This window comes from Pseudomonas linyingensis, assembly GCF_900109175.1.
GTDB classification, from domain to species: Bacteria; Pseudomonadota; Gammaproteobacteria; order Pseudomonadales; family Pseudomonadaceae; genus Geopseudomonas; species Geopseudomonas linyingensis.
Window position 1 is genome coordinate 113,446 of sequence record NZ_FNZE01000010.1, and the last position, 56,962, is coordinate 170,407.

Annotated in this window: 48 protein-coding genes (1 of these 48 cut by a window edge); 32 read left to right on the top strand and 16 right to left on the bottom strand. The window is 66.7% G+C overall.

Annotation, left to right across the window (positions count from 1 at the left end):
* Positions 1 to 346 precede the first annotated feature (346 nt).
* Entirely contained in the window at positions 347 to 1,279 is a 933-nt protein-coding gene (locus tag BMZ19_RS13580) for an AraC family transcriptional regulator (protein WP_090311742.1), read from the bottom strand.
* A 294-nt stretch (positions 1,280 to 1,573) separates the two neighbouring features.
* Here BMZ19_RS13580 and BMZ19_RS13585 point away from each other — a divergent pair, with 294 nt between their 5' ends.
* A complete protein-coding gene (locus BMZ19_RS13585) occupies positions 1,574 to 2,602 on the top strand; it encodes an alpha/beta hydrolase (RefSeq protein ID WP_090311744.1) in 1,029 nt (342 codons plus the stop codon).
* 165 nt (positions 2,603 to 2,767) lie between these two features.
* Complete coding sequence (locus tag BMZ19_RS13590) at positions 2,768 to 3,961, top strand: MFS transporter (RefSeq protein ID WP_170847765.1); 1,194 nt, start codon at positions 2,768 to 2,770, stop codon at positions 3,959 to 3,961.
* A gap of 174 nt (positions 3,962 to 4,135) precedes the next feature.
* On the opposite strand, the gene BMZ19_RS13595 is transcribed toward BMZ19_RS13590, so the two are convergent.
* From BMZ19_RS13595 to BMZ19_RS13620, 6 genes are all read right to left on the bottom strand, one after another.
* Positions 4,136 to 5,071, bottom strand: coding sequence for a 2-hydroxyacid dehydrogenase (locus BMZ19_RS13595; protein ID WP_090311747.1), 936 nt, complete (start codon positions 5,069 to 5,071; stop codon positions 4,136 to 4,138).
* A gap of 229 nt (positions 5,072 to 5,300) precedes the next feature.
* A complete protein-coding gene (locus BMZ19_RS13600) occupies positions 5,301 to 6,227 on the bottom strand; it encodes a TauD/TfdA dioxygenase family protein (protein WP_090311748.1) in 927 nt (308 codons plus the stop codon).
* 20 nt (positions 6,228 to 6,247) lie between these two features.
* On the bottom strand, positions 6,248 to 7,018 hold the full coding sequence (locus tag BMZ19_RS13605) for a class II aldolase/adducin family protein (protein ID WP_090311750.1): 771 nt from the start codon (positions 7,016 to 7,018) through the stop codon (positions 6,248 to 6,250).
* 264 nt (positions 7,019 to 7,282) lie between these two features.
* Positions 7,283 to 8,299 carry an AraC family transcriptional regulator gene (locus BMZ19_RS13610; protein ID WP_212633236.1) on the bottom strand — a complete coding sequence of 339 codons (1,017 nt, stop codon included), beginning with the start codon at positions 8,297 to 8,299 and terminating at the stop codon, positions 7,283 to 7,285.
* Between the two features lie 103 nt (positions 8,300 to 8,402).
* Complete coding sequence (locus BMZ19_RS13615) at positions 8,403 to 9,581, bottom strand: acyl-CoA dehydrogenase family protein (RefSeq protein WP_090311752.1); 1,179 nt, start codon at positions 9,579 to 9,581, stop codon at positions 8,403 to 8,405.
* Positions 9,578 to 10,738, bottom strand: a complete 1,161-nt coding sequence (locus BMZ19_RS13620; RefSeq protein ID WP_090311753.1) for an acyl-CoA dehydrogenase family protein — start codon at positions 10,736 to 10,738, stop codon at positions 9,578 to 9,580. The genes BMZ19_RS13615 and BMZ19_RS13620 overlap by 4 nt, the downstream gene beginning before the upstream one ends.
* Positions 10,739 to 10,936: 198 nt before the next feature.
* Here BMZ19_RS13620 and BMZ19_RS13625 point away from each other — a divergent pair, with 198 nt between their 5' ends.
* From BMZ19_RS13625 to BMZ19_RS13675, 11 genes are all read left to right on the top strand, one after another.
* Positions 10,937 to 11,827: a VOC family protein gene (locus BMZ19_RS13625; protein WP_090311755.1), complete on the top strand. Its 891-nt coding sequence runs from the start codon at positions 10,937 to 10,939 to the stop codon at positions 11,825 to 11,827.
* Positions 11,828 to 11,838: 11 nt separating this feature from the next.
* Positions 11,839 to 12,717: a CoA transferase subunit A gene (locus tag BMZ19_RS13630; RefSeq protein WP_090311756.1), complete on the top strand. Its 879-nt coding sequence runs from the start codon at positions 11,839 to 11,841 to the stop codon at positions 12,715 to 12,717.
* 12 nt (positions 12,718 to 12,729) lie between these two features.
* A complete protein-coding gene (locus BMZ19_RS13635; protein ID WP_090311758.1) occupies positions 12,730 to 13,536 on the top strand; it encodes a CoA-transferase subunit beta in 807 nt (268 codons plus the stop codon).
* Between the two features lie 10 nt (positions 13,537 to 13,546).
* A complete protein-coding gene (locus BMZ19_RS13640) occupies positions 13,547 to 14,470 on the top strand; it encodes an enoyl-CoA hydratase (RefSeq protein WP_090311759.1) in 924 nt (307 codons plus the stop codon).
* On the top strand, positions 14,467 to 15,564 hold the full coding sequence (locus BMZ19_RS13645) for an NAD(P)H-dependent flavin oxidoreductase (protein WP_090311761.1): 1,098 nt from the start codon (positions 14,467 to 14,469) through the stop codon (positions 15,562 to 15,564). The genes BMZ19_RS13640 and BMZ19_RS13645 overlap by 4 nt, the downstream gene beginning before the upstream one ends.
* 31 nt (positions 15,565 to 15,595) lie before the next feature.
* Positions 15,596 to 16,348 (top strand): enoyl-CoA hydratase family protein, encoded by a 753-nt coding sequence (locus BMZ19_RS13650; RefSeq protein WP_090311762.1) that lies wholly within the window; start codon positions 15,596 to 15,598, stop codon positions 16,346 to 16,348.
* A 9-nt stretch (positions 16,349 to 16,357) separates the two neighbouring features.
* Positions 16,358 to 17,515 (top strand): acyl-CoA dehydrogenase family protein, encoded by a 1,158-nt coding sequence (locus BMZ19_RS13655; RefSeq protein WP_090311764.1) that lies wholly within the window; start codon positions 16,358 to 16,360, stop codon positions 17,513 to 17,515.
* A gap of 10 nt (positions 17,516 to 17,525) precedes the next feature.
* Positions 17,526 to 18,584, top strand: coding sequence for an acyl-CoA dehydrogenase family protein (locus BMZ19_RS13660; RefSeq protein ID WP_090311766.1), 1,059 nt, complete (start codon positions 17,526 to 17,528; stop codon positions 18,582 to 18,584).
* A 3-nt stretch (positions 18,585 to 18,587) separates the two neighbouring features.
* Positions 18,588 to 19,739 (top strand): acetyl-CoA C-acetyltransferase, encoded by a 1,152-nt coding sequence (locus BMZ19_RS13665; RefSeq protein WP_090311768.1) that lies wholly within the window; start codon positions 18,588 to 18,590, stop codon positions 19,737 to 19,739.
* 143 nt (positions 19,740 to 19,882) lie between these two features.
* The gene (locus tag BMZ19_RS13670) at positions 19,883 to 20,761 is read left to right on the top strand and encodes an SDR family oxidoreductase (protein WP_090311771.1); all 879 of its coding nucleotides are present in this window, start codon (positions 19,883 to 19,885) and stop codon (positions 20,759 to 20,761) included.
* A 392-nt stretch (positions 20,762 to 21,153) separates the two neighbouring features.
* Complete coding sequence (locus tag BMZ19_RS13675) at positions 21,154 to 22,053, top strand: AraC family transcriptional regulator (protein ID WP_244517219.1); 900 nt, start codon at positions 21,154 to 21,156, stop codon at positions 22,051 to 22,053.
* A 101-nt stretch (positions 22,054 to 22,154) separates the two neighbouring features.
* On the opposite strand, the gene BMZ19_RS13680 is transcribed toward BMZ19_RS13675, so the two are convergent.
* Positions 22,155 to 23,825: an arylsulfatase gene (locus tag BMZ19_RS13680; RefSeq protein WP_090311904.1), complete on the bottom strand. Its 1,671-nt coding sequence runs from the start codon at positions 23,823 to 23,825 to the stop codon at positions 22,155 to 22,157.
* A gap of 73 nt (positions 23,826 to 23,898) precedes the next feature.
* On the bottom strand, positions 23,899 to 25,227 hold the full coding sequence (locus tag BMZ19_RS13685; RefSeq protein ID WP_244517221.1) for an OprD family porin: 1,329 nt from the start codon (positions 25,225 to 25,227) through the stop codon (positions 23,899 to 23,901).
* Between the two features lie 198 nt (positions 25,228 to 25,425).
* On the opposite strand from BMZ19_RS13685, the gene BMZ19_RS13690 reads away from it, so the two are divergent.
* The 12 genes from BMZ19_RS13690 to BMZ19_RS13745 all read left to right on the top strand — a co-directional run bounded on the left by BMZ19_RS13690 (position 25,426) and on the right by BMZ19_RS13745 (position 40,449).
* Complete coding sequence (locus BMZ19_RS13690) at positions 25,426 to 27,756, top strand: multiheme c-type cytochrome (protein ID WP_244517223.1); 2,331 nt, start codon at positions 25,426 to 25,428, stop codon at positions 27,754 to 27,756.
* Positions 27,757 to 27,869: 113 nt separating this feature from the next.
* The gene (locus BMZ19_RS13695) at positions 27,870 to 28,655 is read left to right on the top strand and encodes an SDR family oxidoreductase (protein WP_090311776.1); all 786 of its coding nucleotides are present in this window, start codon (positions 27,870 to 27,872) and stop codon (positions 28,653 to 28,655) included.
* A gap of 10 nt (positions 28,656 to 28,665) precedes the next feature.
* Positions 28,666 to 29,133 (top strand): MaoC family dehydratase, encoded by a 468-nt coding sequence (locus BMZ19_RS13700; protein WP_090311778.1) that lies wholly within the window; start codon positions 28,666 to 28,668, stop codon positions 29,131 to 29,133.
* A gap of 13 nt (positions 29,134 to 29,146) precedes the next feature.
* Positions 29,147 to 30,361: an acetyl-CoA C-acyltransferase gene (locus BMZ19_RS13705; protein ID WP_090311780.1), complete on the top strand. Its 1,215-nt coding sequence runs from the start codon at positions 29,147 to 29,149 to the stop codon at positions 30,359 to 30,361.
* Between the two features lie 258 nt (positions 30,362 to 30,619).
* The gene (locus tag BMZ19_RS13710) at positions 30,620 to 31,594 is read left to right on the top strand and encodes a WD40/YVTN/BNR-like repeat-containing protein (protein ID WP_090311781.1); all 975 of its coding nucleotides are present in this window, start codon (positions 30,620 to 30,622) and stop codon (positions 31,592 to 31,594) included.
* Between the two features lie 10 nt (positions 31,595 to 31,604).
* Positions 31,605 to 34,034, top strand: coding sequence for an efflux RND transporter permease subunit (locus BMZ19_RS13715; protein ID WP_090311783.1), 2,430 nt, complete (start codon positions 31,605 to 31,607; stop codon positions 34,032 to 34,034).
* A gap of 278 nt (positions 34,035 to 34,312) precedes the next feature.
* Positions 34,313 to 35,506 (top strand): helix-turn-helix transcriptional regulator, encoded by a 1,194-nt coding sequence (locus tag BMZ19_RS13720; protein WP_244517226.1) that lies wholly within the window; start codon positions 34,313 to 34,315, stop codon positions 35,504 to 35,506.
* Positions 35,507 to 35,613: 107 nt separating this feature from the next.
* Positions 35,614 to 36,381, top strand: coding sequence for an SDR family oxidoreductase (locus BMZ19_RS13725; RefSeq protein ID WP_090311785.1), 768 nt, complete (start codon positions 35,614 to 35,616; stop codon positions 36,379 to 36,381).
* A gap of 222 nt (positions 36,382 to 36,603) precedes the next feature.
* The gene (locus tag BMZ19_RS13730; protein ID WP_090311787.1) at positions 36,604 to 37,440 is read left to right on the top strand and encodes an SDR family NAD(P)-dependent oxidoreductase; all 837 of its coding nucleotides are present in this window, start codon (positions 36,604 to 36,606) and stop codon (positions 37,438 to 37,440) included.
* A 137-nt stretch (positions 37,441 to 37,577) separates the two neighbouring features.
* The gene (locus BMZ19_RS13735; protein WP_090311789.1) at positions 37,578 to 38,606 is read left to right on the top strand and encodes a 3-ketosteroid-9-alpha-monooxygenase, oxygenase component; all 1,029 of its coding nucleotides are present in this window, start codon (positions 37,578 to 37,580) and stop codon (positions 38,604 to 38,606) included.
* 164 nt (positions 38,607 to 38,770) lie between these two features.
* A complete protein-coding gene (locus BMZ19_RS13740; protein WP_090311791.1) occupies positions 38,771 to 39,520 on the top strand; it encodes an electron transfer flavoprotein subunit beta/FixA family protein in 750 nt (249 codons plus the stop codon).
* The gene (locus BMZ19_RS13745) at positions 39,520 to 40,449 is read left to right on the top strand and encodes an electron transfer flavoprotein subunit alpha/FixB family protein (RefSeq protein ID WP_090311793.1); all 930 of its coding nucleotides are present in this window, start codon (positions 39,520 to 39,522) and stop codon (positions 40,447 to 40,449) included. The genes BMZ19_RS13740 and BMZ19_RS13745 overlap by 1 nt, the downstream gene beginning before the upstream one ends.
* A 141-nt stretch (positions 40,450 to 40,590) precedes the next feature.
* Here the strand turns inward: BMZ19_RS13745 and BMZ19_RS22420 are convergent, their stop codons facing one another.
* The gene (locus tag BMZ19_RS22420) at positions 40,591 to 40,761 is read right to left on the bottom strand and encodes a hypothetical protein (RefSeq protein ID WP_170847766.1); all 171 of its coding nucleotides are present in this window, start codon (positions 40,759 to 40,761) and stop codon (positions 40,591 to 40,593) included.
* A gap of 393 nt (positions 40,762 to 41,154) precedes the next feature.
* Between BMZ19_RS22420 and BMZ19_RS13750 the strand changes: the two genes are divergently transcribed.
* From BMZ19_RS13750 to BMZ19_RS13770, 5 genes are all read left to right on the top strand, one after another.
* On the top strand, positions 41,155 to 42,117 hold the full coding sequence (locus tag BMZ19_RS13750; RefSeq protein ID WP_170847767.1) for a WD40/YVTN/BNR-like repeat-containing protein: 963 nt from the start codon (positions 41,155 to 41,157) through the stop codon (positions 42,115 to 42,117).
* A 17-nt stretch (positions 42,118 to 42,134) separates the two neighbouring features.
* Positions 42,135 to 44,543 (top strand): efflux RND transporter permease subunit, encoded by a 2,409-nt coding sequence (locus tag BMZ19_RS13755; RefSeq protein ID WP_212633237.1) that lies wholly within the window; start codon positions 42,135 to 42,137, stop codon positions 44,541 to 44,543.
* Between the two features lie 327 nt (positions 44,544 to 44,870).
* Positions 44,871 to 46,448, top strand: coding sequence for a DUF1302 domain-containing protein (locus BMZ19_RS13760; RefSeq protein WP_090311797.1), 1,578 nt, complete (start codon positions 44,871 to 44,873; stop codon positions 46,446 to 46,448).
* A gap of 17 nt (positions 46,449 to 46,465) precedes the next feature.
* Complete coding sequence (locus tag BMZ19_RS13765; RefSeq protein ID WP_090311799.1) at positions 46,466 to 47,866, top strand: DUF1329 domain-containing protein; 1,401 nt, start codon at positions 46,466 to 46,468, stop codon at positions 47,864 to 47,866.
* Positions 47,867 to 48,034: 168 nt separating this feature from the next.
* Positions 48,035 to 48,526, top strand: a complete 492-nt coding sequence (locus tag BMZ19_RS13770; protein ID WP_090311801.1) for a GNAT family N-acetyltransferase — start codon at positions 48,035 to 48,037, stop codon at positions 48,524 to 48,526.
* A gap of 147 nt (positions 48,527 to 48,673) precedes the next feature.
* Here BMZ19_RS13770 and BMZ19_RS13775 read toward each other — a convergent pair whose 3' ends face one another.
* From BMZ19_RS13775 to BMZ19_RS13790, 4 genes are all read right to left on the bottom strand, one after another.
* Positions 48,674 to 49,153, bottom strand: coding sequence for a VOC family protein (locus BMZ19_RS13775; RefSeq protein WP_090311803.1), 480 nt, complete (start codon positions 49,151 to 49,153; stop codon positions 48,674 to 48,676).
* Positions 49,154 to 49,333: 180 nt separating this feature from the next.
* Positions 49,334 to 49,798 (bottom strand): nuclear transport factor 2 family protein, encoded by a 465-nt coding sequence (locus BMZ19_RS13780; protein ID WP_090311805.1) that lies wholly within the window; start codon positions 49,796 to 49,798, stop codon positions 49,334 to 49,336.
* Between the two features lie 69 nt (positions 49,799 to 49,867).
* A complete protein-coding gene (locus BMZ19_RS13785; RefSeq protein WP_090311807.1) occupies positions 49,868 to 50,380 on the bottom strand; it encodes a nuclear transport factor 2 family protein in 513 nt (170 codons plus the stop codon).
* Between the two features lie 96 nt (positions 50,381 to 50,476).
* Positions 50,477 to 51,946 carry a flavin-containing monooxygenase gene (locus BMZ19_RS13790; RefSeq protein ID WP_090311808.1) on the bottom strand — a complete coding sequence of 490 codons (1,470 nt, stop codon included), beginning with the start codon at positions 51,944 to 51,946 and terminating at the stop codon, positions 50,477 to 50,479.
* A gap of 306 nt (positions 51,947 to 52,252) precedes the next feature.
* Here BMZ19_RS13790 and BMZ19_RS13795 point away from each other — a divergent pair, with 306 nt between their 5' ends.
* Positions 52,253 to 52,906, top strand: a complete 654-nt coding sequence (locus BMZ19_RS13795; protein WP_090311810.1) for a cell wall hydrolase — start codon at positions 52,253 to 52,255, stop codon at positions 52,904 to 52,906.
* Between the two features lie 110 nt (positions 52,907 to 53,016).
* Here BMZ19_RS13795 and BMZ19_RS13800 read toward each other — a convergent pair whose 3' ends face one another.
* Positions 53,017 to 54,765, bottom strand: a complete 1,749-nt coding sequence (locus tag BMZ19_RS13800; RefSeq protein ID WP_244517228.1) for an FAD-binding protein — start codon at positions 54,763 to 54,765, stop codon at positions 53,017 to 53,019.
* Between the two features lie 154 nt (positions 54,766 to 54,919).
* Positions 54,920 to 56,161: an NADH:flavin oxidoreductase gene (locus BMZ19_RS13805; protein WP_090311814.1), complete on the bottom strand. Its 1,242-nt coding sequence runs from the start codon at positions 56,159 to 56,161 to the stop codon at positions 54,920 to 54,922.
* Between the two features lie 639 nt (positions 56,162 to 56,800).
* Here BMZ19_RS13805 and BMZ19_RS13810 point away from each other — a divergent pair.
* Positions 56,801 to 56,962: the start of an FAD-binding protein gene (locus BMZ19_RS13810; RefSeq protein ID WP_090311815.1), read on the top strand. Its footprint extends 1,578 nt past the window's final position; 162 of the gene's 1,740 nt are visible here — the first part of the coding sequence; it begins with the start codon at positions 56,801 to 56,803; its stop codon lies beyond the right edge, outside the window.

Below are 56,962 nucleotides of genomic sequence, written 5' to 3' on the forward strand. Positions count from 1 at the left end.
CTGGACCTCCTACTCTCGAAGCGCTCACGACCGAGCGGTCCCATCTGCAGAGACTGCGTGGCCGGACTATTCGGACAAACTGCGACGGTATCTCTCGCCGCAGCTCTGGAGTGCGGCTTTCAGAGGGCTGGAAGATGTCATGCCCCACGGCGGAAACGCCCTTGCACCATCTGATCGGCTGTCCCTGAGCGTAGCTCCACCCATAAAGAAAACAACCGGGACGCTTCCCGCAGTCCCGGTCGTTTTTCAGCCATCAAGCAAGGCTCAATAGCTTATTCGCCGCTCAACACCCGTCCCAGCATCCGAGCGCCCGCGACCTGCTGCGCGAGGGCGGCGGCGCGACCATTCAGGCACCCTGGCCGGCCGCACGCCTGAGTTCCTCGATATCCCGCTTCGGCGATGCGCCGAACAGGCGGCCGTACTCGCGGCTGAACTGCGACGGGCTCTCGTAGCCGACGGCGAAGGCCGAGCTCGACACGTCCTGGTTCTCCGACAGCATCAGCCGGCGCGCCTCGCCCAGGCGCAGCCACTTCTGGTACTGCAGCGGGCTCATCGCGGTGATCTGCTTGAAGTGCTGGTGGAAGGTCGAGGGGCTCATCCTCACCGAGGCGGCCAGCTCTTCCACCCGCAGGGTCTGGCGGTAGTTGTGCCGGATCCAGTCCACCGCGCGGGCGATGCGGTGCACCTGGCTGTCGGCGGCGGTGACCTGCCACAGCCGGGCGCTCTGGTCGCTGGCGATCAGGCGGTAGTAGATCTCTCGTTCGATCAAGGGCGCGAGCAGGGGAATTGACTCGGGCTCGTCGAGCAGGCTGACCAGCCGCACCAGCGCGCGCAGCAGGGTAGGGGACGTCCGGCCGAGGAACATGCCGGGATCGCCGGCCTTGCCGGCCGGGGCGGTGAAGCCGCTCTGCAGCATGACTTCCGAGACGACGCGCAGATCCAGCCCGAGCATCAGGCCCAAGTATGGTCGCTCCTCGTCGGCCTCGACGATGTGCATCATCGCCGGCAGATCCAGCGAGGTGATCAGGAAGCTGTGGATGTCGTAGGTGAAGGCCTCCTGGCCGAACAGGGCGCGCTTGGTGCCCTGCACGACGACGAACAGGCTCGGCCCCACCGTGCAGTAGTCCGGCTGGGTCGGCGCGGTGCGGCGGAACAGGCCCAGATTGGCGATGGGCGTCTGCACGTCCTGCGCGTCACGGGTCCAGCGCGCCACGGCCTGCACCAGGGTCTGCCGGAGTTCTTCGAATCCTCCGGACTCGGCGAGAAAAGTGTCAGTCATTCGATGCCTACCCGGGCTCGCGTTCGCTCATCGGCAGCCGGGCAGGGCGGCGTGCACCGGCACGCAAGCCCTGTCTTTCCGGCAGATCGGCACCGTTAGCCCGCACGATGCCTGCACGGCGAGTTATGCCTCAGGCACCGCCCGCTGGCAATGCCGTCACGCGCGCAACAGGGCACATCCGGAGGATCAGGCAAGAAGTCGCCAGTAATGAGCTAACCCGCCGCAGGGAGCCGCGGCAAGAATGTCCTCAACCCCCCAGGCCTTGACCGAGGACCTCCCACGAGGAAGCCGCCAATGAAGAACCTCCTACTCTCCATGGGACTGTTGATCAGCTCCTTCAGCGCAATAGGTGCCGAAATGCCTGCCGATGCCAACAACTTCTACCAGAGCCAGCAACTGACCGTGCAGAAGGTCAGCTTCAATAACCAGTACCGCATGCAAGTCGCCGGCAACCTCTACCTGCCCAAGGACATGGACCCGCAGGTGCGCTACCCGGCGATCATCGTCGGCCACCCCATGGGCGCGGTGAAGGAGCAGAGCGCCAACCTCTATGCGCAGAAGATGGCCGAGCAGGGCTTCGTCACCCTGTCGCTGGACCTGTCGTTCTGGGGAGAAAGCGAAGGCGAGCCGCGCAACGCCGTGTCTCCGGACATCTACGCCGAAGACTTCAGTGCCGCCGTGGACTTCCTCGGCACCCGCGCCTTCGTCGACCGCGAGCGCATCGGCGTGCTCGGCGTCTGCGGCAGCGGCAGCTTCGCCATCAGCGCCGCCAAGATCGACCCGCGCCTGAAGGCCATCGCCACCGTCAGCATGTACGACATGGGCGGCGCCAACCGCAACGCGCTGAACCACTCGCTGAGCCTGGAGCAGCGCAAGGCGATCATCGCCGAAGCGGCCGAGCAGCGTTACGTCGAGTTCGCCGGCGGCGAAACCCGCTACACCAGCGGCACGGTGCATCAGCTGGACGCGGACACCCACCCGATCCAGCGCGAATTCTTCGAGTTCTACCGCACCCCGCGCGGCGAGTTCACCCCGACCGGCGCCTCGCCGCAGCTGACCACCCACCCGACCCTGACCAGCAACGTGAAGTTCATGAACTTCTACCCGTTCAACGACATCGACACCATCGCGCCGCGGCCGATGCTGTTCATCGCCGGCGAGAACGCCCACTCCCGCGAGTTCAGCGACGAGGCCTACCGCCTCGCTGGCGAACCCAAGGAGCTGGTGCTGGTGCCGGGGGCCGGCCACGTGGATCTGTACGACCGTACCGGGCTGATTCCCTTCGAGCGCCTGACCAGTTTCTTCCGCAGCAACCTGAAGTAAGCCGATAACCAGTGCCCCGCGGCGTGCGGGGCATGCGTTGGCAAGCGGCCGTGCAAAAGCCCGGCCTCCCTCACGCCGCCGCACCTACTTCCGCGCCACCGCGCCACCGCGTTGCACCACTCCCTTGGGAGGCGGTGCCGGGTGGCGCATTGCCCGAGAACACTGATGACGACCTCAACGCTCCAACCTGAATCTGCCCAGCGGCGGATGCGCGGCGCCGTGGACTCCATGGCGCTGTGCGTGGCGATGCTGATCGCCTCCGAGTTCATGCCGGTCAGCCTGCTGACCCCGATTGCCGCCGACCTGCAGGCCACCCAAGGTCAGGTCGGCCAGGCCATCTCGGTGTCCGGCCTGTTCGCGGTGCTGTCCAGCCTGTTCATCGCGCCGCTCGCCGGGCGCTTCGACACCCGCCACGTGCTGCTGAGCATGACCCTGCTGATGCTGCTGTCGTTGGTGATGATCGCCTTGGCGCCCAGCTTCGCCCTGCTGATGGCGGCCCGCGCCCTGCTGGGCCTGTCGATCGGCGGCTTCTGGTCGCTCTCCACGGCGACCATCATCCGCCTGGTGCCCGCCGACCGTGTGGCGCAGGCGCTTGGCTCCATCTACATGGGCAATGCCATCGCCACCGCGTTCGCCGCGCCGCTGGGTGCCTACCTGGGCGGGATCTTCGGCTGGCGGGTGGTGTTCGCCGCTCTGGTGCCGCTGGTACTCATCAATCTGCTGTGGCAGGTCAAGGCGCTTCCCGCCATGCCGCCGCGCGCGAGCATTCCGGTCAGCCGCCTGTTCGGCCTGCTCAAGCGCCGCCACGTCGCCCTCGGCATGCTCTCGACCATGCTCACCTTCGCCGGCGCATTCGGTGCCTTCACCTACTTCCGTCCCTTCCTGGAGGCGGAAACCGGCGTGAACCCGAGCCAGCTGTCGCTGTTGCTGCTCGGCCTGGGCGTGGCCAGCTTCGCCGGCACCCACTTCGCCAGCCGCATGCTGCACCGGGACCGCCTCTACCCGCTGCTGCGCTACCTCCCATTGGGCCTGGCCGGCGTCACTCTGGCCATGATGGCCTCGGGGCATCTGTTCTGGGCGGTGGCAGCCGTGATGGTCGGCTGGGGCGCCCTGAACGCGGCCATTCCCGTGTGCTGGTCAACCTGGCTGGCCAGGGAGCTCGGCGACGAGCCGGAAAGCGGCGGTGGACTGCTGGTCGCCTCCATCCAGCTGGCGATCATGCTCGGCGGCGCCCTGGGCGGCCAACTGCTCGACCATGCCAGCACTTCGGCTCCACTGGTGGGTGGGGCGGTGTTGCTGGGTTTGTCTGCGCTGATTACTGGTGATGGCAGTCGGATTAGGCGGGAGGTGCGGGGGTGAGGGCTGGCGGGGGGGATGGTGAGGAATGGACTTGGTGGGTGATGGGCAGATGGGCTTGCTCCGATCAAGCCGTAGGGGGGAGCGCACCCTACGGCCGGTCACACAAAATAAATCTGTTCCCTTTGCTGCAGCACGTCCGCATCTGTGTCCATCCTGCACGGGGTTCGAGGATGATTACTCTACTGGCGTAAGTACAGGCTGCCCCGCAAAATGAGCCACAAGGTTATCGAACGTCAAATCCAGCATTGCACGCACGGTGGTTTCCGTGGTGCTCGCCATATGAGGCGTCAATACCACGTTGTCGAGTGCAAGCAGTGCCTCTGGAATATGTGGCTCGTTACAGAATACATCGATCCCCGCCGCCAGGATCTTGCGTTCACGCAAGGCTTGTACCAGTGCGTTCTCATCGACAATGGAGCCGCGGGCGACATTGACCAGTACACCGGACGGCCCAAGCGCAGCGAGTACTGTATCGTCAATCAATGCGTGGGTAGTGCTGCCACCGCTCGCACACACCACAAGAAAGTCGACATTGGCTGCCAGGGTCCGCGCATCACTGTGCCAGCGATAAGGAACATCGGTCTTCGGTGTTCGACCCGTGTAAGAAACACTCATGCCGAAACCCAGGGCGCGTTCTGCCACCGCTCTGCCAATACGTCCCAGACCGACAATGCCGATACGTCCGCCGTATACGCGCGGTGTCACTGGGAACCGGCTCACTGTCCAATCCCCACGTCGGACGAACCTGTCGGCGGTCACCACCTGACGTGCGGCAGACAGCAGCAACGCCATGGCGAAGTCGGCAATGTCGTCGGTCGATAGCCCCGGGGTATGGGTTACGCATACCCCATGCTCGCGCGCTGCTTCAATGTCGATTCCGTCGTAACCGACACCAAGCACCGAAATGATCTCGAGGGCGGGCAAGCGTGCGATCAGGTCGCGCGTCACGATCGATTCGCCGCTTGCCACTATACCTCGCAGCCTGGGGGCTAGAGCCTGCAGGTGATCATCCTCGAGCTGGGCGTACTCGTGACAATCGAAATGCTCGCGCAGTTGCGCACAAAAGGCATCGGGAAATCTGGAGAGAAGCAATATGTTCGGCTTGACCATTATTGTTGCGTCCTGTCTGGGAAATATCCGAAATACTCAGGTTGCAGCGCCATTCTTGGGGCGTCGAAATCGGTTCATTTCACCACTCCGGACTCAATTTCCCGCATCGAAGCGCATGCATATGCAATCCCCTTTGCACCGGCTGGTCGAATGCCCTCGAGCCCATTAAAACAACCGGGACGCTCGCGCAGTCCCGGTCATTGTCAGTCATCAAGCAAGCCGCAGCCGCTTATTCCCCGTTCAACACCCGTCCCAGCATCCGATCCCCCTCGATGGTGGTGCGGTTGATCACCCGGCGCACGCCCGGCTTGGTGCCGGTGGCGCAATGCATGGCGCGCCAGTTGTCCCAGAGGACCATGTCGCCCTGGCGCCACTGGTGGAAGTAGTGGAATTCCGGCTTGCGGATATGCGCCACCAGGCGTTCGAGCAGTTCGATGGACTCGTCGTTGCACAGGCCGAAGCGCTGCGGGGTGATGACGCGGTCGAGGAACTGCTCGACCACGTTGAGCACCTTGCGGCCGCTGACCGGGTGGGTGATCACCGCCGGGTAGACGGCATCGGCGAAGTCGGGGAAGCCGATGTCCGCGGGCTTCTTCGGCAGGCCGGGGCCCGGCACGTAGCCGTCGACGTCGACGTAGCGCATGTGGCGGCGCTGCATGCTGAACGAGTAGGCCACTTCCAGCTTCTCCAGCAGGGCCTTGGTCTCGTCGTCGAGGGCGTCAAAGGCCTTGGCCAGGTCGCCGAAGCCGGTCATGCCGTCCTCCCTGGCGACTTCCACGGCGGTCAGCACGGCGCCGTGGTTGGGGCGGCCGGTGTAGTGCAGGTCGATGTGCCAATCGAGCCGGCCGACGATCTCCTCGCCGTGGTACCAAGCGGTGGAGAACCTGTCCTTGGCGCCGTTGTTCTCCAGCACGAAGAGTTCCGGGTACTGGTCCGAGGTGGTGACCTTGAGCGGGTGCATCTCCAGCTTGCCGAACAGGCGGCTGAAACGGATCTGGCTTTCCGGGGTGATCTGCTGGTCGCGGAACAGCAGGATGGCGTGTTCGTACCACAGCGCCTTCAGCTCGGCCTGCAGCTCCTCGCTGTAGGGACCGTTGATGTCGAAGCCGGAGACTTCGACGCCGACATTGTCCAGGGGGGTGACGATGAGGCTCATGGTTGCTCTCCTTATTGTTGTTATTCGAGGACGGACGGATCGTTGCGCAGCTCGCGGCGGGCCATGGCTTCCCAGAGGAAGGGGAAGCCGTTGGCGTCGGCGATCGCCAGGCGTTCGACCACCTCGTCGGGCAGCGGGCGACCGCCGCCGGCCAGCTTGACCTCGTAGGCGCGGCGGCAGCGCCATTCCAGGGTGACGACGCGCAGGTGGGCCTGGCGCAGGTCGCGGGCGACTACCAGCGAACCGTGGTTGGCCAGCAGCGCCCACTTGGCGTCGCCCAGGGCTTCGGCGGCGGACAGACTGGTCTGCTGCTTCTCGAAGGTGCCGGTGTAGTCGTCGTACAGCGGCAGCTCGACGCCGCAGTAGGCGCCGGACTGGTCGTAGACCGGCGGCACCTGCTGCAGGTCGGCCCAGATGCCGCTCCACCGGGCGTGGTTGTGGATCACCACGTTGGCGTCGGGGCGCAGCTCGTGCAGCTGCAGGTGCAGGCCGAGCGCCGGGGTGACGTTCCAGTCGCTGTCGAGGACCTTGCCGTGGCGGTCGAGGGTGACGATGTCGCTGGCGCGCAGCTCGTCCCAGGCCAGCTCCCAGGGGTTGGTGAGTATCGTGCCGTCGCTCTGGCGCACGGTGATGTGCCCGGCGATGTGGTCGTCCCAGCCCTCGCGTCTGAGCATCCGGCACATCAGCGCGACCTGCGCCTTGGCGCTCAGCTCGGGCAGCAGCGGACGCGCGCCGGGGTTGGGGGCGAACTTCTCCAGCAGTTGGGTGTTGATGCCTTCGGTTCTCAGCATGGCGATGCTCCGGTGTTGGTTTGGCGGGTCTTGTTGTTGGTTCGATGCTAGGGCTGAAAGCCGGCGTGGGCATTGCCGATGTGGTCAGATCGCTGGCCGATCAGGACATGTTGCCGGGGCGTGGCGGGCACGGTCAGTCGCCGCGCCGGGGTGCAGGGCAAGCGCAATCCGCTGTAGGGGCGAATTCATTCGCCTTGCCGGGGTATTTCGGCGAATGAATTCGCCCCTACAAAGAGGTGGGCTGCGGCTGCGACAGGGAGGGATTCAGCCGAACAGCCGCTCGCGGAAGGCGCTGGGCGACAGCCCGGTCCACTTCTTGAAGGCGCGGAAGAAGCCTGAATTGTCGGCGTAGCCGAGCTGCTGGGCGATGCGGGTGATGCTCTGGGTGGGGTCGCTGAGCGCCCGGCGGGCGTGGATCTCGCGCACCTGGTCGACCAGTTGCTGGTACTGCCAGCCCTGGGCGAGCAGCTTGCGGCTGAGGGTGCGCGGGCTGCAGTGCAGGGCCTCGGCGGCGGCGGCCAGGTCCGGCGGCTCGGCAATCTGTTCGACGATCATCTGCGAAAGCCGCCAGGCCACGTCGCCCCGGCTGAGCTCGATGCTGCGCCGCTCGCACAGGCTGGCGTACAGCGCGGCGCTCTGCGGGCTGGCGTGGGGCAACGGCTGGTCGAGCACGGCGGCGTCGAAGAACAGCTGGGTGGCCGGCGCGTCGAACTGGATCGGGCAGCCGAACACCGCGTGGTACTGCTCGGCATGCGCCGGTTCGGGGAAGTCGCAGCGCAGGCGGGTGACTGGCAGCGGCCGCCCCAGCACCCAGCGGCAGCTGGCGACGATGCTGCCCAGCACGTCCTCCACGGCCAGCAGGCGCAGCGGGCCGAGGTCGTCCTTGGCGTGGACCTGGTAGCAGCCCTGGCCTTCGATCTCGCTGAACGCGGTGACGATCGAGCGCCCGGAGAAGCGCCCCGGGTAGTTCTGGTAGCGCAGGCCGGTCTGGCTCGCCTCGCGCAGGGTGCTGCAGCTCATCATCAGGTAGCCGAGCTGGTCGAGGGTGGCCAGCGAGCGCTGGATGCCCAGTTGCAGGCCGAGGCCGGCGTTGCCGCTCTGCTGCAGCGCATCGAGCAGCAGCTCGCGGTGCTGCCCGGCGCTGACCACGGCATCGGCGTCCAGCAGGCGCGCGGGGTCCAGCCGGTGCCGGCGGGCCAGTTGCGCGCTGTCGATGCCCTGGCTGTGCAGGAAGTCGAGCAGCCAGACGATGTAGCGGGAATCGGTGTTGATAGTGTGCATCCTGGTGGCGATCTGTAGGGGCGAATTCATTCGCCTGGCGGCGTGTTTTGGCGAATGAATTCGCCCCTACAAGGCTCGGAAGTGCCCCGGTCGCCCGTCACGCTCACCGTGGCTCGCGCGGCATCCCCAGCGCCCGTTCGGCGATGATGTTGCGCTGGATCTCGTTGCTGCCGCCGTAGATGGTGTCCGAGCGGGTGAACAGGAACAGCGACTGCAGGCGCGACAGCTCGTAGGGCTCGCCGTCGAGGATTTCCGCCTGCGGGCCGAGCACGTCCATGGCCAGCTTGCCCAGCTCGACGTGCCAGGTGGACCAGGCCAGCTTGTAGCTCATCGCCTCGGGGCGCAGGCTGCCGTTCTGCGGGCCGGAGAGCATGCGCAGCGAGTTGTAGCGCAAGGTGCGCAGGCCGGCCCAGGCGCGGGCCAGACGCTGGCGCAGCATGGGGTCGGCGGCGGCGCCGTTGGCCTTGGCAATGCGCACGATCTCGTCCAGCTCGTTCTGGAACAGCATCTGCTGGCCGAGGGTGGAGACGCCGCGCTCGAAGCCGAGCAGGGCCATGGCGATCTTCCAGCCCTCGCCGGGTGCGCCGACGATGTTGTCCGCGGCGGTTTCGGCGTCGTCGAAGAACACCTCGTTGAACTCGCTGGTGCCGGTGATCTGCTTGATCGGTTGCACGCGGATGTTCGCCTGGTGCATCGGCACCAGGAAGAAGGACAGACCCTTGTGACCGACGCTGCCCGGCTCGGTGCGGGCGATCACGAAGCACCAGTCCGACTCGTGGGCCAGCGAGGTCCACACCTTCTGGCCGTTGATCAGCCAGCGATCACCCTCCAGGCGGGCACGGGTCTTCACCCCGGCCAGGTCGGAGCCGGCGCCCGGCTCGGAGTAGCCCTGGCACCAGAACTCGCGGCCTTCGAGGATGCCAGGCAGGAAGCGGCGCTTCTGCTCGTCAGTGCCGAAGGCGGCGATGGTCGGCCCGGCCAGCCCCTCGCCGATGTGGCCCATGCGTCCCGGGCCGCCGGCGCGGGCGTATTCCTCGTGGAAGATCACCTGCTGGCTGATCGACAGGCCGCGCCCGCCGCACTCGCGCGACCAGCCGAGGCCGATCCAGCCACCCCTGGCCATCTCGCGCTCCCACGCCTTGCGCTCCTCGGGGAACATGTGTTCGTCGCCGGGGCCGCCGCGAAAGCGCAGCTGCTCGAACTCGCCTTGCAGGTGCTGTTCGAGCCAGTGGGCGACTTCCTGGCGGAAGGCTTCGTCCTCGGTGCCGAATCCGATTTTCATGGGCGGGACTCCAGAATCAGGGTGGCCAGGCGCTCGCGGTGCCAGCTCGGCGTGCCGAGCAGCTGCTCGCTGGCGCGGGCGCGCTTGAAGTAGAGGTGCGGGTCGTACTCCCAGGTGAAGCCGACGCCGCCGTGCAGCTGGATCGACTCTTCCGCGCAATGCATGAAGGTCTCGCTGGCCTGGCTCTTGGCGATGGCGCAGGCCTCGGCCAGCTGGCCGGCCAGGTTCGCGTCGCCGTCTTCGACCAGCGCCTCGCGCGCCACGCAGGCGGCGTAGTAGCTGGCCGAGCGGGCGCACTCGATGGCCAGCATCAGGTCGGCGCAGCGGTGCTTGATGGCCTGGAAGCTGGCGATGGTGCGGCCGAACTGCTTGCGCTCGCCGATGTAGGCAAGGGTCAGGTCGAGGGTGCGCTGCGCGGCGCCGGTTTGCTCGCAGGCGAGAGCGATGGCGGCAACCTGCAGGACCTTGTCGAGCAGGGCTTCGCCGGAACCGTCGCCGTGCAGGCACTGCTCGGCGGCGACCGCCACGCCGTCCAGCTCGATGCGCGCGCGGCGGCGGGTCTGGTCGAGGGTCGGCAACGCCTGGCGGCGGATGCCGGCCTGGTTGGCGGGTACGGCGAACAGGCGCAGTGCGCCGGCGTCGTCGCGGGTCGCGACGATCAGCAGGTCGGCGCTGGCGCCGTCGAGCACTGCTCCATATATACCGTCGAGGCGCCAGCCGTCGCCGTTGCGGGTGGCGCGCGGCTGCTCGGCGGCGTGCCAGCCGTCGCGGCTCTCGCGCCAGGCGAGGGTGGCGGTCAGGCTGCCGGCGGCCAGTTCCGGCAGCCAGTGCTGGCGCAGCGCCTCGTTGTCGCCCAGCAGCAGCGCCGGGGTGGCCAGGCAGGCGCTGGCGAAGAACGGCGAGCAGAGCAGGTGCTGGCCCATCTGTTCGAGCAGGATCGCCTGCTCGACGAAGCCCAGGCCCACGCCGCCGTACTGCTCGGGAATCATCAGCCCCGGCCAGCACAGCTCCTCGGCGATCTGCCGCCACAGCTGCGCGTCGAAGCCCTGCGGGCTGGCCATGGCGGCACGCACTGCCGCCGAATCGGAGGCCGCGGCGAGAAAGCCCGCCGCGCTCTCCTGGATCATCAATTGTTCGTCACTCAGCGCGAAGTCCATTACCGGCTCCTCTGGCCCATTAGCAGGACTCGAGTGTGCGAGTGGCGCACTCGCGGGGAATCCCCGAAATGGACTAGAAGCCGCACCAGCCGGGCGGATCGGCACCTTCGCCGCTTAGTCTCAACGGACGATGAACCCCTGGCGCGGCCTGCGCAGAATCAGCTCCAGTCATGAAACGACCATTTCAGGAGCAGGGGCATGATCGACATCCGTGGACTGAGTTACTTCGTTGCCCAGGTCGGCAATCTCGGCGACTGGCAATGCTACGCCGAGGACGTGCTGGGCATGCCCACCAGCCCCGCGCCGGGCGGCGGCCTGTACGTGAAGATGGACGAACGTCCGTTCCGCATGCTGGTGGTCGAGGGCGATTCGCCGCGCTACCTGGCATCGGGCTGGGAGCTGGCCGGCGAGAAGGCCTTCCGCAACGCCATCGCGCACCTCGAGGCCAAGGGCATCGAGTGGCAGGCGGGCAGCGCCGAGGAGGTCGAGCAGCGCGGTGTGCAGGCGCTGGCCATCGTCGTCGACCCGGCGGGCAACCGCCACGAACTGTCGTGGGGCCATCGCTCAGATTGCCTGCCGTTCGTCTCGCCGCAGGGCGTGCCGCGCTTTCTCACCGGCGACATGGGCCTCGGCCACACCGTGCTGCCGGCGCCGAACTTCGACGCCACCCTGTCCTTCGCTACCGAGGTGCTGGGCTTCGAGGTCTCCGACATCTTCAACTTCCGCCCGGACCCGAACGGCCCGGCGACCCGCATCCACTTCCTGCATTGCGCCAACGCCCGCCACCACAGCCTGGCGCTGGCCGAGTACCCGGTGCCGAGCGGCTGCGTGCACGTGATGGTCGAGGTCGACTCGATGACCGAGGTGGGTCGCGCCCATGACCGCATGCAGGCCCATGGCGCGCCGCTGTCGGCGACCCTCGGCCAGCACCTCAACGACCGCATGACCAGTTTCTACATGAAGACCCCCTCGGGCTTCGACCTGGAGTACGGGTACGGCGGCCTGCAAGTCGACTGGGCCGAACACAGCGCCTTCGAGTTCACTCGCGTGAGCATCTGGGGCCACGACTTCTCCGCCGGCCGTCAATAAGGAGCACATAGATGAACAAGCAACTGACGGCGGCCGATGCGGTCGCCCAACTGCGCGACGGCATGACCGTCGGCTTCGGCGGCTGGGGCCCGCGGCGCAAGCCGATGGCCATCGTCCGCGAGATCCTCCGCTCGGACGTCAAGGACCTCACCGTGGTCGCCTACGGCGGCCCCGAGGTCGGCATGCTCTGCGCCGCCGGCAAGGTGAAGAAGCTGATCTTCGGCTTCGCCACCCTCGACGCCATCCCGCTGGAGCCGTGGTTTCGCAAGTGCCGCGAGGCCGGCCAGCTCACCGAGCTGATGGAGCTGGACGAAGGCATGTTCCAGTGGGGCCTGCGCGCCGCCGGCATGCGCCTGCCGTTCCTGCCGACCCGCTGCGGTCTGGCCACCGACGTGCTGACCCACAACCCCGAGCTGAAAACCATCGCCTCGCCCTATGCCGACGGCGAGGTGTTGCTGGCCATGCCGGCGCTCAACCTCGACGTGGCCTTCCTGCACGTCAACGAGGCCGACCGCCTGGGCAACACCCTGGTCACCGGCCCGGACCCGTACTTCGACCACCTGTTCGCCCGTGCCGCCCAGCAGTGCTTCGTGTCCTGCGAGCGCCTGCACGAGCGCCTCGAGCTGACCGCCGCAGAGGCTCGCGGCAACACCTTCGAGCGCTACCTGGTGACCGGCGTGGTGCACGCGCCCTTCGGTGCCCACCCGACCTCCTGCCCGTCCGACTACGGCTGGGACATGAGCCACTTCAAGCGCTACGTCGCCAGTGCGGCGGAAGAGGGCGGCTGGCAAGCCTACGTCGACGAGTTCGTGACTGCCGGCGAGCTGGCTTACCAGGACAAGAACGGCGGCGCCGAGCGCCTGGGCAAGCTGCCCCTGCCGGTATTCTGAGGAGGATGCGCGATGACCGATACCTGTGATTTCACCCTGGCCGAACTGCTGATCGTCGCCGCCTCGGAAGCCTGGCGCGGCAACGGCGAGGTGCTGGCCTCGGGCCTGGGCGTGATCCCGCGCCTGGGCGCCAGCCTCGCCAAGCTCACCCACAGCCCGGAACTGCTGATGACCGACAGCGAGGCGTTCCTGGTCGAGGAGCCGATTCCGCTCGGCCCGCGCGGCGACTACGTGCCCAAGTACTCGGGCTACCTGAGCTTCGAGCGGGTGTTCGAGTGCGTGTGGGGCGGTCGCCGCCACGCGATGATCGGCCCGACCCAGGTCGACCGCTGGGGCCAGACCAACCTGTCGGCGGTCGGCGACTACCGCCAGCCGAAGATCGCCATGCTCGGCGTACGCGGTCTGCCGGGCAACAGCATCAACCACGTCAACTCGTTCTTCGTGCCCAACCACGGTCCGCGCGTGTTCGTCGCCGGCGAGGTGGACATGGTCTCCGGCGTCGGCTTCAAGCCCGAGCGCTGGCTGGAGGGCTCGCGCCGCGACCTGATGGACATCCGCCACGTGGTCACCGACCTGTGCGTGATGGACTTCGGCGGTCCCGACCGCGCGGTGCGCGTGCGCTCGCTGCATCCGGGGGTGAGTTTCGCCGAGGTGCAGGAGAAGACCGGCTTCCCGCTGCTGGCCGCCGACGACATGGGCGAAACCGCCCATCCGAGCGCCGAGCAGCTGGCGATCATCCGCCGCCTCGACCCGCACGATCTGCGCGCCTCCGCCCTCAAGGGCAATCCGCCCGGCATCCGTGCCGCTACCCAGGCCTGAGGAGTCCGCCATGAGCGTCCCGAGCAGCGACAGCGAATTCGTCACCCGCAGCGACACCTCGGTCTACGAGACCGACGAGCCGGTGCTGTACGCGGTAGAGGCGGGCATCGCCAGCCTGACCCTGAACCGCCCGGCGTTCAACAACGCGCAGAACTCGCAGATGACCTACGCCCTCGACGCGGCCCTGCGCCGCGCGGTGGACGACGACGAGGTCAAGGTGATCGTGCTGCGCGGCGCCGGCAAGCACTTCTCCGCCGGCCACGACATCGGCACGCCGGGGCGCGACATCAACAAGCCGTTCGAACGCGCGCATCTGTGGTGGGACCACACCAACAAGCCTGGCGGCGAGTACCTCTATGCCCGTGAGCAGGAGGTCTACCTCGGCATGTGCCGGCGCTGGCGCGAGCTGCCCAAGCCGACCATCGCCATGGTCCAGGGCGCCTGCGTGGCCGGCGGACTGATGCTGGCCTGGGTCTGCGACCTGATCGTCGCCAGCGACGACGCCTTCTTCCAGGACCCGGTGGTACGCATGGGCATCCCGGGGGTGGAGTACTTCGCCCATCCCTACGAGATGAACCCGCGCATCGCCAAGGAATTCCTCATGTGCGGCGACCGGATGCCGGCCAGCCGCGCCTACGAGGTGGGCATGGTCAACCGCGTGGTGTCGCGCGATGAACTGGAAGCCGTGACCTACGCGCTGGCGGCGAAGATCGCCACCCAGCCGCGCATGGGCCTGGCGCTGACCAAGCAGGCGATCAACCACGTCGAGGATCTGGCCGGCAAGCGCAGCGCGATGGACGCAGTATTCGGCTGGCACCACTTCGCCCACGTGCATAACGAACTGCTGTCCGGCGACAAGCTGGGTGGCTACGACGCCAAGGCCATGGCCAAGGCCAACAAGCAGGCCGCGGCCAGCGAAGGGGAAAGCGCATGAGCGCCCTGCTGCAGACCCCGCTGACCGAGGCGCTCGGCTGCCGCTACCCGATCGTGCAGACCGCGATGGGCTGGGTGGCCGACGCCAACCTGGTGATCGCCACCACCCGCGCGGGCGGCTTCGGCTTCCTCGCCGGAGCGACCATCCCGGCCGCCGCGCTGGAGGGCGAGATCCAGAAGGTGATCAAAGCCACCGGCGGCAGCAACTTCGGCCTGAACTTCCACATGTTCCAGGAGAACGCCGCGCAGTGCGTGGATCTGGCGATCCAGTACCGCCTGCGCGCGGTGAGCTACGGCCGCGGCCCGGACAAGCAGACCATCGCCCGCTTCAAGGCCGCCGGCGTGCTGTGCATCCCCACCGTCGGCGCGCTCAAGCACGCGCAGAAGGCCGTCGAGCTGGGCGCCGACCTGATCACCATCCAGGGCGGCGAGGGCGGCGGCCACACCGGCGGCGTGCCGACCACCATCCTGCTGCCGCAGGTGCTGGACGCGGTGAAGGTGCCGGTGATCGCCGCCGGCGGCTACTCGACCGGGCGTGGACTGGCTTCGGCCTTGGCCGCCGGCGCCGCCGGCATCGCCATGGGCACACGTTTCCTGATGACCAGCGATTCGCCGACCCCCAAGGCGACCCTGGAACGCTACCTGAAGGTCAATGACCCGCAGCGCATCCGCGTCACCCTGGCGGTGGACGGCATGCGCCACCGGATGATCGACAACCCGTTCATCAACCGTCTGGAAGGCGCCGGCCCGTTCGGCCGCCTGCGCATCGCCCTGTCCAGCGCCTGGCAGTGGAAGCAGCAGACCGGCATGAGCTTCGGCCACATGCTCGGCGTGCTGCGTCAGGCGCTCAAGGAGGATCCGGGTGCGGTGTCGCAGACGGTGATGGCCGCCAACCAGCCGGTGCTGCTGCAGCGCTCGATGGTCGACGGCTTCCCCGACGAGGGCATTCTGCCCAGCGGCCAGGTGGCCGCCGCCATCGGCGAGCTGCAGAGCTGCCAAGAACTGATCGAAGAGATGGCCGCCGAGGCCGAGCGTTGCCTGGCTGCGCTCTGTGCCCGCCAGGCAGCGGCGAAGACCGCGCCGGCCATCTCCTGAATCCCGCCATGCCTACCAGGAGCCAACAACAATGAGCCAGGCATTCACTACCCGTATCGAGGCGGGCATCGCCGAACTGACGATCGCCAAGCCGCCGGTCAACGCGCTGGACAGCCAGGAGTGGCTGGGCCTGGCGCGCTCGATCGACGAGCTGGGCGCCAACCCCGACGTGCGCGTCATCGTCATCCGTGCCGAGGGCCGCGGCTTCTGCGCCGGGGTCGACATCAAGGAACTCGACGCCCATCCCGAGCGCATCGTCGCGGTGAACAAGGGCAACTACGAGACCTTCCGCGCCGTGCACCGCTGCCCGGTGCCGGTCATCGTCGCGGTGCACGGCTTCGTGCTCGGCGGCGGCATCGGCATCACCGGCGCGGCTGACATCGTGCTCGCCGCCGAGTGCGCCACCTTCGCCCTGCCGGAAGTCGACCGCGGCGCCATGGGCGGCGGCGCCCACCTGCAGCGGCTGTTCCCGGTGCAGAAGGTGCGCTACCTGTTCTTCACCGGCGACAAGATCGGCGCCCGCGAGGCCGAGAAGTACGGCTTCATCGAGCGCGTGGTGGCCAAGGAGCAGCTGCGCGAGACCGCCCTGGAGATCGCCGCGAAGATTGCCGCCAAGAGCCCGGAAATGATCCGCATCGCCAAGGAGGCGCTCAACGGCATCGAGGACGGCAACCTGGAAGACAAGTACCGCTGGGAGCAGGGCTTCACCCTGCAGGCCTACACCAGTCCGGACTCGGCGGAGACCCGCCGGGCCTTCGTCGAAAAGCGCGACGCCAAGTTCTGAGGACGCACCATGGACCTTGCCTATACCCCGAAACAACAGGCCTTCCGCGCCGAGGTGCGGGCCTGGCTGGCGGACAACCTGCCGCGTAAGCCGCTGGCCAGCTACGACACCCGCGAAGGCTTCGAGCAACACCGCGAATGGGAAAGCCGCCTGTTCGACGCCCGTCTGTCGATGGTGATGTGGCCGGCCGAGCTGGGCGGGCGCGGCTGCGACCTTACCGAGTGGCTGATCTTCGAGGAGGAGTACTACGGTGCCGGCGCACCGATGCGCGTCAACCAGAACGGCCAGCTGCTGCTCGGCCCGACCCTGATGGAGTTCGGCACCGAGGCACAGAAGCAGCGCTTCCTGCCGCGCATGGCCGCCAGCGCCGACATGTGGGCGCAGGGCTGGTCGGAGCCCAATGCCGGCTCGGACATGGCGGCGATCACCAGCAAGGCGATCCGCGATGGCGACCACTATGTGCTCAACGGCCAGAAAACCTGGTCGACCCGGGCGATCTTCGCCGACTGGCTGTTCGGCCTGTTCCGCAGCGATCCGGCCTCCAGCCGCCACCACGGCCTGTCCTTCCTGCTGGTGCCGCTGAACACACCCGGCGTGACCATCCGCCCGATCAAGGCGCTCAACGGCAAGGACGCCTTCGCCGAGGTGTTCTTCGACGACGTGCGCGTGCCGGTGGACAACCGCATCGGCGCCGAGGGGCAGGGCTGGAACGTGGCCATGGCCACCGCCGGCTTCGAGCGCGGCCTGCTGCTGCGCTCGCCGGCGCGCTTCCAGTACACCGCACGCAAGCTGGTCGAGCTGTACCGCGCCAACCGCGCCAGCGCCGACCGCGACCCGAGCATCGGCGAGGCAGTGACCCAGGCATGGATGGACGCCGAGGCCTACGCGCTGTCCGCCTACCACACGGTCGGCCGCCTGGCCCGCGGCGCGCGCATCGGCGCCGAGTCGAGCACCAACAAGATCTTCTGGTCCGAGCTGGACCTGCGCATGCACGAAACCGCCATGCGCATCCTCGGTGCGCGCGGCGAGCTGCTGGAAGCCAGCGAAGGCGAGGCCAACGGCTGGCTGGAGGGCTTCCTGTTCGCCCAGGCCGGGCCGATCTACGCCGGCACCAACGAGATCCAGCGCAACATCATCGCCGAGCGCATGCTCGGTCTGCCGAAGTAAGGAGCGGGCCATGGACTTCACCTTTACCGACGACCAGCTCGCCTTCCGCGAGGCGGTCAGCCGCTTCCTGATGACCGAGGCGGCCCCCGAGATGCTCCGCGACGTCTGGGAAACCGACGCCGGCCGCTCCCCCGAGCTGCGCAACAAGATCGCCGAACAGGGCCTAACCGCCCTGTCGGTGCCCGAGGCCTGCGGCGGCCTGGGCATGGACGACGTCGCCTGGTCGCTGATGACCCAGGAACTGGGCTACTACGCCATCCCCGACTCGCTGGCCGACACCGCCTACATCGCCGCCGGCCTGCTGTCCGCGCTGCCCGAAGGCAGCGCCGGGCGCGACGACGCGCTGGCGCAGATCGCCGACGGCAGCATCCGCGTCGCCGTCGGCCATCCGGTCAACCCGCTGGTGGCCGACGCCCACCTGGCCAATTACCTGCTGCTCGCCCACGGCGACGAGGTGCACCTGGTGCCGCGCCAGCTGGTCGACGTGATCGCCACGCCGAGCATCGACGCCTCGCGCCGCCTCAGCCAGGTGGTCTGGGAGCCGAGTTCGGCGACCCGTGTGGCTGCCGGCGAGAAGGGCCGTGCGCTGTGGGCGCAGACCCTGGATCGCGGTGCCCTGGCGGTGGCCGGCCAGGCCTTGGGCCTGGCCCAGCGCATGCTCGACCTGTCGGTCGACTACGTCGCCCAGCGCAAGCAGTTCGGCAAGCCGATCGGCAGCTTCCAGGCGGTCAAGCACCACCTGGCCGACGTCGCCACCAAGGTCGAGTTCGCCAAGCCGGTGCTGTATCGCGCCGCCCACGCTCTGGCCAGCGGCGCTCGCGACGCCTCGGTGCACGTCTCCCACGCCAAGCTGGTGTGCGGTGAGGCCGCCTGGCTGGCCGCCCGCCACGGTATCCAGGTGCACGGCGCCATGGGGTACACCTGGGAGGTCGATCTGCAGATGTTCATGAAGCGGGCCTGGGCGCTCGACGCCTCCTGGGGCGACCGCGCCTTCCACAAGTCCCGGGTGGCCGGCTTCGTGCTGGCCGACGGCGCCCCGTTGGGGCCGGGCAACACCTTCGAGGAATGATCCATGGCTGAAGCTTATATCGTCGACGCCCTGCGCAGCCCGACCGGCAAACGCAAGGGCGGTCTGTCCCACGTGCACGCCATCGACCTCGGCGCCCATGTGCTCAAGGCGCTGGTCCAGCGCAACCCGATCCCGGCCCACGAGTACGACGACGTGATCTTCGGCTGCGTCGACACCATCGGCTCGCAAGCCGGCGACATCGCCCGCACCAGCTGGCTGGCCGCCGGCCTGCCGCTCAACGTGCCGGGCACCACGGTCGACCGCCAGTGCGGCTCGTCGCAGCAGGCCGTGCACTTCGCCGCCCAGGCGGTGATGAGCGGCACCCAGGACGTGGTCGCGGTCGGCGGCGTGCAGACCATGACGCAGATCCCGATCTCCTCGGCCATGCTCGCCGGCCAGCCGCTGGGCTTCGCCGATCCGTTCTCCGGCAGCAAGGGCTGGCAGGCGCGCTTCGGCGACCAGCCGGTCAACCAGTTCTACGCCGCCCAGCGCATTGCCGATCATTGGCAGCTCAGCCGCGCGCAGATGGAAGCCTTCGCCCTGGAAAGCCACCAGCGCGCCCTGAGCGCCATCGCCGGCGGACGCTTCACCCGCGAGATCGTGCCGCTCGAAGGCGTCTGGTACGACGAGACGCCGCGCGAAACCACCCTGGAGAAGATGGCCAGCCTCGAAACGGTGGGGGCCGAATATCCGTCGATCACCGCCGCGGTATCCAGCCAGACCTGCGACGCCTCGGCGGCGCTGCTGGTGGTCTCCGAGGCGGCACTCAAGCGCTACGGCCTCACCCCGCGGGCACGCATCCACCACATCAGCGTGCGCGGCGACGACCCGATCTGGCATCTCACTGCGCCTATCGAGGCAACCCGCCACGCCCTGAAGAAGGCCGGCATGACGATGAACGACATCGACCGGGTGGAAATCAACGAGGCCTTCGCCTCGGTGGTGATGGCCTGGGCCAAGGAGCTGGACTACGACCCGGCGCGCACCAACGCCAACGGCGGCGCCATCGCCCTCGGCCACCCGCTGGGCGCCACCGGCGCGCGGCTGCTGACCACGCTGCTCCACGAGCTGGAGCGCACGGGCGGCCGCTACGGCCTGCAGACCATGTGCGAAGGCGGCGGCCAGGCCAACGTGACCATCATCGAGCGGCTGTAGCACCGGCTGATCGTCGGAACTCCTGGCTTGTAGGGGCGAATTCATTCGCCTTGACCGGGTGTTCTGGCGAATGAATTCGCCCCTACAGACTGAGCTTCGCTGCGCCTCGCGCGGCGGAACCACCAGATAAGGAAGACAACACCATGGCTATCTGTGCAGGAAGAACCGTGATCATCACCGGCGCCGGTGGCGGGCTGGGCCGCGCCTACGCGCTGGCCTTCGCCGCCGAGGGCGCCAACGTGGTGGTCAACGACATCCGTCAATCCGCCGCCGAGGACGTCGCCGGCGAGGTCCGCGCCGCCGGCGGGCAGGCCATCGCCAACTCCGACGACATCACCCGCCTGGAAAGCGCCCAGCGCATTGTCGACGCCGCCCTGGCGGCCTTCGGCGAGGTGCACGTGCTGGTCAACAACGCCGGCATCCTGCGCGACCGCATGTTCCTCAGCCTGAGCGAAGAAGACTGGGACCTGGTCATGCAGGTGCACCTCAAGGGCCACTTCTGCCTGGCCAACATCCTCGCCCGCCGCTGGCGCGACCAGGCCAAGGCCGGTCAGCCGGTCGATGCGCGGATCATCAACACCAGCTCCGGCGCCGGTCTGCAGGGCTCGGTGGGGCAGTCCAACTACTCGGCGGCCAAGGGCGGCGTCGCCGCGCTGACCCTGGTGCAGGCCGCCGAACTCGGCCGCTACGGCATCACCGCCAACGCCCTGGCCCCGGCGGCGCGCACCGCGATGACCGAGAGCGCCATGGCCGAGGTGGTCAAGAAGCCCGAGGACGGCAGCTTCGACCTCTGGGCTGCGGAGAACGTCGCGCCGCTGGTGGTCTGGCTGGGCAGCGAGCAGTCGCGCCACGTCACCGGCCAGGTGTTCGAGAGCCAGGGCGGGCGCATCTCCCTGGGCGACGGTTGGCGCACCGGCGTCACCCGCGACAAGGGCGCGCGCTGGCTGCCGCAAGAAGTCGGCACCGCCATTGACGAGATCCTCGCCCAGGCGCCGAAGGCGCAGAAGGTCTGGGGGACCTGAGAGACGTAGCGCCCTGTCCGGCCAGTCGGCCGGGCAGGGCGGCGGATCTTCCGATGCGGCCAGCCACGGCAAGCGTGGCTGGCCGCTGTCGTTTTCGACGCCACGCTGCCTCGTCGGTGCGACGTCTCCGTGCGGGTTGAATATCTTTTCCAGTGCCGCTCATGCACCTGTGATTTTCGCCGGCGAATGGCAGTAAACTGTCTCGCGATTTGATCGCCAGCCCGAAAATAACAACACAAGCCCCGCCCGGACCGCCCAGCGGTAGCGGCAGCTGGGGCGCATGAGAGGCTACCGTGATGCACAGTCACGCCCATTCCCTTGCGACTCGTTCGGCGAGCGACAGGTTGCCCTTCGCCGGGCAGCCCTGGTTGTCATCCCGCGATCTGGATGAGGTGGCAACACTGCTCAGCAGCCAGGTCGAGGAGCGCAGCCTGCAGCCCGGCCGGCGCGGTCAGGCCAATATCCGTTTCAACATGCAGACGATGCCGCAGCTGAAGCTGTTCGGCGCCGACTGGGGGCTGGAGATCGGAGTCCGATCGCTGCCGCTGGCCAGCTGGCATGGCATCCTGACCCTGCAGGGCGGGGTGACCAGCCGTCCGGACGGGCAGTGCGCGGCGGCCGGCGAGCTGCTGCTGTTCACTCCCGGACACGAGGTGGACGTGGTCTGGCACGAGGGGACGCAGGCGGTGGTGATCGCTCTGGATGCGTCGTGCTTATCCGATCATGTGATGCGCCACCATCAGCGCGAGGTGGTGCGCTTGCCTGCCCAGGCCCAATTGATCGGGCGTGAGCACCCGGCCCTGGTCAGCCTCGGCAACCTTCTCAGTCTGGTAGACAGCGAAGCGGGCCGTCCCTCGGGGCTCTTGGCGACCCCCATAGGCCAGCAGCACCTGCAGCAGCTGTTCTGCGAGAACCTGCTGCATCTGATCCCTTCCCTGAGCACCCTGCCGCAGCGCAGCCTGCTGCCCGGCACGGTGAAGCGGGTGGTGGACTTCATCCATGCCCATCTCGACCAGCCGCTGTGCATCAGCCAACTGGTGGCCGTCAGCGGCGCCAGCCGGCGCAGCCTGGAGCAGGCGTTCCAGCGCAGCCTAGGCATCAGTCCGCAGCGCTACATCCAGCGCTGCCGGCTCGATGCGATCCGCGAGCTGCTGCTGCGCCACCAGCCGGGCGAGCTGCAGCTCTCCGAGCTGGCCTTCCGCTGGGGCTTCGCCCAGCCCAGCCATTTCACCACGGCCTACAAGCAGGCCTTCGGCGAGCTGCCGTCGCAGACCCTGGCCCGCCAGCCCTGAACCAGGCGGGGTCAGCCCCGCCGCGCTTTCCGCCCTAGTGCCCCGAAAACGCGACACCCCGCGAGGACGTCCTCGCGGGGTGTCATGCGTCTTGCCGGGTGTTACTTGAAGCAGTGCTCGTACAGGCAGGTCTCGAAGCCGTACTTGATCTTCACCGGGCCGAGCAGCACGTTGTTGCGCTGCACGTAGGCGTCCCACTCCTTGGTCAGCTCGGCCAGCTTGGCTGGTTCCTGCTTGGCCAGGTCGTGGGCCTCGACCGGGTCCTTGGCCAGGTTGTACAGCTGCCACTGCGCGGTGCCGTAGGGCGCGGTCATCCAGGTCATCTTCCAGTCACCCTTGCGCAGGGCGCGGCGGCCGAACAGCTCCCAGCCGACGGCGCGCTCGGGCATGGCCTGGCCGTGCAGGCCGGGCAGCATGGACACACCCTGCATGGGCTGCACCTCGCGGCCACGGAACTGCGTGCCGGGGTGCTCAACACCGGCCAGCTCGAGGATGGTCGGCATGACGTCCATCACGTGGAAGAACTTGCCGTTCAGCTGGCCGGCCTGCGCCTTCAGGCTGGAGTGGCTGAGGATCACCGGCACCGTGGTGCCGCCCTGGCTGGTGAAGCCCTTGAAGAACGGGAAGGGCGTGGCGCCGACCTGCGCCCACTGCGCGCCGTAGTCGATATAGGAGCCCTTGCGGCCCATGTTCTCCAGGCGGTTGTCGAAGTCCTTGGCCATCCATTCGCGGTTGCCGGGCAGGTCCACCGGACTGTTGCCGTCGGCACCGTTGTCGGACATGAACAGCACGAAGGTGTTGTCCAGCTTGCCGCTCTGGCGCAGGTAGTCGAGCATGCGGCCGATATGGTGGTCCATGTTGTCGACCATCGCGGCGTACACCTCCATGCTGCGCGCCTCGCGCTGGCGCTCCTCGTCGCTGAGCTGTTCCCAGGTCGGCAGCCCGCCCTCCATCGGCGTGTTGGCCTCGATGCCGGCCGGCACGATGCCCAGCTCCTGCATGCGCTTCAGGCGCTGCTGGCGCAGGGCTTCGTAGCCCTCGGCGTAGCGGCCCTTGTACTTGTCGATCCACTGGTCCGGCGCATGCAGCGGCCAGTGCGGCGCGGTGTAGGAAAGCACGGCCATGAACGGCTTGTCCTGCGCCTTGTCCTGCTCGATGTACTGGATCAGGCGGTCGGTGTAGAACTCGCTGGAGAAGAAGCCCTTGGGTACCTCGACCTGCTTGCCGTCTTCGCGGTAGATGGCCTTGGGATCGACGCTGATGATCGCCTTCTGGTCATCGAAGTGGCTGGCGCCGCCTTGCACCAGGATGAACGAGCGGTCGAAACCGCGCGCCTTGGGGCTCAGCTCCTCGGTGCGGCCCAGGTGCCACTTGCCGGTGGTGTAAGTCTTGTAGCCGGAGTCCTGCATCACCTCGGCGAGGTTGGCGACGCGCTGGTTCAGGTAGCCTTCGTAGCCCGGCTTGCCCTTCTGGAAGTCCTGAGTCAGTTCGCCCATGTTGCCCAGGCCCGCCTGGTGGTTGTCGGTGCCGCTGAGCAGCATCGAGCGGGTCGGCGAGCAGGTCGGCGCGGCCTGGAAGTTGGTCAGGCGCACGCCCTCGCTGGCCAGGGCGTCGAGGTTGGGCGTCTCGATCTCGCCGCCGAAGCTGCCCAGGTCGCTGTAGCCCATATCGTCGGCGATGATGATGAGGAAGTTCGGCTTGTCGGCGGCCTGACTGCTCAGACTGACAAGGCCGGTGATGCAGAGCGCCAGGCTCAGGTGCCTCAGATTCATGGTGGTGTCTCTCTTCTTCTTGTTGTTGACGGCCATGGCTGGCCGGATCGCACTCGGGAGCGCGACAGTCGGCCTACCAGAGCTTCCAGGTGTAGGTGGCGATCAGCCTGTTCTCGTCGTAATCGCTGCCGTGCTGGAATTTGGCGTCGATGTTCATCCAGGCCAGGCCGACGCCCTTGAGCGGGCCGCTCTGCACCACGTAGTTCAGCAACAGGTCGCGCTCGCTCTCGCTCGAATCGCTGAGGTTGCCGCCACGGTCGATGCCGGTGCCGCGCAGATAGCGGGTCATCAGTCGCAGTCCTGGCATGCCCAGAGCGGCGAAGTCGTAGTCGTAGCGTGCCTGCCAGGAGCCCTCGTTCGGCCGGATGAAGGCCACCGCCGACCAGTTGACCAGATGGGGCTGCGGGGTGAAGCCGTTCAGGGTGGGGAAGGCGCTGTCGCCGAGCATGCGCTGGTAGCCCAGGCTGAAGGTGTGGCCGCCTTTTGTCAGGGCGCCCAGCAGGCCGTAGGCGCGATTGTCGATGTCGCCGTACAGCGCCTCGCCATCCTCGCGGTTGTCGTAGTAGCGCAGGTCGGTCTTCAGAGCGTAGCCAGCGCCGAGGTCGACGTTGTGGGCCAGGCCCAGGTAGTGCTGCTGGTAGATGTCTTCCAGTTGGCCGTAGAAGTAGGTGGCCGACAGGCCCGGCGTGAAGGCGTAGGTGCCACCGGCGAAGTTCAGCCCGTCGCTGGGCCGGCGCGGACCGTTGGGGCGGGTGAACAGGTACAGCTTCTCGTGATCGGAGGATTCGCGGGTGCTGATCTCGTTGAAGCGGCCGGCGGTCAGGCTCAGCCCGTCGATTTCCTGCGAGGCGATCTGGAAGCCGTGGAAGGTGCTGACCAGCTGGCGGGAATCGTCGAAGTAGGCCACCGGCAGGCGCGGACGATGTTCGCCGACCGTGAGTTCGGTCTTCGAGTAGCGCACCTTCGCGGTCAGCGCCGAACGGCCGTAGTCCTGCACCTGCTCGCCCTTGCTGTCGTCGTAGGGCAGGACGGTATCCGGTCCGCGCCCGCCGCCGCCGTCGAGGCGGTAGGCGTACTGCGCCGAGGCATCCAGGCCGAACTGCACGGGGCCTTCGGTGTAACCGGACTGGAAGCGCAGGTCGAAGCCCTGGCTCCAGCTGCCCACCCGGGAGATCGGCGCGGCGTCGCCGCGGAAGTCGCGATCCAGATAGAAGTTGCGCAGGCCGAGGTTGAGCTGGCTGTCTTCGACGAAGTCGGCGTGAGCCGCCAGCGGGCAGAGCACGCCGAGCAGGCTGGCCGCCCTGACGCAGGCAGCCGCCCGGCCGAGCGGGCCGGGTGTCCGGCGCTGTCGGGCGGCGCCGGGGTGTGGAATGGCGATGGAAGGCATGACGGTTGTTGCCATGGAAATCTCCGCAGGGGTCTTGTTGTTGTTTTCCTGGTCAGTATTTCCAAGCCGATTCGCCTACCGTTATCCGCTGTGCGCAACTGCTAGCGTCAAAGCGCAGCTATCGTGCGCCGGGCCTGTTCGCCGGCCGGCCGCGACGGCAGCATTGGTCTCACCGCACTGTGCGCCACTCATGTCTGCCCCGGGATGATTGCCATGCCGAACGCTTCACGCTCGTCTGTCGCCGGCCGCCCGTTGCCGGGCTGGCTCCTGTTCGCGCTCTCGCTGTCGCTGCTGGTCGGGCTGTTCGGCTGGCAGCAGCTGCTGCTGGCCGCCGAGCCCGGCGCGCTCGAGCCGGTGCATGTCGGCAGCCAGGCCTGTGCGGACTGCCATAGTGAGCAGTTCCAGGCCTGGCAGGGCTCGCAGCACGCCCACGCCATGCAGCACGCGACGAGCGACACGGTGCTTGGCGACTTCGACGACGCCACCTTCCACTACGCAGGGATCGAGTCGCGCTTCTTTCGCCGCGACGGGCGCTTCTTCGTGCGCACCGACGACGCGGACGGCCGGCTGAGTGACTTCGAGATTCGCTACACCTTCGGCGTCGAGCCGCTGCAGCAGTACCTGGTGGAGTTTCCCGACGGCCGCCTGCAGGCGCTGTCCATCGCCTGGGACAGCCGCCCGGCCGGTGCCGGCGGGCAACGCTGGTTCCACCTCTACCCCGGCGAGGCGGTGGATCACCGCGACGAGCTGCACTGGACTCGACCGGCGCAGAACTGGAACTTCATGTGCGCCGACTGCCACTCGACCGCGCTGCGCAAAGGCTACGATGCGCAGAGCGATACCTTCGCCACGCGCTGGGCAGAGCTGAACGTGGGCTGCGAGGCCTGTCATGGTCCCGCCTCGCGGCATCTGGAGTGGGCGCGCGGGGCCGCGGAGTTCCCGCACAAGGGTCTGACCCTGCTGCTCGACGAGCGCCGCGGCAGTGGCTGGCGGCGATCCGTCGAGCAACTGACCGCCCGCCGCGACCCGCCGCAACAGGCGCAGAGCAAGGAGCAGGAGGTCTGCGCGCAATGCCACTCGCGGCGCAGCCAGATCGCCGAGGGCTTCCATCCCGGCAAACGGCTGCTCGACCACTACAGCCAGGCATTGCTCGAACCCGGCCTCTATCATGTCGACGGCCAGCAGCGCGAGGAGGTGTTCGTCTCCGGCTCCTTCGCTCAGAGCCGGATGCATGCGGCGGGCGTGACCTGCAGCGACTGCCACGAGCCGCACGGGCAGAAGCTGCGCGCGCCGGGCAATGCGCTGTGTGCCCAGTGCCACCTGCCAAGCCACTTCGACAGTCCCAAACACCACTTCCACCCGGCGGGCTCGCCGGGAGCACAGTGCGTGAGCTGCCACATGCCGCAGACCACCTACATGGTCGTCGATCCGCGTCGCGACCACAGCCTGCGCATCCCGCGTCCCGAGCTGAGCACCCGCCTGGGCACGCCCAACGCGTGCAACGCCTGCCACACCGGGCAGTCGGCCGAATGGGCGGCGCAGGCGATCCGCGAGCACCATCCAAATCCGGCCGAGGGCTTCCAGCGCTTCGCCGAGACCTGGGCGGCGGCCGAAGGCAACGCGCCCGGCGCCTCGGTGGGCCTGGCCGGGCTGCTGGGCGATCCGGCGCAACCGGCGCTGGTGCGCGCCAGCTCCGCCGCGCGCCTGCGCCAGCCGGCCCGGCAAGAGGACTGGCAGGCCCTGCGCAAGGGACTCGACGATCCCAGCCCGCTGGTGCGCCGGGCAGCGCTCGGCTCCCTCGAAGGGCTGCCACCGGGACCGCGCGGCGAGTGGCTGGCGCCGCTGCTGAACGATCCCCTGCAAAGCGTGCGCAGCGAGTCGGCTCGGCTGCTCGCCGACGTGCCGCTGCCGCAGGCCCGCCAGGCCGATTTCGAGCGTGCCCTGGGCGAATACGAAGCCCAGCTGCAGCTGAACGCCGACCGCGCCGAGGGACGCAGCGAACTGGCCCGCCTGCGTCGCCGGCAGGGCCGCGAGGCGGAAGCCGTGGAGCAGCTGCAGGCAGCCCTGCGCCTCGATCCGCTGTATCTGCCGGCCTACCTGGAGTTCGCCGAACTGCAGCGCAGCGCCGGCCGCGAGGCGCAGGCCGAAGCTCTGCTGCGCGAGGGGCTGGCACTGCGTCCGCAGGCCGCGCTGCTGCACTACTCGCTGGGCCTCGGCCTAGTGCGCCAGCAGCGCCGCGACGAGGCGCTCGGCCATCTGCAGCAGGCGCAGCAGCTGATGCCGGACGACCCCCGCTTCGCCTTCGCGCTGGCCCTGGCGCTGCATCCGCGCGATCCCGCGCAGGCGCTTGCTTTGGTGGAGAAGGTCCTGCTCGAACGTCCGCACGAGGCGGACCTGCTCTGGCTGGCCGGCGTCTACAGCCTGGAGCAGGGCAAGCCGGCCGCCGCCGTCGCCTATGCCGAGCGGCTGCTGGTGATAAGTCCCGGCTCGCCCAGGGCCACGGCCCTGCTGCGTCAGGCGAGAAGCCGGGGGGCGGCGGACTGAGGCGGAGGCGTGGCTGCGCCTGCGAGGGGCCAGCCCCGTCCGTTTTGACGATGTGAGGCCCCCGAACGCCCCGTATACCTGTCGCAGACCGTTTACCTCATGAGGTTTCTGCCATGCGACAAGCTCCCCCCTACGTGCCCGGCCACCAGCTGCTGGCCGGCAAGTCTGTCCTGATCACCGCTGCCGCTGGCGCCGGCATTGGCTTTGCCGCCGCCAAGCGCTGCGCGGAAGAGGGTTGCCGGGCGCTGATGATTTCCGACATCCACCCGCGTCGTCTCGAGGAGGCGGTCGAGCGCCTCAAGGCCGAGACCGGCCTGGCCGAGGTGTACGGCCAGCTGTGCAACGTCGCCGTAGAGGAGGAGGTGCAGGCGCTGGTCACCGCCGCCGAGCAGGCCCTGGGCGGCGTCGACGTGCTGATCAACAACGCCGGCCTCGGCGGGCAGAAGCGCGTCGTCGAGATGAGCGACGAAGAGTGGAACAGGGTGCTCGACATCACCCTCACCGGCACCTTCCGCATGACCCGCGCCATGCTGCCGCACATGCAGGGCCGCGGCCGCGGGGTAATCGTCAACAACGCCTCGGTGCTTGGCTGGCGCGCGCAGAAGGAGCAGGCCCACTACGCCGCGGCCAAGGCCGGGGTGATGGCGCTGACCCGCTGCAGCGCGCTGGAAGCCGCCGAGTTCGGCGTGCGCATCAACGCGGTGTCGCCGTCCATCGCCCTGCACGACTTCCTTAAGAAAGCTTCCAGCGAGGAGCTGCTCGCCAGCCTGGCCAGCCGCGAGGCCTTCGGCCGCGCAGCCGAGGTCTGGGAGGTGGCCAACGTGATGGTCTTCCTGGCCAGCGACTACGCCTCCTACATGACCGGCGAAGTGCTCTCCGTCAGTTCCCAGCAGGCCTGAGGAAGCAGCCATGACCATGACCTTTGCAAGCGCGGCCGAGCTGCTCGCTGCCCAGGGCCTCGAACTGGGCGCCACCGAGTGGCTGGAGATCGACCAGGCGCGCGTGAACCTGTTCGCCGAAGCGACCGGCGACCACCAGTGGATCCATGTCGACCCCGAGCGCGCCGCCAGCGGCCCGTTCGGCGGCTGCATCGCCCACGGCTACCTGACCCTGTCGCTGGTCAACCTGTTCCTGCCGCAGCTGCTGCAGGTCGACAACCTGAGCATGGGCGTCAACTACGGCTGCGACCGCGTGCGCTTCCCGGCAGCGGTCAAGGTCGGCGCGCGCGTGCGCGGACGCGGCGAGATCGTGCGCGTCGAGCAGCTCGGTGCGGCGGTGCAGGCCACCGTGCGCGTCACCGTGGAGATCGAGGGCAGCGAGCGTCCGGGCTGCGTGGTCGACACCATCAGCCGCTACACCTTCAACCCTGTTGCCTGAGCGAGTAATCCCGATGAATGCAAATCCGAATGACGCGGTGATCGTTGCCACTGCCCGTACCGCGCTGGCCAAGTCCTTCCGCGGCTCCTTCAACGATACCGAGGCACCCGTACTCGGCGGTCACGTGGTGCGCGCGGTGGTCGAGCGCGCCGGCATCGAGCCGGGCGCGGTCGAGGACGTGATCATGGGCGCGGCAGTGCAGCAGGGCACCCAGGCCTACAACATCGGTCGCCTGTGCGCCTACACCGGCGGCCTGCCGGACACGGTGCCGGGCATGGCCCTGGACCGCATGTGCGCCTCCGGCCTGATGACCATCGGCGTCGCCGCCAAGGGCATCATCACCGGCGAACTCTCTGTGGCGGTGGCCGGCGGCGTCGAGTCGCTGTCGCTGACCCAGACCAAGCACAAGAACACCTACCGCGCGCAGTCCGAAGCGGTCATCGAGACGGTGCCCAGCGCCTATATCCCGATGCTGGAGACTGCCGAGATCGTCTCCAGTCGCTACGGCATCTCGCGCGCCGCCCAGGACGAATACGCCCTGCAGAGCCAGCAGCGCACCGCCGCCGCCCAGGCTGCCGGGCTGTTCGCCGACGAGATCGTGCCGCTCGCCGCGCGCAAGCTGTGCTTCGACAAGGAGGGCAAGCCGACCGGCCACGAGGAAGTGTTCGCCAATCGCGACGAGTGCAATCGGCCGTCGACCACCCTGGCCGACCTCGCCGCGCTAAAGCCGGTGTGGAAGGACGGCAAGTGGGTGCAGCAGGGCGAGTTCATCACCGCCGGCAACGCCTCGCAGTTCTCCGACGGCGCCGCGGCGACCCTGTTGATGAGTCGGGCCGAGGCCACCCGCCGCGGCCTGGCGCCGCTCGGCGTGTATCGCGGCATCGCCGTGGCCGGCTGCGCCCCGGAAGAGATGGGCATCGGCCCGGTGTTCGCGGTGCCCAAGCTGCTCAACCGCTTCGGCCTGACCGTGGCCGACATCGGCCTGTGGGAGATCAACGAGGCCTTCGCCTGCCAGGTGATCCACTGTCGCGACGTGCTGGGCATCCCCAACGAGCGCCTCAACGTCAACGGCGGCGCCATCGCCATCGGCCACCCGTTCGGCATGTCCGGCGCGCGCATGGTCGGCCACGCCCTGCTGGAAGGCCGCCGCCGCGGCGTGCGCTACGTGGTGGTGGCGATGTGCATCGGCGGCGGCATGGGCGCCGCCGGGCTGTTCGAGATCGCCTGAGTCCCGCCCATTTCCCCGGGGTGGCGTATGTAGGGGCGAATTCATTCGCCCCTACAAGACGTTCATGCGCCAGCCCCGTCGATCCTCATTCCCCCTCTGTGCCGGCGTACTCCTTATGGACGATGCCGGCGCAGCTCTGTCTTGCGGACTATCGAGCCGTATCAACGCCTGCGTCGAGCGACCGCCGCGTCGCGGTCGCCCACAACAAGAACAAGGGAAAGACAGCATGAAAGCACTCAATCGCCTGCGGAGGTCGGTATGCGCCAGTTGATAGCCTATGCCATGTCGGCCGTGGTCGCGGCGACCGCCGCGTACGCCTTCTCGCACCGCACGCCGCCACCTTTGCCGGCTACCGAGCTGCGCACCGACCGCCTGCTGATCAATGACGTGGTCGGTGAGGGCCCGCGCGTGGTCGCCGTCGGCGAGCAGGGCGTCATCCTCACCAGCGACGACCGCGGCCAGAGCTGGCAACAGGCCAGCATCGAGCCGCGCCGCAGCAGTTCGCTGACCGGCGTGGCGCGGCTGTCGGCCGACCGCCTGGTGGCGGTGGGCCACGACGGCTGGATCCTGCGCTCCGAGGACGGCGGCAGGAACTGGCAGGAAAGTCGCATCGACGACGAGCTGGCCGAACCGCTGCTCGGCGTGTGGGCCGGCGACGAGAACGCGGTGATGGCCTACGGCAGTTACGGCAAGTACTTCGTTTCCGCCGACGGCGGGCGCAGCTGGGAGGCCCGCGAGCTGCCGGTGGACGGCTACCACCTCAACGGCATGGATGGCGGCGCCGACGGCCGCCTGATGCTGGTCGGCGAGCAGGGTACGGTGCTGCGCTCGCTCGACGGCGGGCAGAACTGGGAGCGCCTACCGGCTTTCTACAGCGGTTCGCTGTTCGGCGTGGCGCGTCTGTCGGCCGACCGCTGGCTGGCCTACGGCATGCGCGGCCACGTGTTCGTCAGCGCCGACTTCGGCCAGAACTGGACTCAGGTGCCGCTCGGCCATACTGCGCCGCTCTATGGCCACGCCCTGCTGCCGGGACAGGCCGGCGTGCTGGTGGTCGGCGCTGGTGGGGCGGTGATCCGCTTCGACCGCGAAGGCAAGCTGATCGGCAGCCTGCGCCTCGAGGGGCTGGGCACGCTGACCGCGGTATCGGCACTGGACGATCAGGTGCTGGTGGTCGGTGGCGAGCATGGCGTGTTCAAGAGTTTCCGCGGCGGTGTAGCCGCCGTGCAGAACTGAGGGTGACGAGATGAAAGAGCAAAACTCCCGGGTGGATCGCTGGGTCGCGGCCTGCGCCGACCTGCTGATGGCCCGCCGCCGCGCACTGATGGCGCTGTTCGTCGCGATCACCGTCGGCCTCGGCGCCAGTGCCCTGCAGACCAGGCTGGACCCTGGCTTCAACAAGCTGATTCCGCTGCGCCACGAATACATGGTGAACTTCCTCGAATACAGCAAGATATTCACCGGTGCCAACCGCTTCCTGGTCAGTGTGCGCTGGAAGGGCGAGGGTGACATCTACAACCCGGTGTTTCTCGAAACCCTGCGCAAGGTCACCGACGACGTATTCTTCACCTCCGGGGTCAGCCGCTCCAGCGTGACCTCGCTGTTCACCCCCAACGTGCAGTACGTCGAGGTGACCGAGGACGGCTTCTTCGGCGACGTGGTGGTGCCGCCGCGCTTCGCCGGTACCCTCGAAGATCTCGAGCAGGTGCGCAACAACACTGCGCGCTCCGGACAGATCGGCCGTCTGGTGGCCAACGACCTGAAGGCCGCGATGGTGCGTGCCGACCTGCAGGACGTCGACCCGAAGACCGGCGAGAAGGTTTCCTACGTCGAGGTAGCCAAGCGCCTCGAGGAAATCCGCGCGCACTACAATAGCGATCAGATCGAGATCAACGTGGTCGGCTTCGCCAAGCTGGTCGGCGACGTGGTCGAGGGTCTCGGCGCGGTGATGGGCTTCTTCGTGGTGGCCTTCCTGATCACCGCGGCGCTGCTGTGGGGCTATTCGCGCTCGCTCAAGCTGACCGTGGTGGCGCTGGTGGTGGCGCTGCTGCCGGTGGTCTGGCTGCTCGGCCTGCTGCCGCTGCTGGGCCTGGGCATCGACCCGATGTCGATCCTGGTGCCGTTCCTGATCTTCTCCATCGGCGTGTCCCACGCGGTGCAGATGACCAACGCCTGGAAGCAGGACGTGCTGGCCGGTGCCAGCTCCGAGCAGGCAGCCCACGCGGCCTTCTGCAAGATCTTCATCCCCGGCTCGCTGGCCCTGCTGATGAACGCCGTGGGCTTCGCGGTGATCATGCTGATCGACATCCCCATCGTCCACGAGCTGGGCGCAACGGCCTGCCTGGGCGTGCTGCTGATGATCGTCACCAACAAGATGATGCTGCCGATCATCATCTCCCACCTGCGTCTGGAGCGTTCGGCGCAGCCTAGCAACAAGCCGCTTGCAGGCCGCAAGCACCCCCTGTGGTGGGGGCTTTCCAGCCTGGCCAAGCCCGTGCCGGCCCTGCTGGTGTTCGCCACCAGCCTCATCCTGCTCGCTGTCGGTACACTGAAGGCCCGCGACCTGCAGACCGGCGACATCGGTGCCGGGGCGCCGGAGCTGCGCAGCGACTCGCGTTACAACCGCGACAACGCGCGGATCGTCGGCAGCTATGCCATCGGTCTTGACGTACTGACAGTGTTCGTCGAAGCCAAGGACCACCCGGAAGCCTGCCTGAATCCACAGGTGATGCGTGCGGTGGACCGTTTCGACTTTGCTGTGCGCCACGTGGTTGGCGTGCAGTCGGTCTCCAGTGTCACCGGTACGGGCAAGGTGGTGATTTCCGGCAACAACGAGGGCAATCCGCGCTGGTCGGCGATTCCCAACTCCGAACGCGGCCTGCAGCAGGGCTCGCGTGCCTACTCGTCGGAGCTGGGCATGGTCACCGACGGCTGCCAGCAGATGCAGGTCCTGATGTTCCTCACCGACCACGAAGGCGCGACCGTCGCCCACGTGGTCAATGAGGTCAAGCGGATCATCGCCGCTGACGTCACCCCGGGGGTGAACTTCCGTCTGGCTGGCGGCAACGTCGGCATCATGGCGGCCTCCAACGAGGCGGTGGACCGCGCCGAGGTGATGATGCTCGCCGCTCTGTTCGGCTCCGTGGCTCTGTTCTGCTGGCTGACCTTCCGCTCCCTGCGCGCGGTGCTGTGCATCCTGGTGCCGCTGGCCATCGTGGCGATCCTCTGCAACGCGCTGATGGCGCTGCTCGGCATTGGCCTCAAGGTCGCAACCTTGCCCGTGGTCGCTCTGGGCGTCGGCGTCGGCGTCGACTACGGCATCTACCTCTTCGAGCGCATCCAGCACGAGATGGAGGAGGGGAGCGACTTGCGCAACGCCTTCTATGAGGCGATGCGCCAACGTGGCACTGCGGCGGTGTTCACCGCGCTGACGATGTCCATCGGCGTGTGCACCTGGGCCTTCGCGCCGCTGAAGTTCCAGGCCGACATGGGTGTGCTGCTGGCCTTCATGTTCCTGGTCAACGTGTTCGGCGCGATCTTCCTGCTGCCGGCGATGGCCGCCTGGTTCAATCAGGGGCGTCCTCTGGTGGCTGCCCGCAAGGCGAGTAAAACTGATACGGATGACGCGGCAGCCGCCGTGCTCGGCAGCCGCCGCGACGCGGCTGTGGGGGTATAGGTCACGGCGTCCCGTGCCAGGTCGGCGACTGGTGTCGGAGTATTCGACCAATTACGGTTGAAGCGCCCCCGACTTTGCTGGAAGCTGTCTGGCACGAGGTTTTCCGGAAGGAAGGTGGCCGGAAACCGTTGTGCAAGGTTTTGCGTGCGCAGCACCGGAGGAAGGGTTATTGCCCGGCAGGTGGAGTCTGCCGGTCCCTGGTTATCCGGCGCGACCTGTCGAATGGACAAAAATAACAAGGGGTCGGCCAACGAGCCGGCTTCGCAAGAGGTGATAGGGTGGAAAAGACAACTGCAGGTATCCATGCCCTGGCGGGCCTGGATCTGGCCGAATACGACAGTCTGGTAGCAGCCCTGTACGACGCGGCCGTGGACAGTAGCCAGTGGCACATCCCCATGGAGCAGCTGCGCGACCTGTTCGCCGCCAACTACGTGACCCTGATCCTGCGTATCCCCGACCAGTCGGATGCCGGTCTGATGATCGTCGCGGGCAACGTCGAGGGCGAGGGCAAGGTCACCTACCTGACCTATCCGCACTCCAGCACCCCGTTCATCAACCAGCCGGCCGACAAGGTATTCACCGTCGACGACCTGATGAGCGAGGAGGACTGGCGCCGCTCCTCCTACTACCAGCACTGGTGCGGGCCGAAGGGCGTGTTCCACGTCATGGGCGTGGACATTTCCACGCCCGACTCCGGCAAGCTGCGCTTTCGCATCACCCGTCCGGAGACTTCCCCGAAATTCTCGGCGCACGACCGCGCACTCTGCGAGCTGATCCTGCCGCACCTGCGGCGTGCTCTCAACGTGCACAACCAGCTGGATCGCAGCCAGTCGATGGGTACTCTGTATTCTCAGGCGATCAGCCGCCTGTCGGTGGCGACCATCGTGCTCGACGAGAGCGGCCGGGTGCTGCAGCAGAACGTCATCGCCCAGGAGATCCTCGCTGGCGCCGACGGTCTCAAGCTGGTCGGCGGACGCCTGGAGGCCTCCTATCCCAGCGACAACCGCGAACTGCAGCGCCTGGTGCGCGGTGCCTTCGCCCGCCAGGGCAAGGAGAGTCCGCCGATCGCCGAGGCGGTGTCGATCGCCCGACCCTCCGGCCAGGTCAACCTGGTGGTAGTGGTGGAGTCGGTGCCCTCGCTGGAGTGGGCGGAAAGCAAGGGGCAGCCGGCGGTAGTGGTGTACATCCGCGATGCCGTCGGCAAGTCGCTGGCCAGCACCACGGTGACCAAGCAGCTGTTCAATCTGACGCCGGCGGAGACGGCGCTATGCCTCGAACTGGCCAACGGCCTGTCGCTGGAGGAGGCCGCCGAGGTGCTGAACATCCGCCGCAACACCGCGCGCGCACATCTGCGCGCGATCTTCTCCAAGACCGGCGTGCGCCGGCAGACCGAACTGGTGCGCATCATGCTCAACAGCGTGATGGCGGTGGGCCAGGCTGAAAGCCCGTCCGGGCGTCCGCGCGGCGGTTGAAACTCCGTCTGCTCGAATCGTCCGCTTGGACGATTCGAGTCGCTTCGCGCCGCCCCTAGAGTGGGGCAGAACCAGCCATCCAGGCCCAGTCATTCAGGAGAATTTTCATGCCAGTCACAGCTGTCAGCGGTTCCGCGTCGGGCATCGGCGCTGCGGTGTGCGCCGCCCTGCGCGCCGCCGGCCACCAGATCATCGGCATCGACCGCGCCAACGCCGAGGTCATCGCCGACCTGTCCACCCCCGAAGGTCGCCAGGCGGCGGTCGAGGACGTACTCGCCCGTTGCGACGGCGTGCTGGACGGTCTGGTGTGCTGCGCCGGCCTCGGTGTCACCGCACCGTCCAGCAGCCTGATCGTCGCGGTCAACCACTTCGGTGTCACCGCCTTGGTCGATGGCCTGGCCAGCGCGCTGGAGCGCGGCGAACAGGGCGCGGCGCTGATCATCGGCTCGGTGGCGGCCACCCAGCCGGGGGCCGACAACCAGCCAATGGTCGAGGCAATGCTGGCCGGCGACGAGGCGCGCGCCATTGCCCTGGCCAACGAGCTTGATCAGGCGCACGTCGCCTATGCCTGCTCCAAGTACGCAGTGACCCGCTACGCCCGGCAGCAGGCGGTGGAGTGGGGCGGCCGCGGCCTGCGCCTCAACGTGGTGGCGCCGGGCGCGGTGGAGACCCCGCTGCTGCAGTCCTCCAAGGAGGATCCGCGCTTCGGTCAGGCGGTGCGCGACTTCGTCGCCCCGCTGGGCCGCGCCGGCCAGCCGGCGGAAATCGCCGCGCTGGTCGCCTTCCTGCAGTCGCCGCAGGCCAGCTTCGTGCACGGCAGCGTGGTGTTCGTCGATGGTGGGATGGATGCCATGGTGCGCCCGTCGCGTTTCTGATTTCTGTAGCTGCACTGACGAGGCCACCTGAGGGTGGTCTCGTCGTTTCTGGTCCGAATTGACGATGCCGGCCGGGCTGCCCGGCGCCAAGACTTGAATTGTAGGGGCGAATTCATTCGCCAACGTGGCTGCGTCAGACGAATGAATTCGCCCCTACAGCGGATTGGCCCGGCCATGCGATTGCCCCGGAACGGGCCGGGGATTTCACTCAAGGAGTCTGCAATGAACAAGGTGGCATTCATCACCGGCGCCAGCCGGGGCATCGGCCGCGAGACGGCGCTGGCCTTCGCCCGCGCCGGCTTCGACGTGGCGATCAGCGCGCGCACGCTGGAGGAGGGCGAGGCCCACCAGCACGCGCTGTGCAATCCGGACGGAACGCCGCTGGCGGGCAGTCTGGCGGCGACCGCCGCGGCCGTGCGCGAACTGGGCCGGGAGGTCTTCGTGGTGCGCATGGACCTGCTCGACGCCGACTCGGTGTGCGCGGCCTGCGCGGCGGTGCTCGAGCACTTCGGGCGCATCGATGTGCTGGTCAACAACGCCATCTACCAGGGCGGCGACCTCAACCTGCCGTTCCTCGATCTCGAGGCCGAGACCCTGTTGCGCGTCTACCAGGGCTACCTGCTGGCGCCTTTCCTCGCCACCCGTGCGGTACTGCCGCAGATGCTCGAGCGCGGCGACGGGGTGATCATCAACGTCACCTCCGGCGCCGGCGAGAGCGATCCACCGGTGGCGGCCGGACGCGGCGGCTGGGGCTACGCCTACGGTGCCGGCAAGGCCACGGTATCGCGCCTTTCCGGCATCCTGACCACCGAGCTGGGCGAGCGCGGCATCCGCGCCTATACCGTCAACCCCGGCGTGGTCACCACCGAAGCGCTGAAAGCCACCATTGGCGACAAGGGCGTGATCGCCCTGCGCGGCGGCGTGGCGCCACCCGAGGTGCCGGCGGCGGTCATGCTCTGGCTGGCCACCGCCGCCGAGGCCGGCGAGTTCCAGAAGCGCACCATCGCCGCCCAGCCGTTCGCCCTGGAGCAGGGCATCGTCGCCGACTGGCGCGCCTGAAATCGCCGTTTCTAGTCCAAGCGGATGATGAGCGCGCGGCGTCTCTCGGTGAAGATCGACGGACGTTGCCGTCCGGCCCGCCCCGGGGCGCGGCCCGACGGCAACCTGTCTTGCGTGCGCTCAACGGAGAAAGCCTGATGACCGATAACAACAGCAACAATGCCCTGCCAGCCCGCTACGCCCGTGGCTGGCACTGTCTGGGTGTCGCCGACGACTACCGCGACGGCAAGCTGCATACCCTGAACATCTTCGGCAGCCGCCTGTTGGCGTTCGCCGACGACAGCGGCAAGATCAACATCCTCGACGCCCACTGCCCGCACATGGGCGCCGACCTGTCTCAGGGCACCCTGGAAGGCAACCGCGTGGTCTGCCCGTTCCACCACTGGCAGTTCGAGGGCAGCGGCCGCTGCGTCGAGATTCCCTACTGCGAGCGCATCCCGCCCAAGGCCAAGACCCGTTCCTGGCTGACCTGCGAGGAGAACAACCTGCTGTTCGTCTGGAACAACCCGGAAGGCAAGGTGCCGGCCGCGGACGTGGTGATTCCGCACCTGCCGGAAATCGACAGCGACGAGTGGTCGCACAACTGGTACCTCGACACCCTGATCATCGAGACCAACCCGCGCGAGCTGGTGGACAACCTGGTCGACGCCCAGCACTTCGGCCCGGTTCACGGCACCCCGACCAAGTACTTCGCCAACGTGTTCGAGGGCCATGTCGCCCACCAGATCTTCCACGGCGACTCGGTCCGCCTGGGCGGCGACCTGGTTGCCGAGTCGGCCTACTTCGGTCCGGCCACCCACTTCACCCGCATGCGTGCGCTGTTCGAGGGCATGGAGGTGCATTCGATCCTGCTCAACTGCCACGTGCCGATCACCCCCAATAGCTTCGAGCTGCGCTTCGGCTGCCTGGTGAAGAAGATGCCGGGCTGGAGCGAGGAGCAGAACGAGGCGCTGGCCAAGGAGTACGTGCAGCAGAACCGCACCTCCTTCTACCAAGACGTGGACATCTGGAAGCACAAGGTGCGCGTCAACAACCCGGTCCTGGCCGAGGGCGACGGCCCGGTCTACCAGCTGCGCGAGTGGTACCAGCAGTTCTTCACCGACGAGGCCGCAGTGGCGCCGGAAATGGCCGAGCGCCGCGAGATCGTTACCGTCGATCGGCGCTGAACCCGGTTGCATCCATTCCGCCCGGCCTTTGCCGGGCGGAATCGTTTCTGCAGTGGCCGTTTTTGCGCGTATTAGCCCAAGTGTGGCTAGTTCAAATGAACGAGGCTGTTAGCAGCGCGTTGCCGTAATTTGCCTGCAACTATCCAGTCGAATCGGGAGTTTGCATGAAAATTCTGGTCCCCGTGAAACGCGTGGTCGATTACAACGTCAAGGTCCGCGTCAAGGCGGACAACTCCGGCGTCGACCTGGCCAATGTGAAGATGGCGCTCAATCCCTTCTGCGAGATTGCCGTCGAAGAAGCGGTGCGCCTCAAGGAAAAGGGCATCGCCAGCGAGATAGTCGTGGTCTCCGTCGGTCCGGCTGCCGCCCAGGAGCAGCTGCGCACCGCGCTGGCCCTCGGCGCCGACCGTGCCGTGCTGATCGAATCCGCGGACGAACTCGGCTCGCTGGCCGTCGCCAAGCTGCTCAAGGCGCTGGTCGACAAGGAGCAGCCGCAGCTGGTCATCCTCGGCAAACAGGCCATCGACAGCGACAACAACCAGACCGGGCAGATGCTTGCCGCGCTCAGCGGCTTCGCCCAGGGCACCTTCGCCTCCAGGCTGGAAATCGCCGACGAGCGCGCCACCGTCACCCGCGAGATCGACGGCGGCCTGCAGACCGTTTCCCTTGCGCTGCCGGCCATCGTCACCACCGACCTGCGCCTCAACGAGCCGCGCTATGCCTCCCTGCCCAACATCATGAAGGCCAAGAAGAAGCCGCTGGAGACCGTCACACCGGACGCGCTGGGCGTGTCCACCGCGTCGACCGTGAAGATCCTCAAGGTCGAGGCACCGGCCGCGCGCAGCGCCGGCATCAAGGTGGGCTCGGTCGCCGAGCTGGTGGAAAAACTGAAGAACGAAGCGAAGGTGATCTGATGGCCATCCTCGTAATCGCCGAACACGACAACGCCGTCCTCGCAGCGGCCACCCTCAACACCGTGGCCGCCGCCCAACAGATCGGTGGCGACATCCATGTGCTGGTTGCCGGCCAAGGTTGCGGTGCAGTGGCCGAAGCGGCCGCCAAGGTCGCCGGGGTCGCCAAGGTGCTGGTCGCCGACCACGCCGCCTATGCCCACCAGCTGCCGGAGAACCTCGCGCCGCTGATGGCCGAGCTGGGCAAGACCTACAGCCACGTGCTGGCCGCCGCCACCACCAACGGCAAGAACGTCCTGCCGCGCGTCGCCGCGCTGCTCGACGTCGACCAGATCTCCGAGATCGTCAAGGTGCTCGCGCCGGACACCTTCCAGCGGCCGATCTACGCCGGCAACGCCATCGCCACCGTGCAGTCCACGGCCGCCGTCAAGGTGCTGACCGTACGCGGGACCGGCTTCGACGCCGTGGCGGGCGAGGGCGGCTCGGCCAGCATCGAGCCCATCGCCAGCGTCACTGACGCCGGTATCTCCCGCTTCGTCGGCGAGGAAATCGCCAAGTCCGAGCGGCCGGAGCTGACCGCGGCGAAGATCATCGTCTCCGGAGGGCGCGGCATGCAGAACGGCGACAACTTCCAGCTGCTCTACAGCGTCGCCGACAAGCTCGGCGCCGCGGTGGGCGCCTCGCGTGCGGCGGTGGACGCCGGCTTCGTGCCCAACGACATGCAGGTCGGCCAGACCGGCAAGATCGTCGCGCCGCAGCTGTACATCGCCGTGGGCATCAGCGGGGCCATCCAGCACCTGGCCGGCATGAAGGACTCGAAAGTGATCGTGGCGATCAACAAGGACGAGGAGGCGCCGATCTTCCAGGTGGCCGACTACGGTCTGGTCGGCGATCTGTTCGAGGCGGTTCCCGAGTTGGAGCGCGCTCTGTAACACGCCTGGCGGGAGGAGTGCCCGCCAGGCGTACCCCTGACGGCAATCTCATGAAGCCTGCTTTCCGGTCTGTAGGGGCGAATAATTTCGCCCCTACAGCGGATTGACCAGACACGCCTGCGCGACGCTACGCTGCGCCCTTCAGAGAAATAGCTGGCTGAGGGTGACGGCCGGCGAGATGAGTTGCGCCGGACAGTACTGGCAGGTGTCCACTTGTGCCAGCAGCGGCAGGTGGCCGCTGGGGAGCAGGCTGGGGGAGAGGGCAGTGCTGGCGGAGACAATGGCCAGAAACAGCAGCTTTCTTGTTTTCATTGTTTTTGTTCTCGCAATCGAACTGCAAAGGCAGCGAATCGGACGGCTTGCCGTCTTGTTGCAATGCCACCATAGGAGGCGAGTTTACGACTGTCCTAGTCCAAACGGACTAGACGCGATGAGCGGTCGTACGATGCTCCGTCTTACCCGTGCCGATGGCATCGTCTGAATGGAGGAGGGATGCCCCCCCTTGTCTGATCGGACGATGTGCAGGCTCCTTCGCGCCGCCACAGTCTGGCTATCCCCAGCACCGCAGTCTGCTTTGGGCAGTCGGGTCTGGGTCGACGAGGAGGAGTCATGCAGCCAGTCACAACAATCAATAATGAATCGGCCTTGCGAACGGTACAGCCTGCGGAAGTTGGCCCGCGGCAGTCGCACAGCCGCTCCCGCATCTTGATCGGCCTATGCATCGTCGGTCTGGTGGCCGCCGGTACGGTCGCTTCTTTCCTGCCCCGCCCCAGCCCGGTGTTCCCGGCCAGCAGCGCCCAACCGCAATTCATGCTGATCAACGGTGCGGCGCAACCCGATGGTGAGCATCTGGTCGCCGCCGGCGAACTGGGTCACCTGTTCCACAGCAAGGGTGTCGGCCAGCCATGGAGCGAGGCCACGGTGGCCCCCCGGCGCGGTTCGACCCTGACCCAGGTGTTCTTTGCCGACAAGTCGCTGGGCCTGGCGGTCGGCCATGACAACTGGATCCTGCGCAGCGAGGACGCCGGGCTGAGCTGGCAGGAGGCCCATTTCGACGCCGAAGCCGCCGAGGCGCTGATGAGCGTGTGGGGCTCTGCGCGTGGGCCGCTGTTCGCCACCGGCAGCTTCGGCCGCCTGCTGGTCTCGGGCGACCGGGGCAAGACCTGGCAGCCTCGCGACACCGACCTGGGCGACCGCCATTTCTACGGCATCGCCGGTCACGGCCAGCAACGCCTGATGCTGGTTGGCGAAACCGGCCTGGTCGCGCGCTCCGACGACGGCGGGCAGAGCTGGCAGCGCCTGCCGGACTTCTACAACGGCAGCTTCTTCGGCCTGATCGCGCTGTCGGCCAGCGACTGGCTGGTCTACGGAATGCGCGGCAAGGTGTTCCGCACCAACGATTTCGGCGAGTCCTGGCGGGAGATCGACGCCGATACCGCCCTGTCGCTCTACGGCGGCACCCGCACCCGCGATGGCCGGATCGTGCTGGTCGGCGAGGGCGGCGTGGTCACCCAGTCCGGCGATGGCGGCCTGACCTTCAAGCGCCTGAGCGACGGGGGCGGTAGCAGCCTCTCCAGCGTCGCCGAGCTGGCCGATGGCCGGCTGATCTTCACGGGGCAGTCCGGCATCAGCGTGCCTGGCGCGCCAGCCGCATCTCCGATCCCCTGACACAAGCGGACTCTCTCATGGACAACAACAAGAATGCCCAGATGGTCGACCGCTGCGCCGACCTGCTCATGGCTCATCGCCGCTGGCTGCTGCTCCTGTTCATCCTGCTGACCGTGGTGTTCGCCGCCACGGCCACGCGCATCAAGCTGGATCCCGGCTTCTACAAGATGATTCCGCTGCAGCACCCGTACATGCAGACCTTCACGGAATACCAGAAGGCCTTCCCGGGGGCGAACCGCGTGCTGGTCAACCTGCGCTGGAAAGGCGAGGGCGACATCTACAACGTGCAGTTCCTCAAGGCCCTGCGCGAGGCGACCGACGAGGTGTTCTTCATTCCCGGCGTCGACCGCACCCGGGTGTCCTCGCTGTTTACCCCCGACACCCGCTTCATCGAGGTCACCGAGCAGGGCTTCTACGGCGACGTGGTGGTGCCGGCGAAGTTCGGCGGCACGGAACAGGACCTGGCGACCGTGCGGCGCAACGTGGCGCGCTCCGGCGTCATCGGTCGCCTGGTGCAGAGCGATCTGCGCGGGGCACTGATCCGCGCCGACCTGCAGGAAATCAATCCGGAGACTGGCGACAAGGTCGACTATATCGAAATCGCCAAGGCACTCGATGCGGTGCGCGCCAAGTACGCCAGCGAGCAGATCGAAATCGATATCATCGGTTTCCCCGTGCTGATCGGCGACATCATCAGCGGCCTGTCTGGTGTTTTCGGCTTCTTCCTGCTGGCCTTCGTCATCACCACAGTGCTGCTGTTCGCCTACTGCCGCTCGCTGCGCCTGACCCTGCTGGCCCTGGTGGTGGCGTTGCTGCCGGTGATCTGGCTGCTTGGCCTGCTGCCGCTGCTGGGCTACGGCATCGATCCGATGTCGATCCTGGTGCCGTTCCTGATCTTCTCCATCGGTGTTTCCCATGCGGTGCAGATGACCAACGCCTGGAAGCTGGAGGTGCTGGCCGGCGCCGACTCGCTGGCCGCCGCGCACAGCTCGTTCCGGCGCATCTTCGTGCCGGGCGCCCTGGCCTTGCTGGCCAATGCGCTGGGCTTTGCGGTGATCATGCGCATCGAGATCGACAGCGTTCGCGAACTGGGCATCACCGCCTGCCTCGGCGTTCTGCTGATGATCATCACCAACAAGATGATGCTGCCAATCCTGCTCTCCGGCATGCGCCTGGAGAACTCCGCGCACCGCACCCGCACGGCCGGCGGCAAGCGCCATCCGTTCTGGTGGAAGCTGTCGGCAGTGACCAATCCCGCCACGGCCCTGCTGGTGGCCGTCGTCTGCCTGGGCCTGCTCGGCCTGGGGATCGCCGAGTCGCGCAAACTGGTGGTCGGCGATATCGGCAGCGGCGCGCCCGAGTTTCGCGACGACTCGCGCTACAACCAGGACAACGCGAGCATCGTCGGCAGCTACGCGATCGGCGTGGACGTGCTCAGTGTCGTAGTCGAGGCCAAGGGCTTCGAAGGCGATGCCTGCCTGCACTACTCGGTGATGGATGCGGTCGACCGCTTCGCCACCTTCATGCGCGGCGTGCATGGCGTGCAGTCGGTGGTCAGCGTCCCGGACATGGCCAAGGTGGGGATCAGCGCCAACAACGAAGGCAATCCGCGCTGGGCGGCACTGCCGCGCAGCAGCCAGGCCCTGCAGCAGGGCGCCGAGGCCTACAACCCGGATCTGGGCATGAACACCCAGGGCTGCACCGCGATGCAGGTGCTGATCTACACCCGCAATCACGAAGGGGCGACCCTGCATCATCTGACCAGCGAGATCAAACGCTTCATCGCCGAACAGCCGAAGGACAACGAGGCCGGCCGCGCCGTCGAGTTCCGCGTGGCCGACGCCTTCCGTCTGGCCGGCGGCAACGCCGGGGTGATGGCGGCGACCAACGAGGCGGTGGAGCATGCCGAGGTGGAAATGCTGGTGGCCATCTTTGGCGCCATCACCCTGATGTGCTTCCTGATGTTCCGCTCCTGGAAGGCGGTGCTGTGCATCATCGCGCCGCTGGCCGTGGTGTCGGTGCTGTGCAACGCCCTGATGGCCGTACTGGACATCGGCCTGAAGGTGGCGACCTTGCCGGTGGTGGCGCTGGGGGTCGGGGTGGGCGTCGACTACGGCATCTACCTGTTCGAGCGGGTCAAGCACCAGATCGAGCACGAAGGCCAGGACTTGCGCATGGCGTTCTACGAGGCCATGCGCCAGCGCGGTACGGCGGCGATCTTCACCGCGGTGACCATGTCGGTCGGGGTGGCCACCTGGGCATTCTCGCCACTGAAGTTCCAGGCCGACATGGGCATCCTGCTGGCCTTCATGTTCTTGGTGAACGTGTTCGGCGCCGTACTGCTGCTGCCGGCCCTGGCCTGTTGGCTGAACGTCGGAGGCGAGCGCAGCGCCAGCAAGCTGCACGCTGTGTCACCGTCCGCCTAGCCGCTGCGGCGTTGCCTCCGGGGGCTGTCCAAGGCGGGCAGCTCCCGTGAATTCCAATGACTCCGGATGCGCGCCTGAACGATGCGCAGGGGGGCTTTTGTGCGCCCGAAAAACTCTTCTGCATAACCTGTGAGCTGCCGATCCGCCTAGTCCGAACCAAGTATGTGAGCGACTTTTTGGCGGGTAATCATGAACTCACTCGACGATCAGCGTGCGGTTGTCGAGGCAGGAGCCAACTAATGTGCGCCTTGTAAATGGCGAGTCTGCCGAGATTCAAGGGCGTATCAGGACAACAATAACTAAGGTCCTCCAAGAGGAGCTGAACTGATGAATTACAAATACAAGACACGCGGCTTGTCCCGCTTGCCGCATCATTTCAAACTCAGCCTGCTTGGCTGTGCCGTAAGTGCTCTGGCAATGCCCGCAGCCTATGCTGGCTCTTTCGAGTTTGGCGATGGTATCGAGGTCGATTACCTGACCACATTGAACTACGGTCTCAATGTTCGTGCCGAGAAGCAGGCGCACGAACTGCTGAACAATATCAACGGCGATGATGGCAACCGCAACTTCGACCGTGGCAGCGCCTTCAATAATCGCGTCAGCCTGCTCGCCGAAATGGATATCCACAAAGGCGACTACGGCCTGATGGTGCGCGGCTCGACCTTCTACGACTTCGCCTACAACAGCAAGAATGACAACGACTCACCGAATACCGTCAACAAACTCGGCGCTCATGACGAGTTCACCTCCGAGGCCGAGGATCGTGTAGGCACCCGCACCCGCCTGCTCGATACCTATGTGTATGGCGGCACCACCGTCGGCGATAGCGGGTTCCTCGACCTGCGTCTCGGCAACCAGGTGGTGGCTTGGGGCGAGAGCCTGTTCATCTCCGGTATTTCTGGGGTACAGGGCCCGGTCGATGCCACCAAGAGCAACATCCCCGGCACCGAGATCAAGGAAATCCTCCTCCCCGAGCTGCAGGCTTCCGGGCGCTTCTCGATCAACGACTGGACCCTGCTCGGCTACTACCAGTTCAAGAACCATCCGTACGAACTGTCGCCGGCGGGCGAGTACTTCTCCTACGCCGACATGATCGGCCCGGGCGGCCAGTACATCCGCTTCATGGAGGGCGACCTGGCGACGCTCGCGAATTTTGGTGCGGCCATTCCCCGTACCGAGACTGAAAACGCCCGCGACGGCGGCGAGTGGGGCGTCGGTGCGCGCTACAAGCTCACCCCCTACACCGAGGTGGGTGCCTACCGCCTGCGCTACCACGAGCGCACGCCGAGCCTGCTGCTCAACATCGACCCCGTCACCTTCTTCCCGACTTCCTACACCCTCAAGTACTTCGAGGATGTCGACCTGACCGGCGCGAGCCTCTCCACCCGCCTTGGCGACTGGCAGGTGTCCAGCGAGGTCAGCTACAAGGATGGCCTGTCGTTGTTGACCAAGACCGGGGTGTCGCGCGGCCAGGCGACCCAGGCGCAGGTTTCGGCCTTGAAGACCTGGGGCGACAGCTGGATCGCTCCGCAGACCTCCTTCGCCGGCGAATTCGGCGCGGTGCACATCAACGACGTGGACGACGGCGGTCTCGACAACCTCGCCAATGACCGCAATGCGCAGTTCGGCCAGTTCATGGTGACCCTGACCTACCCGAACGTGTTCAACGGCTGGGACCTCGATGTGCCCTTCAGCTACGGCCACGCCTTCAACCAGTCTTCCGTCAGCACCTTCGGCTTCGGCGGCGATGGCGATGCGCGCGCCAGCCTCGGTGCCAAGTTCAAATACCTGAACAACTTCGAAGTGGGCGCCACCTATAACGCCTACCTGGGTTCGGCCGACCAGCTGGAGCGACCGCTGGCCGATCGTGACTTCGTGGCAATCAACTTCAAGTACAACCTGTAACAGCAGGAGAAACAGCGATGAAGACGACTCTTTTCCGTGCCAGCCTGCTGAGTGCAGGCATTCTCTGCGCATTCAGCCAGACCGTATCGGCCAAGGTTTCCCCCGAGGAAGCCGCTCGCCTGGGCAAGGACCTGACCTGCTCCGGCGCCGAGAAGGCCGGCAACGCCGACGGGACCATTCCGGAGTTCTCCGGCAAGTGGCTGGGCGCCCCCGACCACATCAAGCACGAGGGCACCGGCAAGTTCTGGGAAAACCCCTACGCCAACGAAAAGCCGCTGTTCACCATCACCGCGCAGAACATGGAGCAGTACGCCGACAAGCTCAGCGACGGGCAGAAGGCGCTGTTCAAGAAGTATCCGGAAACCTTCAAGATGCCGGTGTACACCAGCCACCGCGACTTCCGCTTCCCGGACTGGGTCTGCGAGGCCTTCAAGAAGAACGCCACCACGGCCGAGCTGGTCGACGATGGCCTCGGCCTGAAGGGTTTCACCGGCTCCAACCCGTTCCCGATTCCGAAGACCGGCCTGGAACTGCTCTGGAATATCAACAACACCGGTCCGCAGCCCTACAAGACCGAGCTGACGACCCAGGATGTGGTGGTCTATCCGGACGGCAACCTGGCCTGGGGCAAGACCGAGTACAAGTTCCTCGGCGTGCGTTCCGAACCGGGGGTGATGCGCGACACCACCGACCGCACGCCGCCGTACGGTGGCATCCAGTCGATGGTCATCCAGAAGATCCACCTGCCGCTGCGCGACAAGGGCACGGTCTACTCCACGCGGGAAACCTTCAACTACAAGACCTCGCCGCGCGATGTCTACCTGTACAACCCCGGCACCCGCCGCGTGCGTCAGGCGCCGTCGTTCGGCTTCGACATGCCGCAGGGCGCCGGTGGCTTCCGTACCGTCGACGAGCACCACATGTTCAACGGCTCGCCGGAACGCTACGACTGGAAGATCGTCGGCAAGCGCGAGATCTACATTCCCTGGAACGCCTTCAGCACTAACCAGGCCGACGTGAAGATCGAGGGCTTGATCAAGCACAAGGGCCACGTCAACACCGAGCCCATGCGCTTCGAGCTGCAGCGCGTCTGGGTGCTGGAAGCGACCCTCAAGCCCGGTTTCCGCCACCAGTACGCCAAGCGCGTGTTCTACATCCAGGAGGACACCTGGGGCGCGGCACTGTCCGACCAGTACGACGGCCGCGGCCAGCTGTGGCGCACCGTGCTGGGCAACTGGATGTGGGCTTACGAGTCGCAGACGCCCTACTGGGGCCTCGCCGCGCACCATGATCTGATCTCCGGCGCCTACCTGGTGGACAACATCGCCAACGAGACCGGCGCGCCGGTCCTGGAAACCACGGACAACTGGACGCCGGCCATGTTCACCTCCGAGGCGGCGGCTCGCTGGGGGCGTTGATCCGCTAGCAAGCGGTAGAAGCGGAGCCCTCCCCACGCTGTGGGGAGGGCTCTTTTCATTTCGGCAGGCGCAGGGCTGCGGAGGCAGAGGCCGCCCGAAGCCGCCTTTCCGTTACCATCCTGTCTCGACTCTCCACGACACCACCCGACGGCCAGGAACAGAAGCACCATGAGCATTCCGACCTTTCGCACCGCCACCCCGGCGGACACCGACCGCTGCTACCAGATCGAGATCTCGGCCTACGAAGGCGATGAAGCGGCCACCCGGGAAAAGATCGCCACGCGGATCGAACAATACCCGCAAGGCTTCCTGGTCATGGAGCTGGATGGCGAGGTGATCGGCTTCATCAACAGCGGCTGTGCGCACGACGTGGTCATGTCCGACGAGGCATTCAAGGAGCTGGTCGGCCACGATGCCGAGGCGCCGAACGCGGTCATCATGTCGGTGGTCATCGATCCCGCGCACCAGGGCAAGGGCTACTCCACGCTGATGATGCGTACCTTTGTCCGACGCATGCAGGCGCTAGGCAAGAAGACCATTCACCTGATGTGCAAGGAGCGCCACGTCGAGTTGTACAAGCGCATGGGCTACCGCTACGTGCAGCCATCCGCGTCCGACCATGGCGGCATGGCGTGGCACGAGATGGTCATGGACATTTGAAACCGAGGGGGGGAAGGGGGCCGATGTATTTTCCCGAAGCGCGGCGGGGAAGACCGCTCCGAAGCAGGCATCCCGGATGGACGCATTCGCCTGACAAGGGCTCAGGAATGCGCCAGGGCTTCCCAGGGCTGCACAGCCAAGCGCGGGTTACCCCTTCAGCGCCGCTTCGATCGCCGCGATATCGATCTTGCGCATGGTCATCATCGCGTCGAAGGCGCGCTTGGCCGCTGCGCGATCCGGGCTGGCAATCGCGGCCGTCAGAACGCGTGGCGTGATCTGCCACGACAGGCCCCACCTGTCCCGGCACCAGCCGCATTCGCTTTCCTGGCCACCGTTGCCGACAATCGCGTTCCACAAGCGGTCCGTCTCGGCCTGGTCGTCGGTCGCAACCTGGAACGAGAAGGCCTCGCTATGCCTGAACGCCGGCCCGCCGTTAAGCCCGAGGCAAGGGATGCCCATCACCGTGAACTCGACGGTCAGGACATCGCCCTGCTTACCCGCCGGATAGTCGCCAGGCGCACGAAGCACAGCACCCACCGCGCTGTCCGGGAAGGTCGCGGCATAGAAGGTCGCAGCCTCCAGCGCAGTGCTGTCATACCAGAGACATATCGTGTTCTTGCTGATCATCTTGGCTCTCCACGATTGGGCTGAGACATGGAGTCTAGCCGCGCATTTGGCCTGTCGCGGGCTGACCCGTTGCGGACCTTCACTCCGGATTGCTCCGAGTGGGAGCGCAGCCAGTGACGCTCTGCGTCACAGAGGCGGACGCAGAGCGTGGGAGAGATCACAGTTGAGTTCGAGCCACGATCAGGCTGCAGGGGTGTTTATTTCGTCGGGACCATCATTGAAATACGTGGTGTACTTTCTGAACGAGATCCTCCATTCGCCATCCTTCAGGGTCCAGGTGTCCAGATATTCCCCCCAAGTCCTCCACAGCTTGCCGGTGTAATCATTCTTCCCCTGATGTATCGCGTAGAAATTGCTTCGGGTTGTGGCGCTTTCTTCGTTGTACGCAAGCAACTGAACATTCATTATGTTGTGCTGCTTTTCGCCGCAATTCGACCCATCGCCAAGGTTAAGCTCTACGGAGCTGATGAATTGATCCCTGCTGGTATGGCCGACAACCCCGTTGTATTCGCCAACAATGTGGGTGTCGAATACGTTTTCCAGCTCCTTGAGGTTCAAGGTGTCGATCGCCAATCCGAATTGAAACAGCTTCCTGCTCAGGATGTAGTGAAGTTCCATTTCGGCTCGCTCACCGGTACTCATCATCTCGATCTCCGGAATCTTTCTCTGAACGCTACAGGTCGCGCAGAAATGGGCATGGTCACATCGCAGGTCTTACGCACGATTTTTCGGACCGAAATCCGTATCGACGTATACATCGAAGTTTTCCGTCGTTTGCCCGGTGATGGCCTTCTCCATCCGATGTTGCATGCGCCACTGGCCGTTGATGCGCCGATAGGTGACGTCATAGTAACCGGCAGCCTGGCGCTGCCCATGGTAGTGACTGTTCGGGTTGAAAAGGCCGAGCCACTGGAAGTGCACCCGGCTGTATGCGGTGTCCCCGGCCAATTTGATCCGGGGCAGGTGCATGAAATGCAGCCCCTTGTAGATGGCATCGATCTCGCGGCAGAAGGCCGCCAGCTCGCTGGTGCCGGTATGGACGAGCCGCGGCTGGCTGCCCACTCCGGCCATGTCGAACACGCCGTCATTGGTGAACACCGCCGCCCAGCCGTCAGCGTCGCCGGCATCCCAGCTCCGGGCGTATTCCGCCTCGAGGTCCATGATCGCCAATCGGGCTTCGGCATCCGCCAGCCTGGCTTCCAGTGACGCTAATTTGTTGTCGTTCATATCCGGATCTCCATCTCTGTTTTTGTTTTAACCTCGCCGCTCCATAGGGGCGCGGCTCGGGGCGTCCAGCCTTGCCGGCCGGACACCCCTCGGCATTCAGCGCAGGACGAAGGCGTCGAGTTGCGGCGCCGCCATCTCGTCCTTGAAGCGCTGCTGCGACCACGGCCAGGTGTTCGGGATACCCTCGGCGTCCAGGTACCAGCTGTTGCAGCCGGAGCCGAACACCGTCTTGCGCGCGGCTTCCTTGCGGGCCACGTTGTAGGCATCCAGCGCGGACTGCGCGGCACTGACTTCCTGGCACTGGCCACTGCGCACCAGCTCGATCAGTTGGGCGATGTAGCCCCACTGCAGTTCGGCGATGTCGATCAGCGAGAAGTTGCCGACCGGGCCGGTGGGGCCGTTGAGCATGAAGAAGTTGGGCAGCTCGGGGATGGAAACCGCCAGGTAGGCGGTCGGCCCCTTGGCCCAGGCCGTCTCGAGGGTGTGGCCGTCGCGGCCGATCACCTGCATCGGGCGCATGAACTGGTCGGCCTTGTAGCCGGTGGCCAGCACCAGCACGTCCAGCTCGTGCAGCTGGCCGTCGCGGGTGCGCACGCCGCCGGCTTCGACGCACTCGATGCCGTCGGTGACCAGCTCGGCATTCGGATGCTGGATCGCCTGGTAGTAGTCGGGCGAGTAGATCAGGCGCTTGCAGGCGGCGCGGTAGGTGGGGCGCAGCTTCTCGCGCAATACCGGATCGCTGACGCTGTTCTCCAGGTTGTCGCGGGCGATGGCTTCGATTTCGAGGATTTCCGGCGAGTTGGCGTCGAGCACCGCATTGGTGAAGCGCTCGACGTTGGCCAGGTAGGTTTCTTCGTTCTGCATGCGCTTGAGCAGGGCGCGGTCGGTGCGGAAGGCGGCCTTCTGCTCCTCGCTGAACGCCAGGTTTTCCACCGGGAAGATCCACTGCGCGGTGCGCTGGAAGTGCTTGAGCTTGCCGGCGCGGGCGGCCAGCGCGGAGACGATCTGTACGCCGGTGGAACCGTTGCCGACGATGCCGATGCGCCGGCCATCCAGCGGGATGCCGTGGTCCCAGCGGGCGCTGTGCAGCAGGTCGCCCTGGAAGCTGTCCAGGCCGCGGATGTTCGGGTAGCTGGGGTGGTGGAGCACGCCGGTGGCGGCGATGACGATGTCCGCGCTGTCGCGCAGGCCGCTCTTCATCTCCAGCTGCCAGCGGCCGTCGACGAATTCGCAGCGGACGATCTCCTCGTTGAAGCGGATCAGCTCGTCGACCCGATACTTCTTCACCGTGCGCTCGAAATACTCCTGGATTTCCGCGCCCGGTGGCAGGAAGCGGCTCCAGTCGGGGTTGGGCTCGAAGGAGTAGGTGTAGGCGTGCGAGGGCACGTCGCAGGTGAGGCCGGGGTAGGTGTTCTCGCGCCAGGTGCCGCCGATGCGCGAGGCCTTCTCGTAGATGGTCACGTCACCGAAGCCGGCCTCGCGCAACTTGATGCCGCTCAGAATGCCGGCCATGCCGGCGCCCATCACCACCACCCGCAGATCGGATCTTGCTGTTGTGCTGTTCATGGTCACACCTTTTTATTGTTGGGTGCGACCAATCTAGGGGGTTGTGGGTGGGCGAACATGACCGGTCCCGGCTAGTCCTGTCGGACGATATCGGCCGGATACTCTGGGCCGGCCGAATCCCGCAGGAGCGGCGCCCTCGGCGTTTTTCAAGGTCGCGATATTATCGTGGAGGCGTTCGGATTTCTCTTGGTGTGCGTGACCCCGTGTGGCCGGCTTGAACGACGTCTGGCGACTACAATCAGGTCAAGTCAGCGCTGCAACGTCACCGTTTCATTGTTCAAGACAGTTTCAGCAGAAGGGTGGACCATGCGATTCATATGGGTAGCTGCCTGTTTCGCAATCATCCTTCTGTACTTGGCGATTGACCAGGAGCAGAAAAAGGGAGCAGCTGAAGACCAGGCGCAGGTTCTGGAGCAAAAACAGGAAACAGCTGAAGACAAGGCGCAGGTCCTGGAACAGAAAGCGGTAGAGAAGGGCAGCGAGATACCTGTGCCCAAGTCCGAGGCCATAAGCGCCTCCGAAGCACAGGCGGTCGATCCCGCAGGCGCAGCGCCTCTGGACGATGCAATCACCTGCCTTGCACGCAGCATCTACTGGGAAATCAAAGGCGGGGCGGTTGTCGAGATGGAAGCCGTCGCCAACGTGGTCATGAACCGGCTGGGCCATGAAGGCTTTCCAGACACGGTGTGCGCGGTGGTCAAGCAAGGTTCTGAAAAGCCTGGCTGTCAGTTTTCGTGGTGGTGTGACGGGCGTGCGGATCAGGTAAAGGAAGACGACCGGTATGCTCTTGCCAAGGAAGTCGCGCGAAAGGCACTCAACCAGCAGCTCAGGGACCGAACCCATGGCGCTCTATATTTTCACGACAGGACGGTGAAGCCTGCCTGGGCGAAGGAATACATCAAGACGGCCGAAACCCGGAATTTTCTTTTCTACAGGCCCCGTGGCGGGGCGGCGCGATAGGCAAACGTAGTGATCGAAGCCTTTGTCGAGCATCTCGGCCTGGCAGCCCAGGAGTTTGAGGCCATGCCTGCTGCTCGGCGACGAGCGCAGGCACCGTTCGACAGATCGGCTCAGGCCTGCTGCAGCTGTCCCTGCATCTGCTGCGTCCGTACCCTCTGGCCGGCGACATGGGCGCCGGCGCGGCGGCCGGAGAAGATGCAGTCAGCGGCGGACAGCCCGGAGATGTACAGGTGCGAGGGCAGGCCGATGGCCGTGCGCCCGGCGGCATACAGCCCGCCGATCGGCCTGTCGTCGTCACGCAGCACCTGGCCGCTGTCCTCGTCGACGCGCAGGCCGCCGACGGTCATGGACGACAGCGGGAACAGGCTGCTGCGGATCGACACGTCGATGGCGTAGAACGGCCCCTCGGCGATGGCGTGGATGTCCTTCTGATCCTTGCCGAAGCGGTCGGCCTGCCAGCCGGCCGCCGCCAGGTTGTAGTCGCGAACCGATTCGCCGAGCGCCTGGGGATCGAGGCCGCACTTGCGTGCCAGCTCCTCCAGCGTGCGTCCCTTGCGCGAGGCGAACAACAGGGCGAGGATCGCCGGCTGACGCTGGAACGGCAGCATGTCGTCCTTGCGCACCTGGCGCCAGGCCTTGCGGTATAGGGCGCGGTCGAGGATCAGCAGGCCGGAGCCGTCCTGCTCGTCGCCCATCACCTGGCCGATGGCGGCGCCGTAGAGCATCTCGTCGCAGTAGCGCTCGCCGCGGGCGTTGACCAGCATAGCCTCGGCGAAGGCCTTGGGCGGGTTGAGGAAGCGCCAGCTGCTGATGCGGCCGAGACGGTCGGCGGCGCCGCCGACGCTCTGGCCGAGGCGGATGCCGCTGCCGTTGTCGCCCAGCGAGCCCAGCGGCATGCTGTCGGCGTAGCCGGGCGCATAGTGGTTGGCCATCGCGCGATTCTGGATGAAGCCGCCGCTGCTCAAACATACGCCGTGGCGGGCGCGGATGCGCCGCTCGACGGCATGCGCACTCTTCAGCGCCTCGGCCTTGCGCCAGTAGCGTAGGGCGATGCCACTGGTGATGCCGGAGCCGGGGAAGCTGGCCGGCAGCATCAGCTGGTATTTCGCCGCCTGCTGCATCAGCCGGCTGAACTCCGCGGCGGCCGCGCCGGGCGGTATCTGCAGAACCCTGACCCCCACCACGTTGTCGTCCTGGTCGACGATCAGCTGGCGGACCTCGGTCTGCGCCATGAAGCGCACGCCCAGCCGACTGGCCTGCTCGCGCAGCGGATCGGTCATGCGCACGCCGAAGCCGATGGGGGCGGAGGTGGGCGGCGAGTAGACCTTGTGGCCGCGCGCGGCGGGCCGGGCGACGGCCGCGGCGCGCGGAGACAGCGAGCTGTCGGAGTGGTACAGGTGGTAGCCCGGCGGCGGATAGGAGGTCTTGCCCGCGTACAGGGTGCTGTCGAAGCGTACGCCGTGGCGGGTCAGCCAGTCGATCATCTGCGGGCTCTGCTCGCAGAAGCGGCGCAGGGTGCTGTCCCTGACCACGCCCTGGGTCTCCAGCTGGAGGTAGCGGAACATGTCTTCCGCCGAGTCCTCGACGCCGGCCTCGCGCTGGACGGCGGTGCCGCCGCCGGCGTACACCACGCCACCGTTCATCGCTGTCGAGCCACCGCCGTCGAAGGCGTCCAGCGCCAAGACCTCCAGTCCTTGCTCGGCGGCCTCCAGCGCGGCGGCGATGCCGGCGCCGCCGTAGCCGACCACCACAAAGTCGGCGGCATCGTCCCACGACACGCTCGCGGCGTCAGCCACCCGCTCCGGCTGGCGAACGGGGGAATACCAGTGGGGGCTACCGGGTTCATCGCGCTGGGTCACGTCGGGGATCTCCTTGAATTGGTGTTGATCAATCTGTAGGGGCGAATTCATTCGCCATGGGCTGCAATGCGGCCCCGGAGGTTGCCAAGGGCAGGCCGGTGGCCTGCTTGGCGAATGAATTCGCCCCTACAGGGGTGGCCAGGGCCGGGGGCGGTCAGGAGCGGGCGGGCTGGGCGTTGAGCTGCGGATCGCCGGGCGCGCCCAGCACGCAGCTGGTGCCGCCCGGGGTGTACATCATGGCGACGCAGCGGTTGCAGGAGGTGCAGCCGGTGGCGCCGTCGCCACCCGCGGTCATCTTGTTGACGAACTCGGGATCGAAGATCAGCCCGCGGCCCAGGGCGACCGCCTCGAAACCTTCACCGAGCGCCTGGCGCACGTTGGCGGCGGTCTTCACGCCGCCCAGATAGGCCAGCGGCATGCGCACGGCGGCGCGTACCTTGCGTGCATGTTCGAGCAGGTACAGCTCGCGGAACTCCACCTTCGGCTCGGTGAAACTCTGGATGGTCATCGCCGCACGGACGATGGGGTTGCTGACGCTGACGCGGTTCTCCTTGGGGAAGGACGAGCCGAACAGGGTGGTGGTGGACTCGACGTTCATCCCCGCGCTCAGTACCAGCAGGTGCGCGCCTTCGCCTTCGAGGATGCGCGCCACCGCGGCGCCGTCCTCGGACGTGTGGCCGCCTTTGGCCCCCTCGGTGACGCTGTACTTGCAGATCACCGCCAGGTCGCGGCCCACCGCATCCAGCACGCGGCGCAGCACCAGGGAGGGGAAGCGCAGGCGCCGCTCGAGGTTGCCACCCCAGTCGTCGCGGCGTTGGTTGTACAGCGGCGAGATGAACTGGCTGAGCAGGTAGCCGTGGCCCATGTGGATCTCCACGGCGTCGAAGCCGGCCTCGCGGGCCAGCAGGGCGCTTTGGGCGAACTCGTCGGCGATGCGGTGCATGTCGGCTTCGCTCATCGCCTGCTTGAGGAAGCGCCCGCTCATGATGCCGACCTTGTTGAAACCGCCGCTGGCCGACAGCGGCCGGCGGGTGGACAGCTCCTCGAGGAAGGTGAAGCAGCCGCCATGGGTGATCTGCGCGCAGGCTGCGCCACCGTGGCGGTGCACCGCATCGGTGAGCACGCGCAGGTGGGGGACGGCGTCGCGGTCGAGGGTGATCTGGTCGGTGAAGGTGCGGCCGTCGCGGCTCACCGCACAGTAGGCCACCGTGGTCAGCGCGGTGCCGCCGGCGGCCATTGCCTCGTGAAAGCGCACCAGCTGTCTCGAGGGCGTGCCGCCCTTGGCCATGCCCTCGTTGGTGGCGGACTTGATGAAGCGGTTCTTCAGCGTCAGCGGGCCGATCTTCAGCGGGCTGAAGGGCGAGGGTGTATCGGGCAGGTTCTTGTTGTTGTGCATGCGGAGTCCCAGCGAATCGACTGCAGTTGGAAAGCGTGGCAAGGCTTGTTGGCGGGCAGTATGCCTGCCGTTGCTTTCGGTGGTCGGGATCCGGCGGAATCCCGGTGACTGTGTGCTCACCATAGATAGCGGGTGCCGCGGCGACCTCGTCCGATGAGACTAATCGCCAGCAATGTCCTCCGCCGGCACAGGACCTATTGCCGGCGCAAGTATGCAGGCCGGCAGCCGTGCGGCTCGCGCCGTGCTGGATAAAAAAGCGCGGCACCTCGTTCGAGGATGCCGCGCAAAGACGCTCAAGCAGATGCACTCAACCTGTCGCGCCGTGGAGACGTTGTTCCGCAGATTGCCCGGGCAATCTGCCGGCATGTCCGGGACTGCCATTGTCCGCAGGCGCTGCTGGTGATGGCCACTATGTGAAGAGTCCGGAGGGCGGGCATCGTCCGATGGGACTAAGCGATGGATCGCCGTTTTTTTGCCGAAATTGCCGCGTGTTTTGGATTAGTCCCATCGGACGATGTGACGCTGGATTACGACGACAAGAATCCGGATAACCGCTTGACGGGAGCCGGGTCGCAAGGCGCCTGCTTCCTGTGGCTCACAAAACAAGAACTACAAAACAAGAACTCTGGGAGCAAGGCTATGAGCGAAGGCAATCGCGCCTGGGACCACAGTTGCGACGTGCTGGTGGTCGGCACCGGCGCTGGGGCGATGACCGCGGCGTTGCGCGCCCACGACCTCGGCCTGCAGGTCTTGCTGGTCGAGAAGAGCGACCGCTACGGCGGCACCTCGGCCATTTCCGGC

What these genes read in the sequence shown, in the direction of transcription:
- BMZ19_RS13690 (WP_244517223.1), top strand. Translation starts at nt 25,426, where the DNA reads ATGCCGAACGCTTCACGCTCGTCTGTCGCCGGCCGCCCGTTGCCGGGC.
- BMZ19_RS13645 (WP_090311761.1), top strand. Translation starts at nt 14,467, where the DNA reads ATGAGCGCCCTGCTGCAGACCCCGCTGACCGAGGCGCTCGGCTGCCGC.
- BMZ19_RS13580 (WP_090311742.1), bottom strand. Translation starts at nt 1,279, where the DNA reads ATGACTGACACTTTTCTCGCCGAGTCCGGAGGATTCGAAGAACTCCGG.
- BMZ19_RS13670 (WP_090311771.1), top strand. Translation starts at nt 19,883, where the DNA reads ATGGCTATCTGTGCAGGAAGAACCGTGATCATCACCGGCGCCGGTGGC.
- BMZ19_RS13705 (WP_090311780.1), top strand. Translation starts at nt 29,147, where the DNA reads ATGAATGCAAATCCGAATGACGCGGTGATCGTTGCCACTGCCCGTACC.
- BMZ19_RS13785 (WP_090311807.1), bottom strand. Translation starts at nt 50,380, where the DNA reads ATGAACGACAACAAATTAGCGTCACTGGAAGCCAGGCTGGCGGATGCC.
- BMZ19_RS13775 (WP_090311803.1), bottom strand. Translation starts at nt 49,153, where the DNA reads ATGATCAGCAAGAACACGATATGTCTCTGGTATGACAGCACTGCGCTG.
- BMZ19_RS13745 (WP_090311793.1), top strand. Translation starts at nt 39,520, where the DNA reads ATGGCCATCCTCGTAATCGCCGAACACGACAACGCCGTCCTCGCAGCG.
- BMZ19_RS13805 (WP_090311814.1), bottom strand. Translation starts at nt 56,161, where the DNA reads ATGCACAACAACAAGAACCTGCCCGATACACCCTCGCCCTTCAGCCCG.
- BMZ19_RS13790 (WP_090311808.1), bottom strand. Translation starts at nt 51,946, where the DNA reads ATGAACAGCACAACAGCAAGATCCGATCTGCGGGTGGTGGTGATGGGC.
- BMZ19_RS13655 (WP_090311764.1), top strand. Translation starts at nt 16,358, where the DNA reads ATGGACCTTGCCTATACCCCGAAACAACAGGCCTTCCGCGCCGAGGTG.
- BMZ19_RS13760 (WP_090311797.1), top strand. Translation starts at nt 44,871, where the DNA reads ATGAATTACAAATACAAGACACGCGGCTTGTCCCGCTTGCCGCATCAT.
- BMZ19_RS13780 (WP_090311805.1), bottom strand. Translation starts at nt 49,798, where the DNA reads ATGATGAGTACCGGTGAGCGAGCCGAAATGGAACTTCACTACATCCTG.
- BMZ19_RS13695 (WP_090311776.1), top strand. Translation starts at nt 27,870, where the DNA reads ATGCGACAAGCTCCCCCCTACGTGCCCGGCCACCAGCTGCTGGCCGGC.
- BMZ19_RS13735 (WP_090311789.1), top strand. Translation starts at nt 37,578, where the DNA reads ATGACCGATAACAACAGCAACAATGCCCTGCCAGCCCGCTACGCCCGT.
- BMZ19_RS13740 (WP_090311791.1), top strand. Translation starts at nt 38,771, where the DNA reads ATGAAAATTCTGGTCCCCGTGAAACGCGTGGTCGATTACAACGTCAAG.
- BMZ19_RS13610 (WP_212633236.1), bottom strand. Translation starts at nt 8,299, where the DNA reads ATGCACACTATCAACACCGATTCCCGCTACATCGTCTGGCTGCTCGAC.
- BMZ19_RS13755 (WP_212633237.1), top strand. Translation starts at nt 42,135, where the DNA reads ATGGACAACAACAAGAATGCCCAGATGGTCGACCGCTGCGCCGACCTG.
- BMZ19_RS13605 (WP_090311750.1), bottom strand. Translation starts at nt 7,018, where the DNA reads ATGCTGAGAACCGAAGGCATCAACACCCAACTGCTGGAGAAGTTCGCC.
- BMZ19_RS13730 (WP_090311787.1), top strand. Translation starts at nt 36,604, where the DNA reads ATGAACAAGGTGGCATTCATCACCGGCGCCAGCCGGGGCATCGGCCGC.
- BMZ19_RS13595 (WP_090311747.1), bottom strand. Translation starts at nt 5,071, where the DNA reads ATGGTCAAGCCGAACATATTGCTTCTCTCCAGATTTCCCGATGCCTTT.
- BMZ19_RS13585 (WP_090311744.1), top strand. Translation starts at nt 1,574, where the DNA reads ATGAAGAACCTCCTACTCTCCATGGGACTGTTGATCAGCTCCTTCAGC.
- BMZ19_RS13640 (WP_090311759.1), top strand. Translation starts at nt 13,547, where the DNA reads ATGAGCGTCCCGAGCAGCGACAGCGAATTCGTCACCCGCAGCGACACC.
- BMZ19_RS13685 (WP_244517221.1), bottom strand. Translation starts at nt 25,227, where the DNA reads ATGGCAACAACCGTCATGCCTTCCATCGCCATTCCACACCCCGGCGCC.
- BMZ19_RS13770 (WP_090311801.1), top strand. Translation starts at nt 48,035, where the DNA reads ATGAGCATTCCGACCTTTCGCACCGCCACCCCGGCGGACACCGACCGC.
- BMZ19_RS13620 (WP_090311753.1), bottom strand. Translation starts at nt 10,738, where the DNA reads ATGGACTTCGCGCTGAGTGACGAACAATTGATGATCCAGGAGAGCGCG.
- BMZ19_RS13665 (WP_090311768.1), top strand. Translation starts at nt 18,588, where the DNA reads ATGGCTGAAGCTTATATCGTCGACGCCCTGCGCAGCCCGACCGGCAAA.
- BMZ19_RS13715 (WP_090311783.1), top strand. Translation starts at nt 31,605, where the DNA reads ATGAAAGAGCAAAACTCCCGGGTGGATCGCTGGGTCGCGGCCTGCGCC.
- BMZ19_RS13660 (WP_090311766.1), top strand. Translation starts at nt 17,526, where the DNA reads ATGGACTTCACCTTTACCGACGACCAGCTCGCCTTCCGCGAGGCGGTC.
- BMZ19_RS13680 (WP_090311904.1), bottom strand. Translation starts at nt 23,825, where the DNA reads ATGAATCTGAGGCACCTGAGCCTGGCGCTCTGCATCACCGGCCTTGTC.
- BMZ19_RS13795 (WP_090311810.1), top strand. Translation starts at nt 52,253, where the DNA reads ATGCGATTCATATGGGTAGCTGCCTGTTTCGCAATCATCCTTCTGTAC.
- BMZ19_RS13700 (WP_090311778.1), top strand. Translation starts at nt 28,666, where the DNA reads ATGACCATGACCTTTGCAAGCGCGGCCGAGCTGCTCGCTGCCCAGGGC.
- BMZ19_RS13635 (WP_090311758.1), top strand. Translation starts at nt 12,730, where the DNA reads ATGACCGATACCTGTGATTTCACCCTGGCCGAACTGCTGATCGTCGCC.
- BMZ19_RS13765 (WP_090311799.1), top strand. Translation starts at nt 46,466, where the DNA reads ATGAAGACGACTCTTTTCCGTGCCAGCCTGCTGAGTGCAGGCATTCTC.
- BMZ19_RS13630 (WP_090311756.1), top strand. Translation starts at nt 11,839, where the DNA reads ATGAACAAGCAACTGACGGCGGCCGATGCGGTCGCCCAACTGCGCGAC.
- BMZ19_RS13710 (WP_090311781.1), top strand. Translation starts at nt 30,620, where the DNA reads ATGCGCCAGTTGATAGCCTATGCCATGTCGGCCGTGGTCGCGGCGACC.
- BMZ19_RS22420 (WP_170847766.1), bottom strand. Translation starts at nt 40,761, where the DNA reads ATGAAAACAAGAAAGCTGCTGTTTCTGGCCATTGTCTCCGCCAGCACT.
- BMZ19_RS13625 (WP_090311755.1), top strand. Translation starts at nt 10,937, where the DNA reads ATGATCGACATCCGTGGACTGAGTTACTTCGTTGCCCAGGTCGGCAAT.
- BMZ19_RS13615 (WP_090311752.1), bottom strand. Translation starts at nt 9,581, where the DNA reads ATGAAAATCGGATTCGGCACCGAGGACGAAGCCTTCCGCCAGGAAGTC.
- BMZ19_RS13725 (WP_090311785.1), top strand. Translation starts at nt 35,614, where the DNA reads ATGCCAGTCACAGCTGTCAGCGGTTCCGCGTCGGGCATCGGCGCTGCG.
- BMZ19_RS13650 (WP_090311762.1), top strand. Translation starts at nt 15,596, where the DNA reads ATGAGCCAGGCATTCACTACCCGTATCGAGGCGGGCATCGCCGAACTG.
- BMZ19_RS13590 (WP_170847765.1), top strand. Translation starts at nt 2,768, where the DNA reads ATGACGACCTCAACGCTCCAACCTGAATCTGCCCAGCGGCGGATGCGC.
- BMZ19_RS13600 (WP_090311748.1), bottom strand. Translation starts at nt 6,227, where the DNA reads ATGAGCCTCATCGTCACCCCCCTGGACAATGTCGGCGTCGAAGTCTCC.